This window comes from Dyadobacter sp. CECT 9275, from assembly GCF_907164905.1.
Classification (GTDB): Bacteria; Bacteroidota; Bacteroidia; order Cytophagales; family Spirosomataceae; genus Dyadobacter; species Dyadobacter helix.
Window position 1 is genome coordinate 980417 of record NZ_CAJRAF010000002.1, and the last position, 57671, is coordinate 1038087.

Annotated in this window: 43 protein-coding genes (2 of these 43 running past the window's edge); 26 read left to right on the plus strand and 17 right to left on the minus strand. The window is 46.6% G+C overall.

Annotation, left to right across the window (positions count from 1 at the left end):
• The 5 genes from KOE27_RS12110 to KOE27_RS12130 form a co-directional block, all read right to left on the minus strand.
• Window positions 1-1919: the 5' portion of a SusC/RagA family TonB-linked outer membrane protein gene (locus tag KOE27_RS12110; protein ID WP_215239143.1), read on the minus strand. The gene continues 1510 nt to the left of window position 1, outside the view; only the first 1919 of its 3429 coding nucleotides appear in the window; the start codon lies at window positions 1917-1919; its stop codon lies beyond the left edge, outside the window.
• A gap of 172 nt (window positions 1920-2091) precedes the next feature.
• The gene (locus tag KOE27_RS12115; protein ID WP_215239144.1) at window positions 2092-3138 is read right to left on the minus strand and encodes a FecR family protein; all 1047 of its coding nucleotides are present in this window, start codon (window positions 3136-3138) and stop codon (window positions 2092-2094) included.
• 144 nt (window positions 3139-3282) lie between these two features.
• Complete coding sequence (locus KOE27_RS12120; protein WP_215239145.1) at window positions 3283-3849, minus strand: RNA polymerase sigma factor; 567 nt, start codon at window positions 3847-3849, stop codon at window positions 3283-3285.
• 325 nt (window positions 3850-4174) lie between these two features.
• Window positions 4175-4678: an SRPBCC family protein gene (locus KOE27_RS12125; protein WP_215239146.1), complete on the minus strand. Its 504-nt coding sequence runs from the start codon at window positions 4676-4678 to the stop codon at window positions 4175-4177.
• Window positions 4668-4994, minus strand: a complete 327-nt coding sequence (locus KOE27_RS12130; protein ID WP_215239147.1) for an ArsR/SmtB family transcription factor — start codon at window positions 4992-4994, stop codon at window positions 4668-4670. The genes KOE27_RS12125 and KOE27_RS12130 overlap by 11 nt, the downstream gene beginning before the upstream one ends.
• 373 nt (window positions 4995-5367) lie before the next feature.
• On the opposite strand from KOE27_RS12130, the gene KOE27_RS12135 reads away from it, so the two are divergent.
• The gene (locus KOE27_RS12135) at window positions 5368-7896 is read left to right on the plus strand and encodes a DUF4838 domain-containing protein (protein ID WP_215239148.1); all 2529 of its coding nucleotides are present in this window, start codon (window positions 5368-5370) and stop codon (window positions 7894-7896) included.
• 11 nt (window positions 7897-7907) lie between these two features.
• Here the strand turns inward: KOE27_RS12135 and KOE27_RS12140 are convergent, their stop codons facing one another.
• Together KOE27_RS12140 and KOE27_RS12145 are read right to left on the minus strand one after the other, a co-directional pair.
• The gene (locus KOE27_RS12140) at window positions 7908-8387 is read right to left on the minus strand and encodes a methyltransferase family protein (protein ID WP_215239149.1); all 480 of its coding nucleotides are present in this window, start codon (window positions 8385-8387) and stop codon (window positions 7908-7910) included.
• A gap of 36 nt (window positions 8388-8423) precedes the next feature.
• Window positions 8424-9362, minus strand: coding sequence for a ketopantoate reductase family protein (locus KOE27_RS12145; protein ID WP_215239150.1), 939 nt, complete (start codon window positions 9360-9362; stop codon window positions 8424-8426).
• Window positions 9363-9858: 496 nt separating this feature from the next.
• Between KOE27_RS12145 and KOE27_RS12150 the strand changes: the two genes are divergently transcribed.
• The 14 genes from KOE27_RS12150 to KOE27_RS12215 all read left to right on the plus strand — a co-directional run bounded on the left by KOE27_RS12150 (window position 9859) and on the right by KOE27_RS12215 (window position 28349).
• Window positions 9859-10074, plus strand: coding sequence for a DIP1984 family protein (locus KOE27_RS12150; RefSeq protein ID WP_215239151.1), 216 nt, complete (start codon window positions 9859-9861; stop codon window positions 10072-10074).
• A gap of 205 nt (window positions 10075-10279) precedes the next feature.
• A complete protein-coding gene (locus KOE27_RS12155) occupies window positions 10280-10729 on the plus strand; it encodes a response regulator (protein WP_215239152.1) in 450 nt (149 codons plus the stop codon).
• 6 nt (window positions 10730-10735) lie between these two features.
• Window positions 10736-12763 (plus strand): PAS domain-containing sensor histidine kinase, encoded by a 2028-nt coding sequence (locus KOE27_RS12160; RefSeq protein WP_215239153.1) that lies wholly within the window; start codon window positions 10736-10738, stop codon window positions 12761-12763.
• Window positions 12764-13091: 328 nt separating this feature from the next.
• Window positions 13092-15083, plus strand: coding sequence for a hybrid sensor histidine kinase/response regulator (locus KOE27_RS12165; RefSeq protein WP_215239154.1), 1992 nt, complete (start codon window positions 13092-13094; stop codon window positions 15081-15083).
• Between the two features lie 309 nt (window positions 15084-15392).
• Complete coding sequence (locus KOE27_RS12170; protein ID WP_215239155.1) at window positions 15393-15593, plus strand: hypothetical protein; 201 nt, start codon at window positions 15393-15395, stop codon at window positions 15591-15593.
• A gap of 521 nt (window positions 15594-16114) precedes the next feature.
• Window positions 16115-17197: an efflux RND transporter periplasmic adaptor subunit gene (locus KOE27_RS12175; RefSeq protein ID WP_215239156.1), complete on the plus strand. Its 1083-nt coding sequence runs from the start codon at window positions 16115-16117 to the stop codon at window positions 17195-17197.
• 25 nt (window positions 17198-17222) lie between these two features.
• Complete coding sequence (locus KOE27_RS12180) at window positions 17223-20429, plus strand: efflux RND transporter permease subunit (protein ID WP_215239157.1); 3207 nt, start codon at window positions 17223-17225, stop codon at window positions 20427-20429.
• Complete coding sequence (locus tag KOE27_RS12185) at window positions 20419-21852, plus strand: TolC family protein (RefSeq protein WP_215241592.1); 1434 nt, start codon at window positions 20419-20421, stop codon at window positions 21850-21852. The genes KOE27_RS12180 and KOE27_RS12185 overlap by 11 nt, the downstream gene beginning before the upstream one ends.
• A 288-nt stretch (window positions 21853-22140) precedes the next feature.
• Window positions 22141-23934 (plus strand): right-handed parallel beta-helix repeat-containing protein, encoded by a 1794-nt coding sequence (locus tag KOE27_RS12190; protein ID WP_215239158.1) that lies wholly within the window; start codon window positions 22141-22143, stop codon window positions 23932-23934.
• Between the two features lie 324 nt (window positions 23935-24258).
• Window positions 24259-24570: a hypothetical protein gene (locus KOE27_RS12195; RefSeq protein WP_215239159.1), complete on the plus strand. Its 312-nt coding sequence runs from the start codon at window positions 24259-24261 to the stop codon at window positions 24568-24570.
• Entirely contained in the window at window positions 24560-24841 is a 282-nt protein-coding gene (locus KOE27_RS12200; RefSeq protein ID WP_215239160.1) for a hypothetical protein, read from the plus strand. The genes KOE27_RS12195 and KOE27_RS12200 overlap by 11 nt, the downstream gene beginning before the upstream one ends.
• A 3-nt stretch (window positions 24842-24844) precedes the next feature.
• Window positions 24845-26434, plus strand: coding sequence for a PepSY-associated TM helix domain-containing protein (locus KOE27_RS12205; RefSeq protein ID WP_215239161.1), 1590 nt, complete (start codon window positions 24845-24847; stop codon window positions 26432-26434).
• Between the two features lie 230 nt (window positions 26435-26664).
• Window positions 26665-27228 (plus strand): helix-turn-helix domain-containing protein, encoded by a 564-nt coding sequence (locus tag KOE27_RS12210; RefSeq protein ID WP_215239162.1) that lies wholly within the window; start codon window positions 26665-26667, stop codon window positions 27226-27228.
• Window positions 27229-27440: 212 nt separating this feature from the next.
• Entirely contained in the window at window positions 27441-28349 is a 909-nt protein-coding gene (locus tag KOE27_RS12215) for a DUF6528 family protein (RefSeq protein WP_215239163.1), read from the plus strand.
• Between the two features lie 103 nt (window positions 28350-28452).
• Here KOE27_RS12215 and KOE27_RS12220 read toward each other — a convergent pair whose 3' ends face one another.
• From KOE27_RS12220 to KOE27_RS12245, 6 genes are all read right to left on the minus strand, one after another.
• Window positions 28453-30093, minus strand: coding sequence for an isochorismatase family protein (locus KOE27_RS12220; RefSeq protein ID WP_215239164.1), 1641 nt, complete (start codon window positions 30091-30093; stop codon window positions 28453-28455).
• A 241-nt stretch (window positions 30094-30334) separates the two neighbouring features.
• Complete coding sequence (locus KOE27_RS12225; RefSeq protein WP_215239165.1) at window positions 30335-32716, minus strand: alpha/beta fold hydrolase; 2382 nt, start codon at window positions 32714-32716, stop codon at window positions 30335-30337.
• Window positions 32717-32883: 167 nt separating this feature from the next.
• Entirely contained in the window at window positions 32884-34392 is a 1509-nt protein-coding gene (locus tag KOE27_RS12230) for a SusD/RagB family nutrient-binding outer membrane lipoprotein (RefSeq protein WP_215239166.1), read from the minus strand.
• Between the two features lie 24 nt (window positions 34393-34416).
• Window positions 34417-37554 carry a SusC/RagA family TonB-linked outer membrane protein gene (locus KOE27_RS12235; protein WP_215239167.1) on the minus strand — a complete coding sequence of 1046 codons (3138 nt, stop codon included), beginning with the start codon at window positions 37552-37554 and terminating at the stop codon, window positions 34417-34419.
• A 526-nt stretch (window positions 37555-38080) separates the two neighbouring features.
• A complete protein-coding gene (locus tag KOE27_RS12240) occupies window positions 38081-38986 on the minus strand; it encodes a hypothetical protein (RefSeq protein ID WP_215239168.1) in 906 nt (301 codons plus the stop codon).
• A 104-nt stretch (window positions 38987-39090) separates the two neighbouring features.
• Window positions 39091-39951 carry a DMT family transporter gene (locus KOE27_RS12245; protein WP_215239169.1) on the minus strand — a complete coding sequence of 287 codons (861 nt, stop codon included), beginning with the start codon at window positions 39949-39951 and terminating at the stop codon, window positions 39091-39093.
• A gap of 304 nt (window positions 39952-40255) precedes the next feature.
• Between KOE27_RS12245 and KOE27_RS12250 the strand changes: the two genes are divergently transcribed.
• Both KOE27_RS12250 and KOE27_RS12255 read left to right on the plus strand, forming a co-directional pair.
• Window positions 40256-42475 carry a beta-N-acetylhexosaminidase gene (locus KOE27_RS12250; RefSeq protein ID WP_215239170.1) on the plus strand — a complete coding sequence of 740 codons (2220 nt, stop codon included), beginning with the start codon at window positions 40256-40258 and terminating at the stop codon, window positions 42473-42475.
• A 96-nt stretch (window positions 42476-42571) separates the two neighbouring features.
• A complete protein-coding gene (locus KOE27_RS12255; RefSeq protein ID WP_215239171.1) occupies window positions 42572-43927 on the plus strand; it encodes a Gfo/Idh/MocA family protein in 1356 nt (451 codons plus the stop codon).
• A 145-nt stretch (window positions 43928-44072) separates the two neighbouring features.
• Here the strand turns inward: KOE27_RS12255 and agaR are convergent, their stop codons facing one another.
• Window positions 44073-44852: a transcriptional repressor AgaR gene (gene agaR, locus KOE27_RS12260; protein WP_215239172.1), complete on the minus strand. Its 780-nt coding sequence runs from the start codon at window positions 44850-44852 to the stop codon at window positions 44073-44075.
• Window positions 44853-45067: 215 nt separating this feature from the next.
• On the opposite strand from agaR, the gene KOE27_RS12265 reads away from it, so the two are divergent.
• The 9 genes from KOE27_RS12265 to KOE27_RS12305 all read left to right on the plus strand — a co-directional run bounded on the left by KOE27_RS12265 (window position 45068) and on the right by KOE27_RS12305 (window position 54573).
• The gene (locus KOE27_RS12265) at window positions 45068-46282 is read left to right on the plus strand and encodes an SIS domain-containing protein (protein ID WP_215239173.1); all 1215 of its coding nucleotides are present in this window, start codon (window positions 45068-45070) and stop codon (window positions 46280-46282) included.
• A 34-nt stretch (window positions 46283-46316) separates the two neighbouring features.
• Window positions 46317-47273, plus strand: a complete 957-nt coding sequence (locus KOE27_RS12270) for a carbohydrate kinase family protein (protein ID WP_215239174.1) — start codon at window positions 46317-46319, stop codon at window positions 47271-47273.
• On the plus strand, window positions 47251-48078 hold the full coding sequence (locus KOE27_RS12275) for a class II fructose-bisphosphate aldolase (RefSeq protein ID WP_215239175.1): 828 nt from the start codon (window positions 47251-47253) through the stop codon (window positions 48076-48078). Before KOE27_RS12270 ends, KOE27_RS12275 begins: the two co-directional genes overlap by 23 nt.
• Before the next feature lie 4 nt (window positions 48079-48082).
• The gene (locus tag KOE27_RS12280; RefSeq protein WP_229252751.1) at window positions 48083-49174 is read left to right on the plus strand and encodes an amidohydrolase family protein; all 1092 of its coding nucleotides are present in this window, start codon (window positions 48083-48085) and stop codon (window positions 49172-49174) included.
• Window positions 49175-49181: 7 nt separating this feature from the next.
• Window positions 49182-49907: a carbohydrate-binding family 9-like protein gene (locus KOE27_RS12285; RefSeq protein WP_215239176.1), complete on the plus strand. Its 726-nt coding sequence runs from the start codon at window positions 49182-49184 to the stop codon at window positions 49905-49907.
• A gap of 15 nt (window positions 49908-49922) precedes the next feature.
• Entirely contained in the window at window positions 49923-51248 is a 1326-nt protein-coding gene (locus tag KOE27_RS12290) for a Gfo/Idh/MocA family protein (RefSeq protein WP_215239177.1), read from the plus strand.
• 6 nt (window positions 51249-51254) lie between these two features.
• Complete coding sequence (locus tag KOE27_RS12295; RefSeq protein ID WP_215239178.1) at window positions 51255-52025, plus strand: 3-keto-disaccharide hydrolase; 771 nt, start codon at window positions 51255-51257, stop codon at window positions 52023-52025.
• On the plus strand, window positions 52025-53395 hold the full coding sequence (locus KOE27_RS12300; protein WP_215239179.1) for an amidohydrolase: 1371 nt from the start codon (window positions 52025-52027) through the stop codon (window positions 53393-53395). The genes KOE27_RS12295 and KOE27_RS12300 overlap by 1 nt, the downstream gene beginning before the upstream one ends.
• A gap of 92 nt (window positions 53396-53487) precedes the next feature.
• Window positions 53488-54573 (plus strand): D-alanine--D-alanine ligase family protein, encoded by a 1086-nt coding sequence (locus KOE27_RS12305; RefSeq protein WP_215239180.1) that lies wholly within the window; start codon window positions 53488-53490, stop codon window positions 54571-54573.
• Between the two features lie 41 nt (window positions 54574-54614).
• Here the strand turns inward: KOE27_RS12305 and KOE27_RS12310 are convergent, their stop codons facing one another.
• From KOE27_RS12310 to KOE27_RS12320, 3 genes are all read right to left on the minus strand, one after another.
• Entirely contained in the window at window positions 54615-55766 is a 1152-nt protein-coding gene (locus KOE27_RS12310) for a DUF4932 domain-containing protein (RefSeq protein WP_215239181.1), read from the minus strand.
• Between the two features lie 97 nt (window positions 55767-55863).
• Window positions 55864-56967, minus strand: coding sequence for a helix-turn-helix domain-containing protein (locus KOE27_RS12315; RefSeq protein WP_215239182.1), 1104 nt, complete (start codon window positions 56965-56967; stop codon window positions 55864-55866).
• A gap of 253 nt (window positions 56968-57220) precedes the next feature.
• On the minus strand, window positions 57221-57671 hold the final stretch of the coding sequence (locus KOE27_RS12320; protein ID WP_215239183.1) for an LLM class flavin-dependent oxidoreductase. The gene runs 572 nt beyond the window's last position; 451 of the gene's 1023 nt are visible here — the last part of the coding sequence; the start codon falls outside the window, past its right edge; it ends in the stop codon at window positions 57221-57223.

Sequence of the window (57671 nt, forward strand, 5' to 3'; positions counted from 1 at the left end):
TTTTTAAACGAGCGGTTGTAATTGATACTGCCCTGAAATGTCAGCTGTGAGGCACGGCTGTAACTTTCCGTTAACTCCGCCGCTGATCTTTCGGCATACGAAACGGTGTATTGCTTGGTAGTGCTGTTCAGTGACCACACCGGTATCGGTTTCAGCCAGTTTTTGTTGAACGTATGGGTTGGGTCAAAGGCAACGGCACCCTTTAATTTCAGCCCTGGAACGAAAGAAATATCCTGGTCCACAGATAACTGCGAGTATATCTGCGAGGTGTTTGTTTTGCGGTAACCGTCACTGTGGATCAGCCCCGCCAGCAGGTTCCCATCCAATCCGTTGGAATAAACCTGCGTCCAGGATGGCTGGGCGTTTGTAATGGTAATGAACATCCTGTCTGTAGTAGCCGAGGGGTAATGGTTATTTTGCTCTCTTCCTTTGAGGCCGAGTGATACTTTTGTCGTTTTGGTAACCTGCGCATCCAGGTTAAAGTTAAGGTTGAAACGATGCTGGAAGGTTGCACCAAAAAGCCCGCCTTCATACTGATATCCCAGGCTGCCGTAATAGGTAACTTTGTCGGTACCACCAGACACCTCTATGTTGTGGCTGGTAAGCGGCGCATTTTTATTGACCAGGTCCCAGGGACTGTTGTTGGGATAATTGTCCGGGTCGGAGCCATCCTTATATTTCTGAAGTTCAGCTTCGGAGTATTTCGCAGGAAGGCCTTCGTTTTTTGAAGCCGCGTTAACCAGGGAAGCATATTCAAAGGAATTTGGATATTTGGTCAAAACGGTTGGGTTCTGAAAACCGATATATCCGTTGTATGACATAGTTGGGGCTCCGGTTTTCCCTCTTTTAGTGGTAACCAAAATTACCCCGTTAGCTCCTGCCACACCGTAGGGAGACACGGCCGCGGCATCTTTCAGCACTGTAATACTTTCAATGGAATTAGGATCCAGATCCTGAAATGACCTTGGAATGTTGTCAACTACAAGCAGGGGTTGGTTGTTCCCTGTGGTTGCTATCCCTCTGATATAAATGCTGGAAGCATCCCTGCCCGGTTCTCCCGAACCCTGCCGGAAGATCACCCCCGGCACCCTGCCACCCAGCCCGTTGCTCAGGTTCGCAATGGGTGTTGAAGCAATTTCATCCCCCTTTAAGGTAGAAACCGCAGCTGTTACGGATGTCTTCTTTTGCGTTCCATAACCTACCACCACCAACTCATCGAGTGCTTTAGTATCCGCCTTCAGTACAATTTCCAGCACAGAACGGGTACCGACGGGTACCTCCTGGCTCACGTACCCTACAAATGAAAACACAAGTACGGCTGCCGGGTCGGCCACCTCAAGAGAAAACGCTCCCTGATTATCCGTCGTAGTTCCCTGGTGCGTTCCCTTGATCAGAATACTTACGCCGGGCAACCCCTCTCCTTTTTCGTCAATCACCCTGCCGGTAAGTACCGGCAGGGCCTCTTTTTCCTGAACCTGGCCAGTCTTTTCCGAAGGGACGGAAGACCTTTTCGTTTCTTTAACCGGATAGATAATGACGCTTTTATCCAGTTGCCGGTAGGTCAGTGAGGTTTCCCGCAGTCCCAGATCCAGCAATTCTTTAACCGAATAAGAAGCCTTTGGCAGGCTGACATGAAACATACTAACCTCCCGCTCATTGTACGCAAACCGCAGGCTCGACTGCTTTTCAATTTTACTGAAAAGCGATTTTAGCTTCTCGTTCCGGAGTTCCACTGTAACCCGGACTTCCTCCAGCTTCTGACTGTGAGCTGTACCAGCCCATAATGCCTGAGCGCTGTAAAGCGCACAAAAGATGTAAAAAAAACTTACCCTCATCACAAATTGCAAAGTAGGTTGATGGAAAAGAAGGAACATACTCCTTCTTCCGGGACCCTTAGGTTCCGTAATGAATAAATTCATAACTTGTAAAGTTTTTTGGGTTAGACCATAATTTAAAAAACACCTATCGAACCATCCGGGCTCCATCCGGATGGTTTTGACATATTCATAAAACTTCCTTAAACAAGCCAGGGAAAACCCTAACGATCATGTATATACTTTTCCATATTTAAAGGTTTATCTTGTACATAAATTATTTGCATTGTTCCCCGCCCGTTAGGATAATATCGCCCCCGGGCTCGACCGAATAGCTGAGCTGGTTCACAGCACTGATGACCTGCAGTACATGATCCAGTTCTTCATTATTAAAGAATGTTGCGGTAATGTGGCAGTCAGTCAGGGCCTTGTTCTGTAAAGTGAACTTCACTCCGAATTTTTGAGACATCATTTGAATGGCCTCATGCATAGTAACATTGTCCATGACCAGAAACTTATCCTTCCATTCGGTTACGGTTTCAGCCTTAATACTCGTTTTCACAAAATCACTGGTGTTGGTATTCACAACGAGTTGTTCATCAGGTGCCAACATTTCATAGGTTTTGTGATCATCACCCACCTTCACTTTTCCTCTGGTGACGGTTACCTTAATTTCAGATTCATTGGAAAAAGAACGAATGTTAAAAGCAGTTCCCAGTACGGTGGTCAGGAACTTCCCGGTTTTTACACGAAATGGCTTTGCAGCATCGTGTTTTACATCAAAAAACCCCTCCCCGTTAAGCCACACTTCTCTGTTTTCTGCTCCGAAATCGGCTGGGCTATAGGACAATTCGCTTCCCTGGTTAAGCAAAACAGTACTTCCGTCTGGCAACTTCACAAGCTGAGTATCCGAATATTTAGCCATAGATTTAGTCTGCGGAGAATTGCTGAAACCCTGAGAATCTGCAACAACTCCTTCACTCGCACCGGATTTTCTGAAAAACAGCCAGCCGTAGAAAAGTATGCCAGACACCGCTGCGGCAGCGGCAATTATCCTCCACACCGGCCTTTTCCTGGCATCTGTATTGCTAAACAGCCTGGGTTGAATTTTTTCCCTGATTTTTCCAGAATAAATTTTATCCATCATCAGTTTCTCATCCATTTCGGATGGTATCTGCAATTCAGCCTGCAACGCTTCAGAGAGTTCATGGTCCAGTAAATGATCATATTGTTTTGATTGCACGAGATTGAAAAACTCTTCCAACTCCTGAGGTGTAGCAACCTGGTCAATATAGCGTTGTAACAGATAAGAAAATTTGTCCATGAAAGAATATTATTCTGACCATTTTTAAAAAATCAATATTTTAAGCAAGTCTCCAGCACTTTTATCATGATTTTATACTCAAGAGTCAAAAAGGCACCCGAACAACTAGTCGGCACAAACTTTTTTTTAATATTCCCGAAATTTTCAGAGAAAAGAGGCAATGACGGAGATCAGCCCAGCAATATGATGCTGCAGATGTTTACGGATGGACTTAAGGGCCGCAGTCATGTGATTGCTTACGGTGTAGGGAGAAATATTCAGAATCCTTGCAATATCTATATGCCCCAGTCCTTTAACTTTACCCAGCTCAAATATTTGCTTTTGCTGAGGAGGCAGCTTTTGCACCGCCTGATGGAGCAGTAACTGGTATTCGTCGACCGTGTCATTTCCCCATAGCTCCGCTCTTTCTGAAAATTCCCGATGGGTATGCGATTTCTCTGCAAGATCTCTCAGGTATTTAAGGCAGATATTTTTTGTAATGGAGAAAAGATATGCCCGGAAGGACTGTATTCTGACTATTTCAGATCGTTTCAGCCAAATGGTCAGGAATGTTTCCTGTACCACATCTTCCGCCAGCTCGGCCGACTGAAGATATCGCTTCGAAACACGAAAAATCCCCGCGGAATAATAATCGTAAACAACCCTAAAGGCACTTTCATTGCCTAATGAAATCTCAAACAGCAGTTCTGCTTCGTTATCCAGGGATCTCAATTCGAATCAGGATTAATGGGTTGGAATGGCTAATTTAGATATTGTTGTTTAAAATTCAAACGGGAGGTCCTTCAACGCTGTGAGTTTTAACAATCTTATCGTTCTGCTTTCAAAACGTCGTGAAATATTCTTGCACAGACAAAGAAAATTCATCGAAAAGTACCATTCGTATCCCTGCTGCGCTACACACACCTCGCAGCTTATTAAAAAAGTCCGGAAAACCAGTTTAAAAAAACAGATTTCCGGACCTACATGTATCCTCCCGGGGCCATTTTACTTTCCCCGTAAGATTATGGTTTATGAATTTTGCCAATATAACAATTTGTTACCCGTTCAGCGTCACCAATAATTCATCAAGCCTTTCCATGGTTGAGATCAGCCCCTCTTCCATTCCCATTTGCAATACGGTTTCCAGGTCCGCAGCCGAGTTATAGGTTATCACCGACTCGACCATGGCGTTTTCGCCCTTTTCCAGAAAAGATACATCCCACCGGGCCCTGGGCAACGCAGGATTAAGGGTGCCATTTTCATCGCAAAAACCGTCCCATCCCATATAATATTCAATAGGCGTGATTTTCTCGTAATCCATCCGTCCCCAGTATTCTGTTCCGCTGGGCTCGACCATGGCGTAAATCCAGTGTCCTCCTTCGCTAAAATCCATCGACTTCGTTTTGGTAGTCATAGGTTTCGGAGCAAACCACTTATCCAGCAGTTCACTTTTGGTATATGCATCCCAAACCAACTGACGACCCGCCAGAAACTCCCTTTTGATGGTCAACGTGTGCTTTTCTTTGTCTGCGATAAAATCGAACTGAAGATTATTTTTCATTGCTGTTTGTTTTGATTGTTAATAATAATTCATCAAGCTGGCTGAACCGGCTTTCCCAGATCTTCCTGAACTGTTCCAGCCATTTATCAATGTCTTTCATTTTTTCAATCCGGAGCTGGTAATAAATTTCCCTCCCTTTCTGCTCCTGCCTGAGCAGTTCACACTCCGACAAAATTTTTAAATGCTTTGAAACCGCCTGTCGGGTCGTATCAAAATGTTCGGCCAGCGCGTTGGGCGTCATGGCCTGCAGGGCAATAAGTGCTATGATGGCTCTCCGGGTAGGGTCGGCTATGGCCTGAAAAACATCTCTTCTCATTCTAATACTTACCATTAATGAAACTAATTGGTTGCAAATATATTTGCAACCAATTAGTTTCACAAGTTTCATCAGAACTTTTTTAGTTTTTTCCGTAAGATTTTTGCAGCCTGGTCAAAATCCTAAGAAGTGAATAGAACGGAATAAGGTAACAGGCAACCGCAGGCTGTGCATGTTGTCAACAAAAGAGGACAAAGTAACGGTGATAGCCTTTCGCGGCAATTTGCCGTATAAATGATTGTATCTATACAATCAGCTTTAACAAATGCAGCGGTATCAGCCCATATCCAAGAGGATCTTTTTAATTGCCTTTCTATTTCTCTGCGCATTCCAAAATATTTTGGCCAGAGAGTATAAAAATATTCAAGTAGTCATGGGCGCAATGGCCTCTCCGGTTGAGAAAAAGATAGCTGCTTTACTGGCAGCACGGCTGACGGAAACCGGTTATGCTCACGTTAGCCTGTCGACGGAAACAGCTTTATCTCAGGATACTCCCTCCGCACTGTTGATATACCTGGGTATGGCAGCTCACCATAACGGGATCCGGAACCTGATGAAAATAAAAAGAATTCCGGAGCTTACGACCCTGGATCCGGGGCAGGAAGGGTTTCTGGTCAAGTCTGTTTCAGAAGGTACCAGAGCAATTTTACTGGCCATTGGCAAGGACGACAGAGGATGCCTCTATGCCGTCGGGGAAATTCTCCGGAAAGCGGTTTTTAAAGATAATTCCCTGCAAATCCCGGATGATCTGAACGTTAGGTCTGCACCTGCTTTTGAGATCCGGGGCACCCAGTTCGGGCAAAGCCATATCGCGAAAAATCTGGCAAAGGTCCGCCCCTGGACCGACGAAGAAACGCAGCGCGTCATTCTTGACTATGCCCTTGCCGGCGCCAATATTTTCAGTACGCCTCCTGGCAAGATGTTCGATTTCATCAAGTCGTTTGGATTGATGACCCTGGGAGAATTTAACCCCAACGAAGCCCCCGAGGTAACCGATCCGGCCTGGGCGGCAACGGAATCCATCGGCCGACCGGGGTATGTCTGCCTGTCGGTACCTGAGGCCAGAGAACATATCCTCAAAAAATGCGAGAAGCGGTTCAGCAAAGAGCCTGCCTATGACTTTATTCAGTTTAAAGGCGGTGACGGCGGCGGCTGTGAATGCGACCTTTGTAAACCCTACGGACTAAAATTTATTACCCTGAGCGAGCAACTGGCCGGGATCATCCATAAGTACCACCCCGGCACAAGACTTTATTTTACGAATCAGAAGTTCAATAACGAGGACGACAATGCCATTTTTGCCTATCTCCGTGAAAAGCCCCGTAACTGGCTTTGGGCCTGGGGATACGGTCCCGGTTCGGACGCCACCTCTTGGCAGCCCGGGCATAGGCAGAATCACAGAATGGACCTTTTCCAATACCCTGGTTTCGGGCCTTACGGCCTGTATCCGCTGGAGATCATCCGACAGATGCCGCCGCAACATAAACTATTGTATTTTAACGAAATAACGCACTGGAAATATGCACAACATGCCTACATCCAAATGTACCCGCGTGCCGACAAAAACGGAGATCTGCCACCACCATGGAGCCATGAAATTTATGAAAGACGTCCGGACCAGGCGCTCACAATGGTATACAACCGGCTTACGTTTTATGCCTGGCCCAGGTACTACCATCGCGTTTTTAACGATCTTATGCGTTATGGAGCCGGAGATGTCACCCATTCCAGCGGGCATCATGACCATTTTAACCAATGGATGTGGCAAAGGCTGCTTTGGTCTCCAAGACAAACGGTTGAAGCCGTGATGCATGACTATTGTACGACCTGGTTTGGCCCAGCCGCAGCTCCGGAAATGGGAAAGGCTATTTTTCAACTGGAAGAAAACCTGGAAGAAAAGAAGGAGATACCCATTTCAAAAAAGGAAGGAATAAACCGCTACTATACCCTTGTGAAAAGCGCTGGCCTTAAAATACCGGCCAGTCAGATGAAAAAGGACTGGCTCTGGCGAATGTACATGCAAAAAGGCGCCCTTGATCTTTACACAAAACTGAATGTCCGCCAGCAACTTTCCGCCCAATCGAAAATTGAGGAAACGATCCGTAAAAGTGCGGTTGCCGGCCTGTCAGTAAAAAAAATAGACGAAATGCTAAGCCTTATCAACATGGACGCCGAGAGCCAGGAAATGGTAAAACTACGTCTGGAAGCAACGAAACTGAGCGATGAAAGTAACGCGAATTTTGGAGAAAGGAACGATGGAATTTATAATTTAAAACATGACTTCATCGGGCTTGGGTGGGTGCGCCGCCAACTGGAAAGGGCACGGCTGGCCAAAGCGGAGGAAAGGAAACAGTTACTGAATATGATCGTCAGTTATGAAGATCCCGGGGAGGGCGGATACTATGATAATCTGGGTACTGCCAATGATGCACCGCATGTCGAATCGGGCTATCCTTATGATCATGGGCAGCCATACGTGGCGCAAATGCTTTCGGAGTCTAACAGGCCCAGCCAGCGCTCCATGCATTTTACGCAGGACGAGGATCAGGGCGTTACCCTCAGATACACAGAACTCGACACAACAGCCGCCTACAAAATCCGGTTCACGCTTGTAAGGCCCTGGTACCAGGAAAGATATGCCGAAAGAATGAACCAAAAATCAGAATCCATTTATGCAAATGATGTACTGATAGCCGAAAACGTAGAACTGCCTTTGCAGATGAGCGATTTTTTCACCTTTGACATCCCCTCAGAAGCAGTAAAATCAGGCGAGGTCGTAATCCGCTTTGAAAGGAATGCAAACGTAGCACACGGTTCCCGGATCAGCCGGGAGCAATGGCGTAATTCCGGTGGCTGGGGTACGATGGTATCGGAAGCCTGGCTCTTAAAAGTGAAAAAATGAAACGGACCGGATCAGTTATGTTTTTGATTTTTTCGGAGCTTTGGAAAAAAACGGCCTGCATAGGCCATATAGCTTCGATAGCCTGGATAAACAGCTTTCAGCATTTCTTCTTCGTATCTGGACTTGAAATAAAACAGCATGCCAAGCAAACAAGCCACGCTCAACCGTCCCGCGTGGGCCGAATAGAATCCAAAACCAGCCACCATGAGCCATATTCCGCTATAAACAGGATGCCGGATGTACCTGTAAATACCACTTGTTACTAAAATACCCTTTTGAAGCGGAGTGGGAAAGGGAGTCAGGCTTTTTCTCAGGAGATACAAGCTCGTACAGCAAATACCAAATCCTGTAAACGCCAGAACAAGTCCCGCTATCTGAAGAATGATGTTACCATTAAACGGAAAAATCGGCGGGATTACTACATATAGCGCAAACAACAGGATCTGAATTCCTACAAAAAACAGATCTTTTTTCTTTTTTAAACCATTCATCGACAATGAGATTCATATACCAGCGTATCAAAATCGTTATTCCGTTACCTTAAAATTGAGGTCTGCTTTTAATTTGGTCAGCATGCCAAGTAACCTTGTTTGCCCGACCAAATCTGTCATTCCCAAACTATCAGCCATCTCGGCAATCTGAAAGTTCAGGGTTTCTATTTCTGTTCTTTTCTTGTTCCGGATATCCTGCAGGGTGGAGATAAACTGTCCGTCCGAAAGTCGGCTGATCTGTAAAAGGCCAGTACGTATTTCGTTGAAATCCAGGTTAATTCCCCGCGCGTTAGCTACCAGCAAACATTCCCTAATTACGTTTTCTGCCATTTCAAGCGCTGCCTTGTCCCGGTGAAATATACCATTATCAACTTCCAGCAGCGGGCAAATAGAATTAAAAGCGCAGTTGATGATTGCCTTTTTCCATACGATGGGCAAGATATCGTTTTCCGCCCTGAATTCGAAATGGGGAGAACTTAAATGTTCCACGACCCTGCTCAGCGTCTCAACACCGCCTTTTACCCTGCCAACGGGAGAAACAGAAACAGGCTTGAAACTGACGCTATCGTCAGATGCCACCTGGCTCGTGGCAAAAAGTACCGCCCGATAAATCTCAGGATACCCCTGATTTTCAAACGGCTGTTCTACTCCAAGGCCGTTCTGAAGAATAACAACCGGACTATTTTTCACCTTGTCCCTTAGCCCTTCTGCTAACTGACTGTTGCCATAGGATTTGGTTGTCAGTACCACCATACCATTCAATTCCGGAAAGTTGTTCAAGGTACTGATCCTTATGTCCGATTTCAAAACAAGGCCTCCGTGAATTAACACCTCTATGGTCTCCACCCGGTCCGAACCATCGTTCACACTACCCCGAACCAGGGTCACATCTTTTCCTGCAACTTTCAAAAATACTGCAAGCGCTTTACCGATTGCGCCACAACCGATAATGAATATCTTTCCGTTCAGTTCCATCTGATCAGTATTGATTATAAAATCCGGCGCCGGCCGCAGAGGCTGCTGCTGACGGACGCCCCTGCAAAATTGGATAGTATTCTAACAAAAGAACAGATACAATTTATATAAATTACACCATAACAGATTATCGCACACAACTGGATCAGGCTACCAAAACCTTTGCAACCTATCTGTTTTTGGAAGACCCGAAATTACGGACCAAAAACCTGCATGAGTACCTGAAAAACTGCTAATGAGCGTTTGCAGCCTGAATCGTACGCTCAGAGAGCACTACTGTGGAAATGGGTGCGCGATGCGTATACAGCTATAAATGAGACCTGTATCCAAACCGTGTTTAGAGAGACCAGTATACTCACTTAAAAATATGCACTAAAATAAACGTGCTCGAACACAAACAAAACAGCTGTATTTATAAAAATATTTCTACAAGTATTATGCGAATTATTTTTAAATTAGAAAAAAATACATCCCCTCTCACTAAATTACTGAAAGCATGGAAAATTCAACAAGCCCGTTCCAAGGCGATGTTCCATCAGAAAGGGACGCCGAAATACTGCAGGAGCTTTTCAACCTGAGCAACGCGCTCAGAGAGCTGAATTTTGCGATCAATAACCAGATTGAAAAAATGAAAAACAATGCATCGCTCACTTCCACGGGAAACATGGGTACAACTACTACCTCCCTCGTTAATGATGGGAGCAAACCTTGACCGTCTCTTTTGGCAGGCAATCTGATTCACTGAAATACTGGCTTAGCAGGCTCCCTGCAAATGCATTCCCGACACACAAATAATTGCTGCCCCGGCATTGTGCTTCTGCACTTCTGAGCCCCCCTCAAAGCGCCCTTGCAGAGTTGCAGGATCAGTGTATTATGGCTATTATTGTGATTTAGAAGTAAATCACCGAACGCGTTACATGAAAGTGACCGATTCCTATCCGAAAACGATCTTACTGGTTGATGACGACTCCGACGACCAAGAATTATTCGAGGATGCCCTGAACATGGTAGCAGAGGGCATTATTCTGAAAACGGCCGAAAACGGAATCGAAGCGCTTAAGTATCTTCAAATGCCAGCAGAACTGCCGGAGCTGGTTTTTCTGGATCTGAACATGCCCTTGATGAACGGATATGATTGTTTGAAAGAACTGAAAGCCAGCGAACCTACCCGGCATATACCTGTCATCATTTTTTCAACTTCTGTCATGGAGGAAACGGTAAATGCGGTATATGAAAGCGGTGCCAGCCTTTATGCTGTTAAGCCCAACAGTTTTGCAGCTTTGAAAGAGCTGCTCAAAAGAATACTGGCACTTGACTGGCAAAAACCATTTTATGCCGCCAAAGAGAATTTCATCTTGCAAGCATAACTTTTTATGGAGCGTACTTCCGCAAATCCGCCATTCCTGGGTATTGATTCTGAAATTGGTAACCTTATGCGGCAGTACGATTGGACAGCTTCATCGCTGGGAACACCGGAAAGCTGGCCGCAGAGCCTGAAATCCAAGCTCAATACCTTGATGAGCTCTGCTTTTCCTATGGTTCTCTTTTGGGGTGAAGACCTCATTTGTTTCTATAATGATGCCTTTAGGCCAAGCCTGGGTAATGAAGGCAAACATCCTGCTATTGGAAAAAAGGGCAAAGAAGTTTGGGCTGAAACCTGGGATTTCGTTGGCCCGCTGATCTACCAGGTGCTGGCTACCGGAAAGGCAGTCTGGTTTGAGGATCAGCTGGTACCCTTCTACCGGAATGGAAAAATTGAAGATATCTACTGGACTTTCAGCTACAGCCCAGTCACAAACGATCTTCACCAAATACATGGCGTTCTGGTGATCTGCACGGAAACAACAGAAAAGGTTAACCTGCTGAAAAGACTGGAAGAGTCTAACAATCTATACGCTTTTGCGATTGATGCCTCCGAACTTGGTACTTGGGATTTAAATCCCAGGAACAACAAATTTCTGGCAAACGCCAGGTTAAAATCCTGGCTGGGGCTTGAACCGGGGGAACAAATCCAACTTTCCTCGGCAACCAATGCCATTACCCCGAATGATCAGGAAAGGGTCGCCCATGCGATTCAGAAATCACTACAGCCTTCGTCAGGAGGATTGTACCATATTGAATACACGATTGTAAATGCGAAAACGGGCCAGGAAAGGGTAGTCAGGGCAGTAGGGAAAGCGGCTTTTGACGAACAAGGACAGGCCACCCGGTTTAACGGCACGCTGCAGGACATTACCGCAGAGGTAGCGGCAAGGGAAGCCACGCAAAAATTGTCTGTGCTGGTTGAAAACAGTGTGGATTTGATGGCGATCCTTAAAATGGATGGCAAGAACAGTTACATCAATCAGGCCGGAAAAGAGTTACTCGGCGTGGATGAGACGGAAGATGTTACACAAATACCTATCTCTGATTTTCATACCCCGGAACAACTGGAGTTTGTAGAGTCTCAGATCATCCCTTCTGTGATATCAACGGGCAAATGGGCCGGCACCTTTGCAATCAAGAACCGGAAAACAGGTGAAATTATTCCGCTCTATAACAATTGCCACAGAATAGACAATGAAAGGACCGGTGAGCCTGTGGGCGTCGGAACGGTCATGAGGGATATCCGGTCGGAAATCAATATCCGCCAAAAACTGGAAGATGAGGTACGACAACGGACCCTTGACCTGGTAAAACTCAATGAACAACTTGAACGAAAAAACAAAGACCTGGCCTCTTTTGCCTTCATTTCCAGCCACGACCTACAGGAACCACTCAGGAAAATCAATACGTTTGTCTCAAGAATTCAGGAAAACTGTCATTCTCTTACCGATGAGAATACCGGCTATTTTGAAAAAATAAAAAAATCGGCAACAAGAATGCAAACGCTGATCAGTGACCTGCTGAGTTTTTCCAGGACGAACATCACCCAGGTGAACTTTGAAATTACGGATTTTAACGACATTCTGGCCCAAACTCTGGAAGAATACCAATACAAAATTGAAGCTGCCAACGGAACGGTAAAGACCCTGGGGTTACCTGTGCTGAACGCCATACCTTTCCAGATACGGCAGATCTTTGATAATTTGATCGCAAATGCCATAAAATTTGCCCGAAGAGACGTGCCGCTGGAAATCATTGTCTCTGGAGAAAGGGTCTCTGAGGCCCGGGCTGATCAGAAAATTCTGGAAAATGGTTACTATCGTATCGTGATACAGGATAATGGCATTGGCTTTCAACCGCAATACCAGGAAAAAATATTCGAGGTTTTCCAGCGGCTGCATGCCCGTGAGGTATACGAAGGAACGGGCATTGGCCTTGCCATCTGTAAAAAGATTATGGAAAATCATAACGGGTATGTTACCGCCAGGGGAATACCTGAAAAAGGGGCAACTTTTGAATTGTATTTTCCCGCCTGATTGCTACCAACCCCGAAAACATCCGCTGAGCCTGCAACCGGTTTCAAAAATTCTCTCATCTGCCATGGTCATATTTCTCCCTGGCTTTGTTTTTATTCTGCCCGCTTACGGATATTACCGCTCACCAAAATCAGCCGACTGCATAACAAATTTTAAAACACCAAACTACAACCACCTCGAAATGAGAAATATAGATAAATATTGAGATTATAGTAAAAAAATATGCCTAAATTGATCGAAAATATTGTTAATAAATTCGACCCGCCAACGCAAACACATTGCTAGTCTGGATTTGTTATACGGGCTCGTTAATTTTTTATCAATGGATATGCCAAACCCACCTCTGAACAATCAAGTAGCTAATCAGGAAACCAATTCTGCACAAAATCTGATAGAACTGACGGCCCACCTGCAGTCACTCATCGCCTCCCTGGATGATATTGTATTTGAAATTGATGGCACACATTCGTTTAAAAATGTGTGGGTCGACGATGAAACCAAGTTATTCATGCCCAAAAATGATTTTCTGGGCAAAAAAATAAGAGATGTAGCAGGCCCCCTGGCCGATCTGGTGACCGGCCTTATCAATAAGGCGATAGAAACGGGTGAGATGACGGAAATCGTCTATAAACATTTTGACAGCAGTATCGATCAATGGTTCAGGGCTCGTATCAAGCCAGTTATCAAGGCACCTGATCCAAAAGAATATGTCCTTGTCCTGAGTATCCAGGATGTTACCAGACAAAGGCATGCCGAACTGATACTGCAGGAAACCAAAGAAAGTCTCGAACTTAGTAACCAGCTCCTGGACGTCAGCCAGAAGTTAAGTCAGACTGTAGGCTGGGAGTACAATATGCTGACCGGAGAAATTTTCTGGACCAAACAAGTTTACCTGCTTTTTGACGAACAGGAAGGTTTTCAGCCTACCCTTGACAACCTGCGTCCGCTGATAGAGCCCGATGGCTGGAATCTGATGAAAGAGGCCATTGACCAAAAACACGGGTACGACATAGAAATAAGGGTACAGACTTCCAGGGGAGCAAAAAAATGGGTCCGCGCCATCGGAGAGCCGGTGCTCAGGCGTGGTGAACTGGTGACAATGAGAGGTGCTTTAATGGATATTACCCTCAACAAGGAAAATGAAATAAAGATCATAGAGGCAAAAAATGCTGCCGAAGGTGCTTCCAAGGCCAAGTCAGACTTCCTGTCTATTATGAGCCACGAAATACGTACACCTTTAAATGGCATTATCGGCATAGCTAACCTCTTAAAACTGAATCATACGGTAGATCAGAATGAGTACGTCAGTAACCTGATTTTCTGCGCTGACCATCTTTTAGAGCTTATCAATGACATCCTGGATTTGAACAAGATGGAAAATGACAAGCTTGAACTCATTGTAGCGGAAGTTAATCTTGCCCAGCTGATCAGGAACATTAAGAACCAGTTCAAATCGCTGGCAGAAGCCAAGGGAATCCGGATTGTAAGCCTGATTGACGACGACATACCAACTAACATCATTGCAGACCCCATCCGACTGGGACAAATCCTTAACAATCTGGTCAGCAATGCCATCAAATTTACGGAGAAAGGAGAGGTTGCCCTTATTGTAAAGCTTGTCGCGTTGAAATACAAAAAAGCCACCATCAATTTCAAGGTAAAGGATACCGGAATGGGTATCCCGGAAGAGCTTCATGAAACGATTTTTGAAAGCTTCAAACAGGTACAGCAATCGGCATACCGTAAACACTCCGGTACCGGGCTCGGGCTGGCGATCACCCAGAAACTGGCAGCCCTCCACCATAGCAGGATCGCCCTGCATAGTGAACCCGGTGTTGGGACCGAGTTTTATTTCGATATAACATTTGACATCGCCGAGAACCAGAAGAAGCTCTCGTCACTTTCCATATCGCCGGTAATGGCAAGTTTTGAAAACAAACTTAATGGCCTCCGCATCCTGTTGGTGGAAGATAATCCCATCAATGTCCTTGTGGCGAGAAAACAACTGGAATACTTCGGCGTTTCTCTGGATTATGCTTACAGTGGAAAAGAAGGATTGGCATTGCTTGAACAAAACCAGTACCACGTTGCTTTGCTTGATCTGCACATTCCCGAAATTGACGGGTATGCACTGGCCGAGATCATCCGTAAAAAGTATTCCGACGTGCACATTATTATTTTCACCGCTGACATTATGCAGGATGTGAAAATACGACTTTCTAAAATGCAGGTTTATGATATCCTCAGCAAGCCGTTCGCGCCTGACAAAATGTTTGAAATGCTCTTAAAAGTTGCAAAAGCAAGGAACCTCACAGCCTGATATTCAGGGAAGTTTTCGGTACCTGGCTCATACCGCAATACCACTCTCTCCCGCATTTACTGATCTCTTTTTTGAAGGCTCCTGTGAAGATACCTGCGCAAGGGAACAGAATGTGTTTTCACAAAACTGAAATTTCTGCAGATCAGGCCCCCTCCTTTTCTCAGCACCCCATAGTTTACAGGGCAGAAAAACGGCTTTATTTCCCATTTTGAGCACAATGGAACGTATTTTAATGCCTTTTTAACATGCTTTTAACTTGTAATTAAGGATTTCGTGCGGATTTTGTAGAAGTAAATTAAAGTCACTTCTATGAAACGAGTTGTTTGGTTATCTGCCACCGGAAATTTGCCACCGGAATACGAGGCGCAATCTCTTCGGTTCAGCTCCAAAGATTCTGACCGCTTTGCTACCGGGCTGTTTCGGCCAACGGGTATCCCATATTCAAAGGTAAGACTGCCCTGGATGACAGCCCGCTCCTTCCACTTAATACAGGTTTTGGCCCAAAGATGATAAAGGCATTCCCAAAATATTTTTTAGTCCTGTGCATTCTGCTGCTGAGCACATGCTATTGCCTGAGCTCCGATCTGCATCCGAAATATTCCTGCTGCTCAATCGAAAACCAGGCTTCGCTTTCAGAATACAGTGCGTATGGCAACGCACCGCACCACCCCCTCCTGCTGCCCAAATACTGCACACCAAACTTCAGAACCACTCCGAAAATCTTTTCGAAAAATGACGAGGAAGAAAATTTCGTATTTTCTCGTCTTCGGAAATGGGCGGGCACCAGTCACTACTTTACTTCATTCTACCCCACAAAAAGAAGGGATTATTTTTATTTCCCGAAAACATTGTCATCTGCACGCACATCCTGCTTCTATACTTCAACGGATACCTGTATACTTTTCAGGGTGATCAGGATATGATATACGAAACCTAACAATTCAATCTGCCTCAGCAAAAAACAAGGACGTGAAAAACACGTCTGCTAACTCAAAATCTATCTAAATCATATTGTATTAACTCGCAAAATCATGAAGAAAGTTCTCATGATCATTGGTTTGTGTGCATCATTATTCGCGACAAGCTGTGAATCAAAAAAAGAAGAAAAGGAAGAAGAAACCAAATTTCTTGTAACCAGTCCCATCGAAAAAGATACCATCGTAGACAAAGACTACGTTTGTCAGATCCGTGCCATCAGCCATATTGAATTACGGGCGCTGGAAAAAGGCTATCTGCAGAAAATTTATGTTGATGAAGGCCAGCATGTGAAACAGGGCCAGCTGATGTTCCAGATTATGCCGATGCTGTATGAAGCGGAGCAGCAAAAAGCACAGGCCGAAGCCAATTTCGCCGAAGTAGAATACAAAAACACCAAGGCACTTGCTGACAGCAATATTGTTTCCAAAAATGAGCTGGCAATGGCCAAAGCAAAACTGGATAAGGCCAAAGCAGAGTTGTCTCTCTCATCGGTACACCTGGGTTTTACACAGATCAAAGCACCGTTCAACGGCATCATGGATCATTTCCAGGTGAGGCTGGGAAGCCTTGTTGACGAAGGCGATTTGCTGACCACCCTGTCGGACAACAGTAAAATGTGGGTTTATTTCAATGTGCCTGAAGCAGAATACCTCAATTACCAGAATGGCCTGAAATCCAACAATAAAGAAGTTGTTAAGCTGAGAATGGCTAACAACGAGTTGTTTGACCATTCAGGAATCGTGGAAACCATTGAGGCGGATTTTAACAATGAAACCGGTAACATCGCTTTCCGTGCAACATTTCCTAATCCAAAGGGATTGCTCAGACATGGGGAAACCGGTAATATCGTGATCACCACACCACTCAAACACGCATTGATTATCCCTCAAAAGGCCACTTTCGAGGTACTGGAAAAGAAATATGTTTATGTTCTGGACAAAGACGGCAAGATACGGTCCAGGGAAATCAAAGTGGGTGCAGAGCTGCCGCACATTTTTGTAGTGAGCAGTGGCTTGAAACCATCTGACAAAATCCTTCTGGAAGGCTTGCGCCAGGTACAGGAAAACGAAAAAATACACTACACTTTCGTAAAGCCTGATTCTGTTATCTCCCATTTAAGCCTGTATGCCGAATAATCAGGTATCTTAAAAAGACAAAGACATGTTTAATCAATTCATAAGAAGACCTGTATTTGCCATCGTGATTTCGGTCATGATCGTCTTTATAGGCATCCTGGCGATTGAGAAATTACCTATTTCTCAATTTCCGGATATTGCTCCAACAACTGTAAACATTTTCATCGCCTACCCAGGTGCCAGTGCCGACGTACTGGTGAAATCTACCCTGATTACACTGGAACAGGCCATCAACGGTGTGCAGGATATGCGGTATATCGCAACCGATGCCACCAGTGCGGGGGAGGCCACGTTAAGGATCATCTTTGAGCCCGGGACGGACCCCAACGTAGCCGTGATCCGGGTAAAAACAAGGGTGGATCAGGTGATGCCTCTCTTACCAGAACTGGTTCAGCGTGAAGGGGTTATTATCTCGCCTGTTCAGCCCAGTATGCTGATGTACGTCAACCTTTATTCCAAGGAAAAAAGCATTGACGAAAAATTCCTTTTCAACTATGCCACTGTGAAAATGATCCCTGAAATTCAGCGGACAAAGGGTATAGCAAGGGCACAAATCCTGGGTAGCCGCCGTTACGCGATGCGTCTTTGGTTAAATCCCGAACGCATGCGGGCTTACAACGTGTCTACGGAAGAAGTGATGAAAGCCGTGGGAGAACAAAGTATTGTTGGGCGGCCTGGTCGGATCGGGCAAAGCTCGGGTATAGCGGCCCAGTCGCTGGAATATGTACTTACCTACAAAGGAAGGTATGATAAGCCGGAGGAGTATGAAAACATTATCATCCGCGCCAATGCCCAGGGTGAAAGCATACACCTCAGGGACATTGCCAAAGTGGAGCTGGGGAGTGAATTCTTTGATATCTATTCCAACCTGGACGGACACGCTTCGGCGGCGATTGTATTAAGACAAAATTACGGCAGTAATGCCAGTGACGTAATTGAGGAGGTAAAAAAGAAGCTTGATATAATGAAACAGTCCTTTCCTCCGGGTGTGGATTACAAAATCAGCTATGACGTATCGCAGTTTCTGGATGCATCTATCGAGCAGGTGATCGATACCTTGCGCGACGCATTTATTCTTGTGGCCCTGGTGGTATTTATTTTCCTGGGCGACTGGCGGTCAACGCTGATCCCGATCCTGGCGGTTCCGGTATCGTTGATCGGGGCGTTCTTCGTCATACAGGGCTTCGGGCTTTCCATTAACCTGATCACCCTCTTTGCGCTCGTACTTGCCATTGGTATTGTGGTCGATGATGCGATTGTCGTCGTCGAGGCCGTCCATGCCAAGTTTGAGGAGGAACCGGGCATATCACCTTACAATGCTGTAAAAAAGGTACTTTCAGAGATCAGTGGCGCCATTATTGCCATTACCGCCGTCATGGTATCCGTGTTCCTTCCGATCTCGTTCATGTCCGGCCCCGTGGGGACTTTCTACAGGCAATTCTCGATCACCATGGCAAGCTCTATTGTGATTTCTGCCCTGATCGCCCTGACACTTACCCCTGTACTGTGCGCCATGCTGCTGCAAAACCACCATGGACATCCAAAGAAGAAAAATTTCCTGACGAAATCACTCGATGCTTTCAACCGGGTTTTTGACAAATTAACCGGACGGTATGTAGGCCTGTTAAAGCGTATTGCTAGCCGCAGGGTAGTGACATGGGCCGTGTTGCTGGCATTCTGTGCAGGAATTTTATACGTGAACAAGATACTGCCTGCAGGATTTATTCCGAACGAGGATCAGAGTACCATTTATGCGATTATCCAGACGCCTCCGGGTTCTACACTTGAGAAAACCAACGAAGTTTCCAGACGTCTTCAGAAAATTTGTGAAGAAGTGGACGGAATAGAGTCGGTATCATCCCTGGCCGGTTATGAGATCATGACCGAGGGACGTGGTTCCAACGCCGGTACCTGTCTGATCAACCTGAAACCCTGGCACGAACGTGACAAAAACGTTAAAGAGATCATGGAAGAACTGGAAGAAGAAACTAGAGGCCTAGGTGCTGTGGTTGAATTCTTTGAACCACCGGCCATTCCTGGGTTTGGTACTTCCGGTGGTTTCTCTATGCGTTTGCTGGATAAAACTACTGATACAGATTACAGCGAATTTGATAAGATCAACAAAAAGTTCATGTCCGATCTGGCCAAACGTCCGGAGCTTACCGGTTTGTTCACCTTTTTCGCCGCCAATTATCCCCAATACGAGCTGCAGATTGATAACAAGCTGGCCATGCAAAAAGGTGTATCCATCGGAAAGGCCATGGATAACCTCAACATCATGATCGGTAGTACGTACGAACAAGGATTTACCCGGTTCAACCAGTTTTTCAAAGTTTATGTACAGTCTGACCCAAGTTTCAGAAGACTTCCATCGGATCTGTTAAAGCTTTTCGTTAAAAACGAGGCCGGGGAAATGGTTCCTTACTCATCGTTCATGACGCTCAAAAAAGGACAGGGACCCAACGAGATTACCCGTTTTAACTTGTATAATTCCGCAGCCATCCAGGGCCTTCCTGCCAAAGGATATACCACAGCCGATGCCATCCAGGCGATACGGGAAGTTGCAGCCAAAACATTGCCCAAAGGATATGACATCGCTTTCGAAGGTCTCTCGTATGACGAATCGATCCGCGGGAATGAGTCGCTCGTGGTATTCCTGATTGTACTGGCGTTTGTATACTTTGTGCTGGCGGCTCAGTATGAAAGTTTTATTATACCGTTTGCGGTGGTGTTATCGCTGCCGGTTGGGGTATTCGGGTCTTTCCTGCTGCTGAAAATGATGGGGCTTGAAAACAACATTTACGCGCAGATCGGCCTCATCATGCTTGTCGGTTTGTTAGGTAAAAATGCCGTATTGATCGTAGAGTTTGCCGTCCAGAAGCGGCACCAGGGAGAAACCATCCTCAATGCCGCCATCGAAGGGGCCAAGGTTCGTTTCCGGCCTATCCTCATGACCTCGTTCGCGTTCGTTGCCGGTCTGATACCGCTGATCATTGCTTCCGGAGCCGGTGCGATAGGAAACCGGACCATTGGTGCGTCGGCGATGGGCGGAATGTTATTCGGTACCATTTTCGGGGTAATTATCATTCCGGGACTTTACGTCATATTCGGCACGTTGGCCGACGGCAGAAAATTGATCAAGGATGAAGAAGACGGCTCATTGTCTGAGCAGTTCGTTCATGCAGTTGACGCTTTCCCCCAAACACAAGAAACTCAAAATGATGCGCAATAAAAGAATATTGAACCGAGCCTGGATCATACTAATGGTCCTGATCTATACCGGGTGCACTGTGCCGCCGATGGTTCGCAAAAATGAAAACAGAACTACCCCTGTGAGCTATAACGGCTCACAGGACTCTACCAACACAGGAAAAGTGAGCTGGAAGAATTACTTCACCGATCCTTACCTGACCGCGTTGATAGACACTGCTTTTAAAAATAACCAGGAGCTGAACATTACCTTGCAGGAAATTGAGATTGCTAAGCAGGAAATCAGGACAAGAAAAGGGGAATACCTTCCCTTTGTTGGCCTGGGTGGCGGAGCAGGCCTCGAAAAACTGGGACGCTACACCAACATGGGTGCCAGCGAAGCTACAACCGACATCAAACCTGGTAAAGAAATGCCTGAGCCTCTCCCCGATCTGAAGGTAGCTGCTTTTGCAAGATGGGAAGTGGATATCTGGCACAAGCTGAGGAATGCAAAAAAAGCCGCCGTGAACCGGTACCTGGCATCTATAGAAGGAAAAAACTTCATGATGACCAACCTGATCGCCGAAATCGCGAATTCCTATTACGAACTGCTCGCCCTGGATCGTCAGTTGGCTATTATCCAGCAGAACATCGAAATCCAGAACAATGCCCTGAAAGTAGTTCGTATGGAGAAGGAAGCCACAAGAGTAACCGAACTTGCCGTACGTCGGTTTGAAGCGCAGGTACTCAATACCCAAAGTCTTCAGTATGATATCAAACAGCGGATCACAGTAACCGAAAACAGGATCAACTTCCTGCTGGGCCGGTATCCTCAACCCGTTCAGCGAAGTACTCAGGATTTCGAAACGCTGGCCCCGGTGATCACGCAGGCCGGTATTCCTTCACAACTACTGGAAAACCGCCCAGACGTAAAACAAGCTGAACAGGCGCTAACAGCCGCCAAGCTGGACATAGAAGTGGCGCGTGCCAACTTCTATCCCTCTCTGGGCCTTTCAGCCACGTTTGGCCTGCAGGCATTCAGCCCTACCTATATTGCTAAATTACCGGAATCATTACTCTTTACGATTGCAGGCGATCTGGCAGGGCCGCTGATCAACAAAAATGCGATCAAGGCCAACTACGCCAGTGCAAATGCCCGGCAGATACAGGCTGTTTATAATTACGAACGGACCATCTTAAATGCGTACATAGAGGTAGCCAACCAGCTGTCTAACATCAGCAACCTGGCCAGCAGTTATGATCTGAAAGCAAAAGAAGTACAGGCACTTAACCAGTCTATCACCATTTCCAACGGCCTGTTCCGTTCGGCACGTGCGGATTATATGGAGGTATTACTGACGCAGCGGGATGCACTGGAGTCAAGATTTGACCTGATCGAAACCAAGATGGAGCAAATGCACGCCACTGTTAACATTTACAGAGCCTTAGGAGGAGGATGGAACTGAGATAAGTTCGTTCCGATGAGTAACAAATAACCGGAGCCGTTTCCATTTCACTGGAGCGGCTCTTTTTTATGTTTGTCTTCTTAAAATCCGGTTGGCATATTGTTAAACAAAGTTTCAGGCATCTCAGGAAAAATTGCCGGGAAACGGGAATATACGCTCCTCAGTGAAACAGACAACACTTAACTTTGCATGCAAATGGCGTAGGCAGTATTGGCCATTCAACAGATTTGATCTCCCTAAAACCTTATGTTTTTAAAAAATAAATTATTGCTGTTACCGGGTTTTGTTATGATTTCATTGCTTTCGATCTTGTCAGCAAGGTGCCAGACCCTGTCCTTAAATGATTTTGGTATCCGCCCCGATACCTATGAAAACGTGACTCCCGTGATACAGAAGATCATTGAGGAAACTGTCCGAAGCAAGCAAACAAAGCTGGTTTTTGCAAAAGGCCGTTATGATTTCTGGCCCGATGGCGCGATCCGCGCCCCATACTTCGTCTCAAACACCTCCACCGAAGAGGAAGATTCGTCCAAGGTGAAAACCATCGGTATGTTGTTTAAAAATGCCAAAAACCTGACCATAGAAGGCAATGGTTCATTATTCGTTTTCCATGGAAAAATGACAACTATCGTTCTGGACCATTGTGAAAATGTGAAACTTCAGAATATTAAAGTGGATTTCGAGCGCCCCACGATGTCGGAAATGCGTTATGTTTCCGGCACGGGTAAGGGCGTTAATCTGGAAATTCATCCCGATGCAAAATATAATATTAACGATGGAAAACTGGTATTCTACGGTGAAGGCTGGAAGACTACCCATTTTCACGCCGTAGCTTATGATACAACCCTGAAAACCATGCGCTACGCCGACTGGAAGGTTTTCAACAGCAGTAAAGCCACCGAAATCCGCCGTAATCTGGTTCATTTTGACACGCCAGAATCTTTTCAGCCAGTATACGGTAACATACTCACCGTCAGGGATATTATCCGTGATCAGGTGGGAATGTTTATTCTGGAAAGTAAGAACATCACGCTTGAAGATGTCGGAATGCATTACATGCACGGCCTTGGGATCGTCAGCCAGTATACCGAAAACATCACGATGCGGCGTGTCAGCTGCGCACCCAGACCGGAAACGAAACGGGTGATCAGCTCATCTGCTGATTTCATGCATTTTTCGGGATGCCGCGGAAAAGTAAGTATCGAAAACAGCCGGTTTGAAGGAGCCCATGACGACCCGGTGAATGTCCACGGGACCAATCTGCGCATTGTGGGAAAACCTGCCTCCAACCGCCTCAAACTTCGATTCATGCATGGACAGAGTTATGGATTCAATGCTTTTTTCCCGGGAGATACCGTAGCATTTGTCCATGCGGCATCCATGCTACGGTTTGCACCAGGTATAGTTAGATCGGTAGAAAGACTCTCAGACCGCGAAGTGACCGTGACATTTAAAAGCGATGTCCCTGCAGATCTTGAACCGGATGATTGCGTCGAAAATATGTCATGGACACCTGAGGTACTGATCAGGGGCAACTATTTTACCCGGACAAATACCCGCGGCATTTTGCTGACTACTCCCCGGAAGGCTATCATTGAGAACAACACATTTTTCAGGACCGGCATGAGCGCCGTGCTTATCGAGGCCGATGCAGAAGGATGGTATGAATCAGGTCCAGTTCGTGACGTTACCATCCGGAACAACGAATTTATTGACTGTGCCTATCAGGGAGGACCCGGCAATGCCGTTATTGCTATTCATCCTTCCAACCGGGTTGCTGACGTAAAAAAGCCGGTTCATTTTAATATCAGGATCGAAAACAATACTTTCAAAGTCTTCGATTACCCTGTATTGTATGTCAAAAGCACGCAGGGAATCCGTTTTGAAAACAATTCGGTTGTTAGAACCAACACGCTGCCGGCAAAGTCTGATAATAAAAAAATGTTTTATTTCAATGGCTGCTCCGAAGTACAGATTAGCGGAACGAAATTAATCGGGGATGTTTTGGGTAAAAATATCAAAATGGAAAACATGCCGAAAACCAACGTAAAAGTTACCGGAGGAGACCTGATAATCGAATAGAAAAACCTCACTAAAGCTTGAACTCACTCGTTTTTAATAAGTATCTAAAAACCAAAATTTTAAAATTAAAAAACCTCCCAATCCTACCCTGGTGCAAGCTACCTTTCAGCGTTGTGTATTGATCCTGTATCCCAAATAATCATTTCCGGTTGCTGCACTTGTTTGCGGTCAGCCACCCTACCCTTACATTGATATCCTGCGCGAGTTGCCCCTCCGGGAGTAGCAGTATTTGTGTAAAAGCTGGCCCGTACCTGTAATGAATGGCATAGTATCAATTGTTTGTATTTAGTATAAATAATATTAATATTTGCAAAAATAAATAGTATGATCCCTTTTTACTTTATCCTGCTCGGCATGTACTTGTATTATTCCAAGTCAAAGTACTTCCCCCACTCGTTGTCCCGTCCCGGTTTCCGCAGTACCCGACTGATCGGTACATTATGCACCCTGGCAGGATCTGCACTCTATGTGCGAACGGATGGCTGGGCAGGCGGACTGCTACTATCCCTCGCCGCCTGCACGCTGGCGATGAGCCTCATTCAGTTATTCGCGGTTTTGGGCAGATCCTATTTTTATGGATTCGTTGCGGTTGTACATGCTTTGTTACTCATAGAACTTTTTTTCCATGCCAGCTAAAAAAGAATACCTTGCTACCAACGGCCAGCGTGCTCTTAAAATCACAGCCGGGCTTTTTGGAGGCTACTTCCTGGCAGTAGGCATTCAAATGATGCTGAGCGTCATTCTTCCATTCCGCATGGAAGTTATCCTCACCGGTGCCTTTTCTGTTTTTTTACTATGGACTTTCCTGATGATCACAGCATTTCTGAGCCGGAATGGATGGGTTGTGTGGGGCATCTATCTGCTTAGTACCCTTATTTGCGCAGTGATCGTGTATTTTCTGAAATAATATATGAAGCTAAAAGGCTTATCCCCGAGACTCTACAATATTACCTTTAACACACATACTGTTTCAGGTATCGTCATCAGTTTTGCTCTGTACGTGATCTTTTTTGCAGGTGCTTTTACGCTCTTCAAAGAAGAGTTTTACCGGTGGGAGAATCCGGCAGCACGGCAAAGACTTTCGGAACAAGTCGATTACGATAAAGTACTGAAAGCCATCAAGAAGAAAACGCCCCGGTTTGATCTCGCCGAAGATATCACCATCGTTACTGCATCCGAAGAAAGGCCCATTGTAAATATTTACGGCCATCTGACGGTACCGAAAGGAAAGCCTGAGGAACATTATTACGTTACCTATTACCCTTCCAGCAACGAATTTTCCCAGGAAGAAAAAACAACCATTGGCGAAACCTTATACCGGCTGCATTTCTTTGACCAGATCCCGTTTCTGGGAAGATACCTATCAGGGTTTGTAGCGCTATTTTTTGCTTTTGCAGTAGTCACCGGGCTGATGATCCATTGGCAGAATATCCTTACCAAATTTCACGGATTTTCCCTGAAAGGCTCTTTAAAAAACCTCTGGACAAGTGCACATACCGTTTTTGGATTATTAGGCCTTCCTTTCCAGCTCATGTACGCTATTACCGGTGCTTATTATATGCTTTCGTTCCTTGTGCTGTTGCCTGTGGTGATGGTATTTTATGGTGGTGACCAGGAAAAGGCCATCAGCGAGATCGTTGCAGAACGTGCCATGGCGGTGAGCGAAAGCTCCCCTTTTGCAAGCCAACACCTAAGCATCAACGGTTTGCTGGAAAAAGTAAAGACGCAGAACCCGGAGCTGGAATTACACTACCTCCGAATCAAACATTATGACCGGCAGGATGGCATTTTATCTGCGTCACTTAAAAACAGCAGAACATTTGCGGGAGACGGTTCTATCTCGCTTAGGTTAGCCGACGGAAAGGTAATTTCTGACCTCCTGCCAGGTAAGAGAACCTATGCCCAATCGGTACTTTTTGGAATTTCCAGACTTCATTTTGCTACTTTCGGGGGGATGGTGCTGAAAACCATTTATTTTTTGCTGGCAATGTTTACCTGCTTCGTTATCATCAGCGGGGTACTGCTATGGAAAGAAGCCCGGAATAAAAAAAGTTATACCGAAAAACAAAGGCGTTTTCATCACAGGGTTACCATGTGGTATCTGGCTATTTCTTTCGGCCTTTTCCCGGCCACTGCGGTTTTATTCAGTGCCGAACTGCTGGTGCCCGACCTGGAAAGCCACGTATTTGTAGTCCGGACCGCATTTTTCGTTTCCTGGCTCTTGCTGACGATCGCTGGATTATTTTTCAAAAACGAGTCAGGAATCACAAGATTTTATCTGCTCATCGGTGGACTGCTTTCCATCTTCGTCCCGTTTGCAAACGGATTTGCCACAGGCGACTGGATTTTCATGACCTGGCCCAAAGGGCTTTATCACCTCGCTCTCACAGATACCTTTTGGATGATAACCGGCGTTGTTTCTTTACTGCTGGCGGTATCGTCCAAAAAGGTGAAAAAGGCTGGAAAGAAAGCTTCCGTGGTTGCCGTGACAGGTTCGTAAAAAGGCCGTAGCACTAGTGAACCTGGCAAGCCCGTTGCCAGGCGTGTTATCTCTTTCCATCCTGTCGACCTAAGATCTGTCAAATAACCCAAACGATTAAAACAGCAAAATTTGTTTACCTCCTGGCGGATAAGCCGACGTATGGGGCATTTAATTGAAATTTGAAATCCTGAACAGCTTTGGCAGTAACTATATTTCCAGGAGAATGCAATTTTTACTAATGTTGCTGTATGGAAGGATTCTTTATTTTAGAAGTTGGTCGGCGCATTAAACAAAAAAGGCTCGACAAGCGGATGACGCTGCAGGAACTCGCGGATAAATCCGGTGTCAGTAAGGGTTTGGTGTCACAGATCGAAAACGGCCGTACCATCCCGTCGCTCCCTGTTATGCTCAGCATCATACAGTCACTTCAGATCGAGGCCAGTGCTTTCTTTGAAGGCCTCAGCTTGTTGGAACCAACTATTTTGGTAAACCGCAGGAAAGACTACGCCACCTTTGAGAAGGAAGATGCACAAGGGTTTCATTACAGCCGGATGATGATGCGCAACCTGCCTGCCAGTACCGTGGACTTTGCACTCCTGGAACTAGCCACGGATTCATACCGGGAAGAAGTGACGACCGACGCCTACGAATTTATCTATATTGTTAAGGGTCAAACCGAGTACCACGTTAATGGACAGGTACTGATACTGGAAGAGGGAGACTCCATTTTCTTCGACGGCCGCCTGCCTCACGTCCCCAAAAACATCTCCGATTCGCCCTGCCTTTTACTGGTTCTTTATTTTTTCGACTAAGCCATATCCAACGCCCGGGATAGTAGATGCTATCCCTCCTGCCCGTAAGCGATCAAATGGCTAAAAGCAGGCGATACCTGATAAAACTGATTTTAATCTGTTTAATACTGTTATTTTTAGCAGATGTAACATACACGGTGTTTTAAAAGGCTATACCTAAACCCAAGTTATCTCAGCATGTATCCTGAAAAACACTTAACGATCAACAAGTTATGAAGAAATTCAACAGACCTATCACCGGAGGGGGCCGGATTCTGGCAATACTTCTGCTCACATTGAGTCTTCCGGCTTTTTCCCAGACCGGGAAACAAAAAAAATTTCTGGTTTGCGGCGACAGCAAGGTACTGCTCGTAGATTATAACAAGTCCCGGGACAGCATCCCTGCCATTGTGTGGTCGTGGGACGCGCAGCAGGCAAAGGACCTGCCGGAAATTTACCGGACAAAAATGTTCAGAACCATGGACGACTGCAAGGCCATTAACAGCGGGAAGCAGATTTTGGTATCCTCCTCTTCCGGTGCCATTGCCATCCTGAATATGAAAGACGGCAAAGTACTTTTTTACGCTGCCGTCCCGAACGCTCACTCCATAGCGCTGCTGCCCGGCAACCTGGTTGCTGCGGCTGCCTCAACGGCCAAAGACGGTAATAAAATTATGCTCTTCGACCAGGCTAAACCAGATAGCCCTTTGTTCACCGACAGCCTTTACTCGGCACACGGGCTGGTCTGGGATCAGAAAAGAGCCTCCCTCTTTGCTTTGGGTTACGATGTTTTAAGAGAATATAAACTGGTTTCCAAAAACCGCCTGGAACTTGTCAACAAATGGAAAATCCCAGGGATAGGCGGACATGAGCTGATGCCCGTCCCGGATGGCGAAAACCTGTTTGTGACTGAGCATCACGGCTCCTGGCAGTTCAGCCTGAAAACCTACTCCTTCACCAAGATCCAAGGATTTCCGGATGCAGAGAATATTAAAAGCCTTGGCCAGAACGCCGAAGGACAATATATCTTTACCATTCCGGAAAAAAGCTGGTGGACCTATCATGTGAAGTTCCATCAACCGGCACGAACCCTGGCCTTTCCCGACATGCATGTATACAAAGCCCGCTGGTATTCCAACTGATACCTGATCAGCAGAGCCCAACCGAAGAAACCTTTCCGATCAAGTCATTACTGCTGCCAGTGGTTACAGGCGCAGTAGAGCCACGGTACAAAAGCCTGTTATTCTATTCCTGTTCCTGGTTCAACCGGCCCAACAGATAATCCACCGAATTGAACATGAGATTTCTGAAACCTTCCAGTTTCCAGTCGTCCCAATGCCCGAGGGAGGTATAAACAGCTTTACCATACTGATTCTTATTTATCCAGCAAACTGGCTCCGCTGGTTGGCCGGGAATTGTGCCCAGTAAAAGCACCTGCACATTTTCGGATCTTAGGGGTCTGTTCTTATATAACCAGCTCGGACTGGTAAAACCTTTGGGATCAACATCCTTAAGAAGCAAACTTTTTTCCATACCGGGTACTGGCATCACGGTAGTACCTTGTTCAAGGTGGCCGTAATGCCCCTGGTAATTCCCGCCCAGGATGTCTTTATCAAACTCAGCCCAGCTTGCGAGAAAACCATTGGATTTGTCTTTGGCCAATTCAGCATTGCTGCCTGCACGCGGCACATTTTCCTTAGGACCAAAGGCATGGCTGGCCGTACGGATACCCAGTACCGGTTTCCCGCTTTCGATATAGTGTTTAAGTACAGCCATTTTCTCCGGCTCCAATGCCCTGCGCCTGGCAAATACCACGGCCAGGTCAGCGTCTTGCAGGATCTGGAGATTCTCAATGTTGTGGATACCCTCACCTTCCATCACTGGTTTCCCGATGGCGAATTCGCAGTTCACATTCTTTTTCAACAACAATTCATGGGCAAATTCAGGCAGTCGCTGGTTAGCCCTGTACTCCCCTTCGGCCATGATAAAAGCTACCACCTTTCTGTTATCTTCCCTGAACCGAAACTGTTTTTTATGCGTAAGATCGGTTGAAACCATCGTAGGACATACATACTTTTCGATGTATTCACTCATGAGACTATTGCCGGTAAAATGCGAAACCCGGGGTTCGGAAGCAGGGTCGTACATGGTGTCGGTCATATCGCGCATCAGGACCACATTCATGCCAAGCCGTTTCATGTTTCTCAATCCAAAGCTCCGCCCAATCACGCACATGTTGGTATGCACGCCGGTGAGAATCACATTTTTTATTCCTCTTTTAACAAACAAACTGCCCATTTCCGCCCCTGAATCAGAAATGGCATCACCGTCCGTAATCCCGATGGTACCGATTTGCCTGGTCCAGACCTCCTCATTTTCCCGAGCATCGCCCGGTGAAGGGGTACATCCGCCGTTGGAAATTTCGAAAGGCCATGCTGCTCCCGACTCTGTGTCCAGCAGCGTGCCCGCAATCTTTTTCGCTACGTTTTTATCCTTATACTTTTGAGCAAGTTTTCTTCCCGGATGATTTTCATAAAATTTCATGGTACTGCTGGGTGCGTGTACGATCAGCATACCTTTGTCACGCGCAATCCGGACCATTTCGTCCAGCCGCGGCGCCATTTCCGCAACGCGGTTTGTTGCTTCACTACACCAGTGGCGGTCCCACATGTCACAAATGATGATCGCCGTTTCCGCAGCTTTCCATTCCTCTTTGCTATTGAGGAGTACCCATGCATTTTTATCCTGTTCGGAAGGGATCCTCTTCTGCAGCGAAACGCTGACCATTGCTTCTGCCGTCTGGGCCAGCGTAAACGGAATGTTTGAAACCAGCAATATCACCAGTATAACCGGCAGCACAAAAAATCGGAATACACGTTTTTTCATAGTCAGAAACAGTTGGACAGCAGCTTTTTTCTCACAAAGCAGAACGACATGCAAATAGATCTATAATATCCGTATTTTCAATATCTTACCTTCGAAATATGAAAATTTATTGACCAGGCTTTATCATATTCCAGGAAATTTCCGGTTACCTGATGGATACCAGCATAAAATTCGTGGCGATAAGCGTGCCATCCAGCAAATGAACTCGGCAGGATACTTTCCCTCCGCCGCTGGTGCTCCTTTAATGCTCACTGGCCCACTTGTATACAACTGACTTTATCTCCCCGGACAATCGGTTTTCGGACTTTGGTTTCAGCACCTGTATATCGCCGGATTTAGGATAAAAGCGGTGAACACGTGACGCTTCCCTGACCGCCTCCTCTATGGCGGGGAGCACGGCTTCCGTGTCATATTCGGGAGCAATTATTAGTATTGGCCTGGGGGCTATCGCCGCCAGTATCTCCTGAAAATCAAAAGGTAATCGCTCCTCATGCTGTACAAAAAATCCCAGCCTGGGCATGAGTCCGTGCAAATGTGAAAGCGTCCTGATACCTGCCTGGCCAGGCACATTGGTATGCATGGGTGCAAAACCAGCCACTGCAACGATCCCCGCAATACGTTGATCCAGGGCGGCCGTAAACAATCCCACGGTTCCGCCCAATGACTGCCCGGCAATGTAAATTTTTGATTGATCAATGATGTCCAGTTTCCCGAGGGCATCCACGGCACTCCGGGCATCGGTTATCATCTTCCCCATTTTGGACCAATGCGGATAACGTTCATAAAAACGGGTACCTTCGTCGATCCGGTTGCCAAAACCGATCATATCAAAAGCAAACACTGCATATCCCTGGCTGGTCAGTTTTTCAAAGAACGACTGTAGTCCATATTGATGGTCTGTGGTAGAAAACCCTTTGGAATAATCGTATGGATGTAAGTAAATGATAGCGGGCAATTTTGTTCTCTGCCCATCCTTCACCTTATTTTTGGGATAGTAAACGTTTCCGTATAAATAATCTCCGAAACCTTTGTAGGGCGTTATTTTCATGATACCCATAGCAGATGTTTCAACAGGCCTCGGTAAAAAGCTACCGAAATTGTCTTCCCCTGCCCCATTGTTTTTCAGATGCTGCGCACCATTGTGATGCAGTCCGGCAGGCTCTTCGCCAAGGGTCCAGCGGATACTTTTAAGAATTTCCTCCTTTCTGATCTCCCAGTCTTTTGCGGTGCCAATCTGCTTGCCTCGCGGGGTGATCAGCATCTCTTTTGCAGTTCTTTCCGGCCAGTCCAGCGGATCGGTCTTTTCGCCTGAAAGTGTCAGCCATTTTTCAAAAGTGTAGTGATACAACAGCTTGTTCTCCGGCTTCGGCCCGTTTCGGTTGAACACATAATCGAAGAAGTCGAGGTAATCTTCTATATCCCTGGCCGAGGTACCATGAAAACCACCTCTGAACCGGATTGCAAGCTGATCTTCGGCTCCCAGCAACCTGTAAACCTGCCGAGCTGATTGAAAGGCCTGCTCGGCGCCCCAGGGATTAGAGGCCGACTCGTTGGCCGAGGTACTGAGCAGCAAGGCCCTTGGCGCCATCAAAGCCATATACGAATGCTGGTCTACAGGCAGTTTATTTTCGTTCCCAATGAAAAATCTGAGCCGGGGATGGAACCAGGCCGGCTGCGCCGTCGTCAGGAGCGCAATATCTTCCACAACATACTGAGGCGTTGCATATCGCCAGGGAATTTCCGCACCGGAGCCTCCACTGCTTGATACTACTGCTGTAATCCGCTCATCAAAAGCTCCAGCGAGCATGGATAATTTCCCATTCCGGGAATGCCCTGTCATTCCAATCTGTTTCTGATCAATAAAAGGAAGTGTGTACAGATAATCCACCGCAACAAACGAACCAAATGCACGACGCATCAGGCGGGTAAAGTCGTGCTTGCCTGCCCATATACGGGCATAAGATTCGGTATCGTCCCGAAGGTCCGCGTTGGCAACTACGCAAGCCACATAACCGCGCCTCACCGCCAGCTGCGCCCATTCACGATGATTCCACTGGGTAATAAATACCGGGAACGGGCCCTTCCCCGGCGGTATCATCATTTCAATTGTGAGCGCAGCCTCCCTGCCCGGCCCGAATCTGAGACGAACTTCCTGCAACAATACGGTTCCGTCCCTTTCCTCCTTTTTGATTTCGGCGGTCAGGTTCTGGGGCTGTGCCGGATAAGTACCAGAAAGATAGTACTGTATCTGCTCCTTCAGCCAGCTGCGTTTTCTTTGCCATTGTTCAGGTGTTGTAATGGGTGTATCCTTCCCTTCGGACAGCATCGTGAGCGGATCGGGCAGGAAAGGAGTTGAAGGCATTTTATCAAAATCCGGGGGTAATTCGCCGGTTCTTGAAAGCCAGTCGCCGAACGTTTTATCTTCATAAGAAACATGGCCTTTCAGGGTATCGTCAGCGGGCATCTGTGACAGTATCCGGGTCAGAACAGCCTTACGTCTGGCAGAGTCCGACTCAGGAACAGACCGAGGTACTGCTGACTGAACGTATGTTCGCGCCCGTACAAAAGAAAAGAACATACTGCAAAACGCAGAGATGAAAATGATGTTCACAAATTTTACCATAGGAAAAGTTATAAATACGAAGACCTGTGTAACTAATTATGACAAGAACATACACTCAAACCACCCCCTTCATCCAAAATTACTACAAAACAAAATGACAATGGAACATCCGGCTTACCGAATGCCACTGCCATTTTGTTCATGATCCAATTCCAATCCTAACTATTTCAATACATTTCTGGCGGATACTGGCCTTGTCTGGGGTGATGGAAAGGAAGCCCCGCTTTTGCATCCCACCATATCCGGCTCATATACGTATCCCCCTTTGAAAGGCGCTGAACCGCAGCTTTAATATTGGTTTCATTTTTTGAATATTCGTCCAGCGGATAAGTAAGCCTGCGCGGAATTTCTCCGCCCGTACTTCCCTTGTCTGAGCCTGTCCATATTTTGGGATAGCCCGTTCTTCTGAATTCCGCATATCCTTCATTAATCTGGAAATAATTACCAAGGAATTTCTGAACAATGATCTGTTCCAGCTTTTCCTCCTGCGATCCTTTTAGCGTTGCCGCTGCCGACGCCAGATAGGAAGCAGTAGCTTCGTTGGTTACCTTATATTGTGTCAGCGACTGTGTAATTCCCTTGGTGAAAAGCGCCTGCGCATTTTCTGAGGTATAACCCGCCAGCGCAGCTTCTGCTTTCAGGAATGATACCTCCGCCGCATTCATGATCATGATCGGATACACCGCTTCCCTGAAGAACTTCTGCTGACTTGCACTGTTTTCTATCGTATAGTTTTTTTCGTCAGGCAGTACGGCAATCGGCCTGCCCCGGTACCCCGACACGCCGTCCGTTGCAGGTAGCAGAAATACAGGTAGCCGCGGGTCTTTCAGCATTTTCAAGGTTTCGGTCACTGTGAAAGATACCGATTGCGGATAATCATTGAGCGGATCGTTCCAAAGTGGGTTTCTGTTTCTGGTGTCGGAACCGTTAACGGTAGTAAGAAATACATTGAACGAATTATCATCTATCAAAGGAGCCGTAACTACTTCCGCAATATGCTGTTTTGCAAGTGCCTCATCTGCGTAGCGGATGCGTGTTGCCAGACGCAGACGCAATGAATTGGCAAATCGTCTCCATTTATCCACGTTCCCCTGCATCACGATATCCGCCGCGCCGAAAGATGGCAGGGTGGGGTCAGCATTCAGTGCCGCGGCCGACTCTTTCAGTTCCTTCAGGAGGTCTTTGTATATTTCCTGCTGCGAATCGTACTTCGGCTGGTTAATCACATTCGCTACGTTTTGTACGGCTTCAAAATAAGGCACATCACCATACAGATCGGTCAGCTGTGAATAAAGCCATACCTTCCATATCCTCCCCATTGCATGCTGATTGACCAGCTTCGGATCCTTGGAAGTAAGGCGGACTATCTCAGCCGTATTGATCAGATAATTGCGGTAGTACTCGTTGAAGGGATCATTCCAGTTGGCGTTCTGAAAGATGGAGCCCGATGCACCATTAGAATAATAACCCGAATACTCCGCCACAATACTCAGATTGTAGGTACTGAATACCGAATATTTCTGCACTGAAGTAAGCAACATGGAAGGTTTGATAATTTCCTCTGTCACCAGTGTGGGATCGGTGTTGATCTTCTCAAAATCTGAGGTACAGGATCCCGCACAAACGGCAACAAATGCTGCCAGTCCCGTCAGGATTTTCTTTGAATATAATTTCATGATCGTTTCTGTTGAAAATTTAAACTAGAATGAAAGAGACAGATTGAAACCAACACTTCTGGTCGTTGGCATTGCCACGGTTTCGTAGCCCTGTGCCGCAGTGGCGGTACTGAAAGCTGTTTCCGGACTGATCCCCATCTCCTTAAACTGTGCATCGCGGTAGAAGTAAAACAGGTTCCTGCCCACAACGGATAGCTTCACAGTCTTGAAAAATTTATTCGCCTTGAAAAGGGATTTCAGATTATACCCGATTGTGAATTCTCTCAGCGCAACATAGTCCGCATCTATTACCTGTGTTTCTCCGATGTTATTCCACGGCCCGGCTCCTGCGTAATAATCTTCCGCGGGTATCACGATCGTACTTTTTGTATATTCTCCGTTACCCGTTTCTATCACCCCGTCGGCAATCAGGTTTTCGCGGTTTTCGGTAAATTTCCCGGTACCTTTTGCCATCTGGTTCAGTTTAGAATAGGACAATATCTGCCCGCCCTTACGAACATCCACCAATGCACTCAATGAAATGGCCTTGTAAGTCAATGTGTTGGTCAGTCCGGCCAGGTAATCAGGCTGGATCCGGCCCAGTACTTCCAGATCTGCCGCACGCTGGTATTTTCCTTCTGCCGTTAAGAGTTTGTCGCCATTTTCATTTCTCAGAAAACGATAACCTACAATATTACCAAATGCTTCTCCGGTACGCGCCTGGATACTGGCACCGTACCCCGGATCCATCAATGTCAGCGTGCTGATATTGGGAGCGAGCGAAACCACTTTTGATTTATTGTTTGAAAGATTGAGCGACACATCCCAGTTGAAGTTCTTAGTTTTCACAGGTACCGCAGTCAGAAATATCTCGTAGCCACTGTTGCGTATTTCTCCGGCGTTGATCAAACGGGTATCATATCCTGTTGTCGCCGAAATTTCGAGCGGAAGAATCTGGTTGACGGTCGAAGCGTTGTAGTAGGTAACATCAAGTCCCAATCTGTTGTTCAGGAACCGTAATTCCGCACCAAACTCATAGGAGCGTTTCAACTCGTTTTTCAGGTTTGTCAGCGGAATATTTGTACGTATATTGGCAAACGGCTGGTCATTATAGGTGGTACTGCTGGTAACGGTATATCCTGCCTGGGTCTGATAGGGACTTGCATCATTCCCCGCCTCGGCATAGGAAGCCCTTAGCTTACCGTAAGTCAGAATGTCCTTGTTCCAACGGGCGACATCCGAGAACACAAAACTGGTTGCAACGGACGGATAAAAAAACGATTGATTTTTATTTCCCAATGTCGAAGACCAGTCATTTCTGCCCGTTACATCTACAAAAAGAAAGTTCTCATAGGCAATTTGCCCTGTAAAATACACCGAATTCATTTTCTTGCGGGTGGTATATTGCCGTGGCGTTACGTTTCTGGTGTTGCCGATGTAATACAGTCCCGGTACGTTGAGGTTAGTACCTGTATTACCTACCACCTCCTGATTTCTGTCCAGATGGTTGGCCCCGAGCGAGAACGAGCCAGACCATTTGCCTGACAGCTTTCCTGCTGCGCTCAGCAAAAGATCACTGTTCCCTTCTTTCACAAAAAACTGATTGTTGGTCACTCGCCCGTTTTCCCCACTGGTATACTGGTTGATCTGCTCATAACGCACATCGGTATAAAAGTCAGTTCCCGTGCGGGCCTGCAGCGACAGCCAGTTGGTGAACTTGTATTTGGCAGAGATAAATCCGATCACCCTGTCACGTGTGTCGAAACCTGTCAGTTCGTTTACAGTCCAGTACGGGTTCAGCGACCCATTGACGCGCGTCATGGTACCGTCTTCCTTTTTATAAGTTTTCAGTCTGTCAAGACTCATGAATCTGGGTAAGAGGTTCAGAGCCGTCATGGGATTTTGAGAATAGGAATTGATCTGCGGCCTGTTGGTAGCACGCTGGCGAACATAGTTGATCTTTCCGTCGACAGACAAATTCGACGACACATCTGCTGAAAGGCGGAGGTTCACCGTTTGTCTTTCCAGTTTTGTATTGGGAATAATTCCCTTGTTGTGCATATCTGATACCGACACACGGTAGGTCACAGCACCCGCTCCGCCCGAAACGCCAATGGTATTGGTTTTGGTAACGCCTGTCTTAAAGAAATCCTTGATGTTGTCTGATGGCTGCCCGGTGTAAGGAACGGGACCGGCTTCGGGCCAGCGGTCAATGATGATAGGCCTGCCGTCCATTTTACCGCCCCAGCTATCTGCCAGCCAGCTTGGCCAGGTGGAATAGGCTACACCGTCGATCGTTTTGCTTCCCAGCGATCCATACGTTCCTGCATATCCCCCACCCCATACATTCTGCTGGGTAGGGATAACATTCGGGCGTTCTATGGTAAGGTTTGAGTTGATATCCACACCAATTCCACGTCCGCGGGTTCCTTTTTTTGTTGTAATCAGGATGACACCGTTGGACCCCCTGGCTCCATAAATAGAGGCCGCAGCCGGTCCTTTCAAAACCGTTACATTTTCGATATCATCCGGATTGATGTTATTGATCCCGTCGCCATAATCCCTGCCACTATCTACCCTGGCTCCGTCAAGCGTCTGGTTGTCAATGGGTACACCATCCACTACATACAGTGGCTGGCCGTTACCGGCCAGGGAGCTGTTCCCTCTGATCATCACATAACTGGAACCACCCGCACCACCGCTCGACGGGTTTACGTGCAAACCGGCCACTTTCCCTTTCAGGGAGTTTGCTACATTGGATTCCCTGGCTTCGGTCAGTTTGGCTCCGTCCACCACCTGAACGGAATATCCGAGAGCCTTTTTTTCACGTTCGATACCAAAAGCGGTAACAACCACCTCGGAGAGCTGATTGGCATCCGGCAACATTTTCACGTTGATCTGTGACCTTCCCTCTACCTGGATTTCCTGAAGTACAAACCCGGTGAAGGAAAATACCAGAGACCTGGCAGAAGCAGGTACCTCTATCACGTAGTTCCCTTTGGCATCGGTGATGGTACCTGTGGTTGTGCCCTTTACGAGCACCGTCGTTCCGGGGAGCGTCTGATTCTCTCCGTCCGTTACGGTTCCGGTAATCGTCCGGACCTGAGCCAGCGCAGCGTCTATGCACAGCATCAGGGATATGCATAGTATAAATGATCTTGGGAGTAGATTGTTTAGTTTCATTAAGTTTAATTTAAGGGATATGAGTATAAGGATTAGATAGTTGGTGGTAATTGTCAAATTCATCAAGGCTATTTTGCATCGTTTCGCTACTGCGTACACCTCCCTCCTGCACAATTCCCCCGCAGGCCTTTGCAGATCGATCACAATCAGTTCTGCCTTCATGCTCAGCATACAGTACAGAGCGAACCATATATACTATACGTATACTGTCTTACCAACACAAGCGTGTACAATAAGGCGCGGATTATATTTTCTGCCAATTCGGATATGTCCTACGTGCTCCGCTGTATGTCCCAAAGAGCGTTGTATGGCACCAGTATTCTAGCTTATGATGAAGAAATTATATTTGGATGTTCAAATATAACACAAAATTTATATATGCTTATTATTTAATAAAATTTATTTTTCTAAACCTTATTTTTTATCAAAAAACCTTTCGTATTATTATTTATCCCACTGCTTTGAAACTTTATGATAAAGACAAAGCACCGCAAGGGTTATAGAAACAACCCGGGGCGCATTTCCTTCACTTGCCGCATGAGCAACCTATTCTTTTCGTTGAAATAACAATATTATCCATATAGCGCTCCTGATCCTGTACGGAACCATTGTTCCAATAATTTTCGAAGAACACGCCATTAATCTTCATGTTCCGGGCATCGCTGTTCCAGTTTCCATGCCAGTTCATTCCGGTGGTAATCCCCTGAAGCTGATCGTTGATCCAGAATTCAAAAATACCATCCTTGTTTCCAGGGGTATTCAGCTTCATGTGACCCTCCACACAAAACCATTCACCCGCAGTGGCGTCGCTGTACATATCAGTAGTACCGAGCTTTTTACCGAGATTCCACCTCAGTTTATCAAAATCATTGTACTTGGTAGTGACCAGATTACCGGCCTCGTCTATTCCACTGGCAGGATCCATCACCAGGTAATTCCCTGACGACCACAAATGTCCGATTGCCCCCTGCGCCCAGGCTTCATTGGCCATTACCGTAGCCCGGGTAAGTTTATCGGCGCCGCCACCTTTCCAGCCAGCCTGGCGCCTCAGGTCCACCCGCCAGTAAATTTCATTGAAATCTTTTTCGGGAGAAGAAGCATTCTTGCTAATATAGTCGCCGGGAGTGCGCCCGATGGATTTTCTCAACGCGCCTACATCGACATCCCCTTTTCTGAATACCACTTTCATCCCCCTGCTCCCTCCCTGGCCTACGTGATCCTGCAGAATGAAACGGCCTCCCGCATCATTGTATTCAAAGTACTTTTCCTTCAGCGGAACATTATTCTCAAAATCATCACAAAAAATAGTCCCTTCCGGGGCTGCTTCACAGGTAAAACAGGTTCCATTGCAGGTATCTTCTTCAGCAATATTTTTTTCCTTGCCTGAACAGGAAACTAAAAGCATTAAAATCCCAAGAGAAATCCGGATCATATTCTGGTTGGTTTATGGTTAAGAATCATTTTTGAACAAAGAGACCCGAGCGTCTCCTGAACCACAGAAATCGTTCGGGCCGTGCTGCAAGCAGACAGTGAGCGCTATTCGGCCAGTGTATAAATCGCAGCAACAGCCAGTACCATCCCAATGAGGACAATTGCATGAGGTACTACTGCATACAGAAAAAGGGAGATCACAATGGTGAGCACCGGCGCCAGTGCCGTGATAGGTACTACAATGATCGCCTTCCCATACCGCAACGCATATACGAGTGCCAGAGCCCCTATCGCGTTGAAAACCTGAATGATTGCGGTCAGATATGGCCCTTTGAATCCCCAGTTAATCGCCTCCGACATATCTGTCATCAGCACAGCCACGGGGACAAATGCCAACGCGGTAATGGTCATATAGAAAAAGATACTTTCGGCTGTCATGCTGTCATTCCCGAATTTCATGGCAAAAGCCTGAACTCCCCACATAAAAAAAACCACAATCGACAACAACAACCAGAGATACCCATTAAAATTGCTATGGCTTGGAGGCTGATACGACAGGCACAAAATGGCCGCCATAGCAATGCCGATCCCCCACCCTTGTTTCCTGCTCGGACGCTCCTTCAGAAACATGGCGGAAAGAATGACCGTAACTACCGGGAAAAGAGAAATAATGGGAAAAACCATATAGGCAGGACCAGTCCGCAACGCCTGAAAAAGTAAAAGCTGCCCCAGGGCCCCCAGCATGCCCACCATCGTTCCGATCAAAACAGATCTTTTGTCTCTGTCGAGCCGCCAGTTGCCGATCCTCAGCGCTACCAGGGCACAGGGGATCATCGTAAGTGCCCAAACACAGTAACCCAGCGTTGCAGGAAAGCCTGCTTTTTCAGGAATTTCTATGAATGCGCCCCAAACTCCCCAAAACAGTGTTGTAATAAATGTGTAAAGAACCCAGGGTCTGATTTTCATGAATTTGTCTTTTCTTTCAGAAGTTTAAAATGATACCGGTATAGCCTGACACGCCTGCCCATGTTGCAGCAACACAAGACATAGCCCACCGCAGTAGGATGGACGTAAATACTAATAAGTCTCTGGCAGAATTCTCAGTACTTAAAAGATGGAAAATATAGTACAGGATAGATTACATCAGGCTTCCATTTGCTAAACTACAAAAGGTAATCGAAAGGTTAAAATTAAAATAAATAATAATTTGAAATATTTTGAAAGAAATTATTTTACGTTACCTTTACTTTCTAGAATTTAAATAACGATTATGAAGATTGACCATCACTTTTTAAACCGTTTGTTTCGTTTTAATATACGTATCCTGTCTGTGCTTTTTCTGACAGGTGCTTACCAGGTTTACGGTCAGCCAGGGACTTTATCGGCTCAGGGGATTTCCCTGATACCGTACCCGAAGGAAGTCAGGACCAGCAATGAGAATTTTACCTTTGGAAACGAAACGAATATAGTACTGGACAAAAACGCTTCGGAAAACGACCGGTTTGCAGCAGGCGAATTATTAAAGCATCTTACCAGCGTAACAGGGATCAGCGCAAAAATATCGACCAAACCTTCAAGGGGGTCCATTATCCTGACCCGTAAAAACGGAGACAAAAAAATAGGTAGCGAAGGTTATTCGCTCGTGTCTGAACCCAACTCACTCACCATTAGCGCTTCAACAGAGAGCGGTCTGTTTTACGGAGTTCAAACGGCCCTGCAATTGATACAACGAAAAGGCAGGGAAGCCTATATTCCGGGAGTAACCATAAAGGACTGGCCCGATACCAAGGTACGTGCGGTGCATTATGATACCAAACATCACCAGGACAAGCGTAGTTACGTGGAAAGTTTGATCCGGGACCTAGCTGCCTACAAGGTCAATATGCTCGTGTGGGAATGGGAAGACAAATTTGAATACCCCAGCCATCCGGAAATAGGCGCTCCCGGGGCATTCACAATGAAAGAAATACAGGAAATAACAGCGTATGCTCACAAATACCATATCCAGATCGTCCCGCTTGTACAAGGCCTTGGGCACGTCAGTTTTATTTTAAAATGGCCTCAGTTTGCGCATTTACGGGAATTGCCAGCTTCTAATTTCGAGTTCTGCCCGTTGAAGGACGGCTCTTACGACCTCCTTTCTGATCTCTGGAAAGATGCCATGGAGGCAACACCGGGGTCACAGTATATCCATATCGGTTCCGACGAAACCTATGAACTGGGAGCCTGCCCGGCCTGCAAAAAAAAGGAAGAAGAAATTGGCAAAAGCGGGCTGTATCACCTGTTTATAGACCGCTCAGCCAAAAAGATCGAAGCATCGGGACGGGGAATTATGACCTGGGAAGCACCAATGGGCTGGGCCAAAGGGCGTCTGGAAGTATACCACACCGGAATGAAACAGGAAAAACCCGTCACACCACATAAGGGCATTATCCTGACCGAATCATACGACTATGAAACACATGATCTGAAATATGCCAGACAAGCCCGGTCACTTGGACATCCGGTTTATGCCTATGACCCCAATCCGGGAATTGAACAGCTTTTTTTACCCTACTTCTTCGTCAGTGACGGAAAAGGAAAAACAAAACCCGGCAGCCTGGAAAACTCTTATCAGTTTCTGCAGGAAACGATGGGAAAGGGAGTTTTTGATGGTGTAATCCGTACCTCATGGGATGACTCCGGCCTTCCGATGCAGGCTTGGATGCTCAGCTTTGCAACCACAGCGGCCTATTCGTGGAATGCTGCCGCACCGGGTTTGAAAGATTTCACCAACATTTTCTTTAAGAACAGATATGGACACGGATCCTCGGAAATAGATTCCCTGTATTACCTGCTCACCGAAGGTGCCTACTTTTTTATGGAGAGTTTTGAAAGGCGCGTATGGGCCTGGGGCGAAATTGGTAAAACGCACATCCCCGATCTTCCCAGAGGGGACGCCCTGGAATATGACCCGTTCTGGAATACACAATACAAGGACCGGGTCCGTATTGCCGGCGAGCTTCTGAAAAAAATGAATATGGCTATCGCAATCTGCGACAGGAACCTCCACAGCAGCGCCCTCGAAAATGAACAGGATATCATCGTTTTCAAAACACTGGCTCAGTTGATTCAGCACACCGCACTCACTTATCAGGACCTGTCCAGCCTTGAATTTACGATCAAAGCAGCTCATCAGCAACGTTTTACCGACCTCCCCGAAACATACAGAAACCTGCAAGCGGCCGAAGGAATTGTTCAGGAACAGCTTGCAAGAAGAAAAAAGGTGTTTGAAGAACTCGTGACAGTATGGAGCAAAACTATGCTCCCCAAGGGGATGTCTACCAATACAAAAAAATACTTCTTTGAACAGGATCGTACCCGTCATTTTGCCAATCGTACCGCTGACATGACGTATCTTATCATCGACGAAGAACAACTGGGCCTGGATGAGTACCTGGTAAAACTTCGGGAATACAACCGCTTTTTCTATAACAGATTTATGAAATGATCTTCGTCTGAAAACATTGGACCTTTGAACAAAGACGAAAGGTTACGGCTCTTTGCTCAGACGCATCTATTCACAAGTAAGCAATCCTTCAAACCCATGAATAACTCAAGAAGAAAATTTGTAAAAAACATGTCTCTCGGTATTGCAGCGGTCAGTACTTTCAATCCGCTTTCGAAACCTTACGCAGATAAAATAAAAATCGGAGTGATCGGAACAGGCCTGCGGGGACAGGCGCATATCAGCACACTCCTGAAACGGACGGATACAGAAATTACTGCCATCTGCGACATAGAGCCCAAAATGCTGGAAATGAGCAGAAAGCTTTTTAAAGATACCGGAAAACCTCTCCCCAAAATTTTTACCGGCGATGCTTACGCCTACCGGAAACTACTGGATCCGAAAAGCATTGACGCTGTCATAATTGCTACACCCTGGGAATTACACACACCCATGATCCTGGACGCCCTTGCAGGCGGACTCAAGTACATTGCCACGGAAGTGGTACTGGGTGTCACCCTGGAAGATCATTTTGAAGTGGTACGCAGTACCGAAAAAAATAACGCGCAGGTGATGATGCTAGAAAACGCCTGTTACCGCAGAGATACCCTTGCCATCACCAACATGGTGCGACAGGGGCTTTTTGGAGAACTGATCCATTTACAGGGAGGTTATCAGCACGATTTGCGGGGCGTGAAATTCAACGACGGCATAACGCCCTACAACAGCGGCGCGGAATTTGGAGAAAAGGGCTTTTCCGAGGCAAAATGGCGCACAAATCACTCCGTTAACCGCAATGGTGACCTCTACCCGACACATGGTGTAGGCCCACTGGCTGTGATGCTGGACATTAACAGAGGCAATCGTTTTGAATCTTTGAACTCGTTTTCCACGAAAGCCAGGGGGCTGCATAACTACATTGCAAAGAAAGGTGGTGCCGACCATCCCAATACCAAAGTTTTGTTTAAACTGGGTGATGTAGTGACCACGCATATCAAATGTACCAACGGCGAAACAATTCTGCTACAACATGATACCAACCTTCCCCGGCCTTACTCTCTTGGTTTCAGGGTTCAGGGTACCGGAGGCATCTGGATGAACCTCAATAACGGCATCTACATTGAAGGCCAGTCGAAATATGACCATGAACGCTGGGATGATGCCAAAGAATGGCTCGAAAAATATGATCATCCGCTCTGGAAAAGGTGGAGCAAAGAAGCATACCAGACAGGACACGACGGAATCGACTTTTTTGTAATGAATGCGTTTATTGAGGCCGCGAAACGGAAGGAGCCAACCCCGATGGACGTTTATGATGCTGCCAGCTGGAGTGCTATTACACCGCTTAGCGAAAATTCCATCGAACTTGGAAATGAAACGGTGACATTTCCTGATTTTACGGGTGGCAAATGGATGAGCCGGAAAAACGATTTCGCCAGCACAGATGCGTATTAAGTAACCCAGGCCAAATATTCGTAGTGCGCGTGCACAACGCATATCCGTGATAAAGGCTTTGAGCGGTTTCGATTAAAGCATCAGGTTTCTGGAAAGCGTTTCCAGAAACCTGATGCTTTAAAATACGGGTAACTTCACCTTACCACTACACTATAATCACCTTAACACCAGCACTTTCCAGCTTTTTCTGATCCTCCAAAGGAATACCATCATCCGTGATCAGCACGTCTATGGCGGTGATCGGCGCCATGAAAGCGAAACTCCTTTTCAGGAATTTACTGGAATCTGCCACCACAATCACCTGCTTGGAAATGGAGATCATAACACGGTTGAGATGCGCCTCCTCCACATTGGGTGTTGACAGGCCGTACACCACACTCAGGCCATCCACCGCCAGGAACAGTTTATCACAGAAATAATTTTTGAAGCTTTCCTCAGCCGTTGACCCAATGAGCGATAGGGAGTTTTTGCGCAGAAAACCTCCCGGAACGATTACATTGGCCTTGGGATGCTCGGCAAGCTGGTCGGCAATATTCAGAGCGTTGGTGATCACCGTCAATTCAGACAGGCCAGACAGGTTTCTGGTGATCTCCATGGTGGTAGTTCCGGAGTCCAGAATGATCGTATCGCCCTCCTCGATCAATGCTGCCGCTGCTTTGCCAATACGTTTTTTTTGCTCAAAGTTCTGCTTGTTCTTATCTGAAATAGCAAAGTCGGTACCAACCCTGTCAATCTTCATTGCTCCACCTCTGGCACGTATGAGCGCATTCTTCTGCTCCAATCGTTTTAAGTCATTCCTGACCGTTACCTCACTTACCATTAGCTCTTTACTGAGCGAGGCCACATCCACCTGCCCTTTCTCTTCCAACCTTTCCAGAATAATGACGCGCCTCTGGACGGTGGATTTTTCTCCGGCTTTTCTCATAAAATAGATTCCCTTTTAAAGTTTGCCCGGTTTACTTCTTACCGGTAGTCAGGTTGAATTGATGCGTAAAAATAAATCTATTTAACATATTAATTTCGTTTCCTTCGTATAAATTAATTAAAAGAAGATTAAAAAGATAAATGATGAAATTATTTGTTATTTACGAAAGGAAATGATTAATTTTGTTTCAGTAATGAAATGAAACGAAATAAATTATGTCATCCGAAAGCAAACTATTAAAGGAACAATATAACATTTCAAAAGAGCTGCTAGGGTTTACGTTGGCTGAGTTACAGGAAAATGAAGGATACCTGACCGCCAAAGAGATTGCGCAGCAACCCAGGCTCTGGCAAAAAACATGGCAGCTTGTATACGAAAACAAGGAAAAGCTGAGCGATTTTCTGCGTTCAGCTTTTGCGGAAGATTCTCTGACCGTGGTACTGACGGGTGCAGGTACCTCCGCGTTCATTGGGAATGTACTTCAGGGGCCCTTTCAGAAACACACAAAAAAAACGACTACGGCGATCGCCACAACGGACCTGATCCTTCACCCCGAGCAATACTTAAATAAAAGCGCTACGCTGCTGATATCCTTTGCCAGGTCAGGAGACAGTCCTGAAAGTCTGGCGGCGGTCAATATAGCGGATGAATATTGTGAAAAAGTGTACCACCTGATCATTACCTGTAATCCCGAAGGCCAGTTGGCACTTTCGTCGGTCCCCGGCAAAAAAACAGCCCTAGTATTTTTGCTTCCGCCAGAAGCGGACGATCAAAGCCTTGCCATGACAGGCAGCTTTACCTCCATGCTGCTGGCCGGGCTGCTCATTGCACGTATTGCGGACATCAGCCTTCTCCGCGTTCAGGTGGATACCCTTTCTCAGTTCGGAGAAAACATTTTGGAAAATTACAGTCAGCCACTCAGGAGTGCAGCCAGGCTTGATTTTCAGCGTGTTGTTTTTCTCGGTTCCGGCCCATTGCGCTGGGTAGCCAACGAGTCTGACCTCAAAGTTCAGGAACTGACCGACGGTACTGTCATTTGCAAGTCTGATTCCTTCCTCGGATTCAGACACGGGCCCAAGGCCGTTATCAACGCAGCTACGCTCCTCGTTTATCTTTTTTCCAACAATGCACACGTTTACCGATACGAAAACGACCTGGTAAAAGCTGTAAGCCTGGGGGAACGGGGACTCTACCGGATTGGAGTCATTGAAACTGCAAAAAAGGGAATCGATACCGACCTGCTCATCGAACTATCTTCCAACGGTGAATCAGTGGACGAAGAGATGCTTTCCGTTGTGAGTGTCCTCCCAGCCCAACTGCTCGGTTTTTACAAGTCGCTGGAATTGGGCCTGTCCCCCGATAAACCATCGAAGAAAGAAACCATCACCCGGGTAGTGAGAGGTGTAACCATTTACCCTTTTTCAGAGTAGTACCGTTACACTTATCCGAGAAAAAAAATAAAAAATGAAAGATTTCGACGTATCCGTTATAGGCGAACTCAATATAGATTTTATCCTGAATCAGATCGATTCATTTCCTGAAATCGGCAAAGAGATACTGTCCAGGCAAATGAATGTAACCCTGGGAAGTTCGTCAGCGATCTTCGCCAGTAACCTGAGCAGCCTGGACACAAAAGTGGCTTTTATTGGTAAAGTTGGCCAGGATTCCTTTGGAGAACTGATTTTGGCCACACTGAAAAACAAGCATGTCAACACGGATGCGATCCTGAGAAGAGAAGATTTAAAAACAGGTGCGACCGTTGTTCTGAACTTCGGGGAAGACAGGGCGATGATCACACACCCAGGAGCAATGGAGGACCTGGCTTTTACAGATATTGACTGGGCCACTGTCGGCAGATCGCGCCATTTGCATCTTTCCTCTTTTTTTATTCAAAAAGGGATCCGAAAAGATGTCCCTTCTATTTTTAAAAAAGCGAAAGAAATAGGCCTTACAACCTCTTTCGATCCGCAATGGGATCCCGGCGAAGAATGGCAGATGGACCTTGAAGGTATTTTGCCCTATGTGGATATTTTTCTGCCGAACAAAAAAGAGCTCTTACACCTTACCGGGCACGGCAGTTTACAAAGTGCCGTCCGGCACATTAAGTCTTTGGCCAACACCATTGTGGTAAAACTTGGCAACGAAGGTTCCGCGCTTTTCACTCCCGACGGTGAGGTTTTTCAGCCTGCGTTTTTGAACACCGATGTCGTTGACGCCATTGGAGCCGGCGACAGCTTCAACGCAGGCTTTATTCACAAATTCGTTGGCGGCCATCCCCTTCCCGCATGCCAGGAGTTCGGCAATATGATAGGTGCATACTCCACTACCGCATCCGGAGGGACAGGTGCATTCTCTGCCGGCAGTAATATACATCAGAACGTTAAAGAAAGATTTGGTTATGCCGAAAAGCAACATGATTGACAAGCTCAGAGAGATGCGGAAAACCCATTCATCTCTGCTTGCTACGAATTTTTACAACTACGAAACCCTGCGGGGTATTATGCAGGCTGCATCGCATCTCGGCCAGCCAGTGATTCTGCAGCTCACCAAAAGCTCCATTGACTATATGGGATTGTCCGTTGCGGTGAATCTTGCCAAATCGTCACTTGAAGAATATCAGGTAGAAGGCTGGCTTCACCTGGACCATTCCGGATCCTATGACCTTGTACACGAGTGCCTAGACGCGGGGTTTGATTCCGTGATGATCGACGCCAGTGAGAAATCGCTCGGAGAAAATATAGAGATCACCCAAAGGGTAGTCGAACTGGCCGCAAGGTACAACGCCAACGTAGAAGCAGAGCTGGGCTATATCGCCAAACTTGGCCAGTCCAAAGAGAAAACCGGCTTTACGGATCCCGCCGAAGCAAAGTATTTTGTGGAACAGACGGGTATCAACGCTCTTGCGGTAGCCATCGGGTCGGCACACGGATTTTATACACAGGAACCCAAACTGGACATGGAGCGCCTGAAGGAAATTCAGGCAGCCACCCACATTCCGCTGGTACTGCACGGCGGTTCGGGAATTCCGGGAGACAGCCTGAAAGAGGCGATCAAAAACGGGATTTGCAAGATAAATCTTGCTACCGAAATCAAAAATATATTCATGCAGACCCTCAAGAATTCAATGGTTCACAACCAGGACATTGATCTCAGAAATGTGTTCCCCTCGGCAATTGAGGCCGTTTCTCTGCTGGTAGAGAAAAAACTGGAAATTGTAAAAAGCTAGTTTGATGAAAAAATATCTTTATTTTGGAATACTACCTTTTTTTGTTCTTATGCAAAACTGCAACGAAACCCGGAATTCGGAATATTATAGCCAGGAGGACTACCCTATCGTAGAAAAATATGACTCGCACGTTCATATTAACTCCTTCAACCCTGCCTTTCTGGATTTTGCCGCCAAAAACAATTTCCGCCTGCTCAGCCTGAATGTGGCCGCACCAGAATATGTACCCATAGAAATACAGCAGGATTTCGCTGTCGAACACCTGAAGAAACATGCGGATCGCTTTGCCTATACAACCAGCTTTCATATCGAAAACATCGGTGACAGCAGCTGGCAGGAGCGTACGATTGGATACCTGCGTGAATCATTTGCCAGGGGCGCCTGTGGTGTGAAGGTCTGGAAGAACATCGGAATGGAATATAAAGACGGCAAGGGCACATTTGTTATGATTGATGATCCGCGCCTGGACCCGATCTGGGATTTTATAGAAAAAAATAATAAAACCCTGGTGGGTCACCTGGGGGAGCCCAAAAACTGCTGGCTGCCTCTCGAGAAAATGACCGTAAAAAACGACCGTGAGTACTTTGCAGGCCATCCTGAATACCATATGTTTCTGCACCCTGAATTCCCCTCGTACGAAAAACAGATCGAAGCAAGGGATAATATGCTGGCTAAACATCCCCGGCTGCGCTTTAACGGCGCACATCTGGCCAGCCTGGAATGGAGCCTGGACGAACTGGCCAAAAGACTGGATAAATTCCCTAACATGGTGGTAGACATGGCCGAGCGAATCTCCCACATCCAATACCAGACGGTTCAGGATCACCAAAAAGTATACGACTTTTTTATCAAATACCAGGACCGGGTACTTTATTCTACCGATCTGGTTTTTGACGATAGCCAGGCCCCTGAAGATTTTCTGAAACACGCGGACGAAACCTGGAAAAGCCATTGGGCTTTTTTTACATCCGATCAGGTGATGAAGGCACCCGAGGTAAGCGAAAAATTTGAGGCACTGCACCTGCCCCGTGTCGTCATCGACAAGCTTTACAGAAAAAATGCCGAAAAATGGTTTCCGTTGACCCTAACACAGTAGGAAAGCCATGACGTCCGTCTACCATATCCTTTGCCTCTTGTCGACCATCCTGTTTACCGCCCCTGTAAACAAAGAGAGGCAGGCCGAAAATAATATTCTCGTGATCAAAAAATCCGTCGATTTCGCAATAGACGGAACAGGGTCTGGTATCCATTGGGATAAAACCAACTGGACCATACTCCCTCCACTCAGTTCAGGACAAAAAACATATAGTACCAAAGCGAAGGTACTGTATTCTGACAAGGGTATTTATTTTCTCTTTTTTTGTAAAGACAAAAAACTCACTGCTACCATGCAGGCAGATTTCCTGGACCTCTGGAATGAAGACGTGATCGAAATTTTCCTTCAGCCAGACCCGGCCGTTCAGGCTTATTTCGAGTACGAGTTATCCCCTTTGAATTACGAGCTGCCGATAAACATATACAATGAAAATGGCCAACTGAACAGCTGGGTTCCGTTTCATTACACCGACGACCGCAAAACACGCCATGCTGTAACTGTACAGGATGGTATACAGAAAAGTGGCGCCGATACCAACAGCTGGACGTCGGAAATATTTATCCCTTTTAAGTTATTAAAACCATTGTTCAAAAACGCTCCGGTTTCGGGTACGCGATGGAAAGGAAATCTCTACCGGATTGACTACGACAAAGGTGAAACCTTATGGGCATGGCAACCCAACAGTGGTAACTTTCACGAATATGAAAAATTTGGAATTTTCGAATTTGAATAAACTAACACCTGCCTTATGAACGAAGACAGCAAGCCTGCCCTTTTCCCCAGCCGCCGTACTTTTGTGAAGGAGTCCGCCGCCATAGTCGGTGGCATACTGACTGCCTCCGGTTTTGCCGGGAAGGCCCACGGCTGGAGCCTGAACAACGACCCTATCAAAGTTGCACTCATCGGATGCGGAAGTCGCGGTGCAGGCGCCGCGCTCAATGCGCTAAGTGCTAACGCAAATGCAGTACTCGTGGCCATGGCCGATGTTTTTCAGGACAAGCTGGACGAAACCTACGCCACACTGATGAAAGTCGGCAGGATTAAAGATTTTGTCAAAGTTCCTCAAAATCAGAAATTCGTAGGTTTTGATGCATACGAAAAAGCCATTGCCTGCGCTGACGTGGTACTTCTGGTAACCCCTCCTGCTTTCAGGCCCTCGCACTTCGCTGCTGCGGTGAAAGCAGGGAAACACGTTTTCATGGAAAAACCGCTGGCTTCTGATGCCCCCGGGATTCGTCAGGTGCTTGAAACCGGCAAGGAAGCTACCCGAAAAAACCTGAAAGTGTTGGTAGGTCTGCAGAACCGGTACGATCCGGGTTATCAGGAAATGGTAAAAAAAATACAACAGGGAGCAATTGGCAGGATCATTTCGGCAACGGATTATTACCTCATCGGACCAGTCACTAATGTTCCGCGTGTAACAGGACAAACGGAAATGGAGTTTCAGATGCGTAACTGGAGATATTTCAACTGGCTATGGGCGGGATCACCAGCTGGCTTGCAAATTCACAACACCGATATCGTCAATTGGGTCAAAGGCGGCTATCCGATCCGTGCCCAGGGAATGGGCGGGCGGTCCTCGTTAAAAGGTCCGGACCATGGTGACATCTTCGATCATTTTTACATCGAATACGAGTACGCCGACGGCACCAAACTCAACAGCCAGATACGGCACATCAGCGGTACCTGGAACAAAGGGGGGGCGACGTTTCAGGGAGCAACGGGCTCTGCCAGTCTTCAGGCCGGGATCAAAAACAGCAAAGGCGAACAGATTTGGCGGAACCCGAATAAGGATTCGGAAAACGCATATCAGATCGAGCACAATGTACTGTTTGCAGCCATTCGCAATAATACGCCTCTGAATGACACCGAATGGGGGGCAAAAAGCACTATGACAACCATTCTGGGACGCATGGCAGTTCACTCAGGCAAACTGGTCGAATGGGATGAAGCCTTTCATTCAGATCTTACACTGATGCCCGACAGGTTTGCATGGGATGCCGAGCCTCCCGTCAAACCCGACAAAGACGGAAATTACCCGGTACCCATTCCGGGGTTATCCAAAGTGCTCTGATCAGCCATGAAACACCTATCAGTACTCTTTTTTATTCTGCTATACCTCTGTGGCTGCCATTCGTCCAAAAGACTTTCGGCAGACGCAGAATCCTTAAACAATGCCCCGAAGGTGAATCGGAAAGCTTTGCAAAATAAGGGATTCAGAGTCCTTTATAAAGGTGAAGATCTTTCGGGCTGGCAGGTATTGGCAGGGCATCGTAACCACTGGACCTCAAAGGGCGATCTCATTGATTATGATGGTAAAAGTGAAGAAAAAGACAAATGCCTGTGGACGACGGAATCTTTCTGCGATTTTGTGCTGCTCATCGACGTGAGGCTGACACGGAAACCAGAAATGGCCAGGAGCCCCGTCATTCTGCCAAATGGTGAGACCGCCAGGAATGCTGACGGCACGAATCAGGAAGTGGAAATTCCTTATAACGGTGACACCGGAATTTACCTGCGCGGGGATTCCAAAAATCAGGTAAATATCGGAAACCGGTACATTGGCTCGGGGGAGATTTATGGTTACCGGGTAGACAAAACACTCCCGGCTGAGATACGTGCGGCTGTGACACCTAAAATAAAAGCCGATAACCCGCCCGGAGAGTGGAACCGGTTTGAAATCACCATGAAGGGATCCAGGGTTTGGGTGAATCTCAACGGCAGGAATGTAGTGGAAAACGCACTGTTACCGGGCATCGCTTCCTGCGGAAAAATAGCCCTCCAGGACGACCATGCCACTAATAATACCTGCCAGTTTGCCAATATCTACATTAAAACCCTTACGGAATAATGACGACGATGAAGAGGATCGTTCCAGACGGAACAGTAAAAAGGCTGGCTATCGGCTTGCTTGCATTTTGCCTGAGCCTGACGGTTGCTGACCGGCTCAACGCACAGCCCGCTTTGACCAAGCAAATCCTGGCACTGACCGACCAGGAATACAACAGCCTCGAAAACCTTTATAAACATTTGCATGCACATCCCGAATTATCCCTGCAGGAAAAAGAGACAGCCGCATTACTTACCCAGACTTTGGCCCCAACCGGCTGCCAGATTACAACGGGAGTCGGAGGGCACGGTATTGTAGGAATCATGAAAAATGGGCCGGGGCCTGTGGTGATGATTCGTACAGACATGGATGCTTTGCCTCTGAAAGAGAATACCGGTGTCGGTTTTGCAAGCAACAAGGTAGCACGTCTTGAGTCTGACAAAGAATCACCACTTATGCATGCCTGCGGTCATGATATGCACATGGCAGTATGGATCGGCGTGGCCAGGGTATTGGCAAAACTCAAAAAAGAGTGGAGCGGCACGGTGGTTTTTGTGGGCCAGCCGGCTGAGGAAAAAGGCCTGGGTGCAACTGCTATGCTTGCCGATGGTCTTTTTAAGAAATTCCCCAGGCCCGACTATGCCCTGGCACTGCACGTTAATTCGGCTCTCGAATCCGCAAAAGTGGGTATCTGCAGCGGTTATGTACTTGCTAATATTGATGTGCTGGATATAGTAGTCAAGGGGAAAGGCGGGCACGGATCGGTTCCTCAGCTAACGATTGACCCCATTGTGATGGCTTCTAAAATGATACTTGGTTTTCAAACGATCGTAAGCCGGGAAATATCACCGCAAACTCCGGCTCTCATCACGGTGGGCTCCGTACACGGAGGCACCAACGATAACATTATTCCCGATGAAGTAAAACTGGAACTCTCCATCCGCTCGTTTGATGATGAGGTGCAGAAGGCAGTGATCGAAAAAGTAAGAAGAACCTGTGAAGGAATTGCGCATGCGTCGGGAGTAGAAAAACAGAATTATCCGGTTGTAACGATCCGTAAAGGACATACCCCGGCAGTCTATAACGATCCTGCACTGGCTAAGAAAATGACTGAAAACTTTGTCAAACTGCTCGGGGAAGATAAAGTGGTAAGCTTGTCTGCCGAAATGTTCGGAGAAGACTTCGGCTGGTACGGACGCGAGACTCCCGCTATACCCACACTCATCTACTCACTGGGTTCTGTAAATCCCGGCAAAATGGCTGACGCGAAAAAGACCGGCCAGACCATTCCTTCAACCCACTCGTCTATGTACCTGCCCGATTACCCCCCTACCTTACGTACAGGTGTAATCAGTATGTCGTCGGCAGCACTTTCCCTGCTAAAAAAATAGCCCAGGCTATTGAACAGCGGAACGTTCGGTAGCAGCGTGGTACGATTGTCACATAGAAAATACTCCAATACAACCCTTTACCCGACACCATCATGAAAACCACGGTTGCAGTCATATTCGGCGGAAAGTCAGCAGAGCATGATGTCTCATTGAAGTCAGCCACCAATATTTATAATGCTATAGATACTACCGAATTAAAACCACTCCTTCTGGGTGTTGACTATAACGGACAATGGCGATTTAATGATAACTATGGAGAGACAAACGTGGATCTGTACCAAAATGACTATTTTTCTGGCGCCTCGTTCGTTTCTCTAAAAAAGGGGACCGGCGCAATTGAAATTATCAGCCAGGATTCAAATCGGTCGCTGGCTTCCTTCCACGTTGCTTTTCCAATCATTCACGGAACTTTTGGTGAAGACGGAACACTCCAGGGTATACTGAAATCACTGGAGGTAGCGTATGTAGGTCCGGATATTTTGGGATCGGCCATAGGTATGGACAAGGAAGTCGCAAAAAGGCTTCTGAGGGACGCAGGAATTCCGATCTCTGCCTTTTTTACACTCTACCGGCACAACCCAGGCCAGTTTTCTTTTGAAGAAATAGTACAAGAACTCGGCCTGCCCCTTTTTGTGAAACCAGCCAATGCGGGCTCGTCTGTGGGTGTGAGCAAAGTTGCGAATAAGGCCGAATTCGAACGGGCTGTTTCGGAGGCATTTATTTACGACAAAAAAATTCTTGTTGAAGAAGCCGTCTTTGGAAAAGAGGTGGAATGTGCTGTACTCGGTAACGAAGTAGTAAAGGCGTCGGTACTTGGCGAAATTGTCAGCGCTGCCAATTTTTATTCTTATGAGGAAAAATACCTGAACCTGGATGGCGTACAGACCAAAATACCGGCTGAGATCGGGGAACAGGCTTCTGCACAGATCCGGGCAACGGCGATAAAGGCTTTTGGGGTTTTATGCTGCGAAGGTATGTCCCGGATCGACTTCTTTTTAAGAGAAGATAACACGTTCGTTCTCAACGAAATCAATACATTACCCGGTTTTACCGCAACAAGTATGTACCCACAGTTATGGGAGCATACAGGTATTCCTTACCCCAGGCTACTTTCAGAGCTGGTACAATTAGCTCAGCACCGTCAGGAGAGAGAGACGGTGCTGAAGTATACGATCTGATGGCAACGTATCAGGACACTAAGTAACTAACTTACAACACCTTACCTTTTCGTAGCATCATTTACCATCCCTTCCATCGCCAGCCTGACGGCAGTGCTGTAAGGGATGGTTCTGTTTGCATTGTATTTTTCAAGTTCGGTTAGCAGAATCGGGAGGTAAATGAATTTTCTTCCCGTGGTGTAATAATCTTTTAACCGCTCTGCTTTTTCCGTATCCCCAAGATTCCGCGCAATGATCACTTCGCCCGCTCTGACAAAATGCTCATACAGACAACTCTTCCAACCGGTATAACCCTGATCGGACATGGCTTCGCGTATTGGGATAAAATAGTTTTCTGTCACCTTGATAAGTGCCTCTGGAATTTGGTCCACAGCCGGATTAACAAACGAATGGCCGAATTCATGGGTACTCAGTTCAAGCAGGTGTTTCGGGTCACGAAACCCCATATCCAGTCTGGCAGTATCGCTGAAAGCAGGCGGAGCAAAAGCACCAAACACGTGCGCCGCATGTGTTTGCACATCTTTTTGGTAGCAAACACCAAACCCCATTCCGGTGGGAATGGTCAGGCTGGGATATAATGCGTAAGATTCAAAACTTCCCTGATAAAACGCCTCCATTTGAGGTATGAAGTTGCTATCCGGTATTCCCGTCAGCACCTGTGCCATCGCATTTCTGTAAAATGGTTGGCTTTGCCGGAGATAGGTACCAAAATCCACTTCCACGTAAATTGCGTTCATTGCGTCAATAAACCTGATCGCATTGTTCCTGGCTTCTGTAAGATTGCCGGAATTAGAAAACCGTGCATAATAGCGGGTATCAATAGAATCTCTGAGCCGGGCGTTTGGGAAATCGTCAAGTTGCAGAAGCAGGTTGATGAAGTAGTCGAGCCAGATATTTTCAGCAAAACCCATTGCCACTGCCAAATGTTTACTGTTTTCAAAGCGCTTGTAACGGTGGTACAGATCTAAACCATAAGCGTAACGTTTTTTATTTTTTTCCGAATACTGCGGGTTGGTCACAGACTCCCGGCCTTCATATCCGAGGAAATACACAAATCCCAGTAATTCGACATTGTTATTGACCTGCACACTGATTTTGCTACCTTGGCAATGCATTTCGGCAGACTTAAAAGTGATACCAAATGAATGGCTAGCCCACAACAGGGCTAAGAGAAAAAATGTTGATCGGAGCATGAGTTTAAATATTTTGAATACGTCCCAAAGCAACGCATTCATCAATAACCATGCGCCTGAACACGTAAAACTGGTCGTCCAAACTCACGATTCCGGACTAATTTACCTTTGCGGGCTTACTTTCTGCCGGCAGATATTGAGACGGCGACTTGCCTGTAACCTGCCTGAACACCTGATTAAAACTTGATTTTGAACTAAAACCCGACTCCAGGGCCAGCGCCAGGATCGTTTTGTGCTGCTCTCCTGGATTACCGAGCTTGCCAATTACTTCCTGTACTCTGAAGTGATTCACAAATGCGTTAAAATTGGCGTCACAATAGGTATTCACAAGATAAGAGACATACCGGGGCGGAAGTCCGAGGTAAACGGCCACGTCATCAATGGTTAATTTTGCCTGTGTAAAAATTTTATCATGGCCAAAAGCGCTTTTAAGACGTTCCAATTCAGCAACATCGTTGTATTGTGAAAACTCGGACCGTTCCTGACTCCTCTTGGGGAGCATCGGTAATATGAAAAAATCGGGATTTGCATAACCTGTGTAGCCTAATACAAACAGGCAGGTTGTGATAAGCAGTTCAACTCCCGAAAAGACCGGCCAGTCAAGGACCACCCCACAGATCCATAGTAGTGTCAAAATGACCATAAACGTAAAAAAGCTGTAAATCCTCACCAGCCGGATGGCGGACAATCCCATGCCCTGCTGTGCAAACTGCCGGTGAAGATTTACCAGGCGTCTTAGGTAGTATACCAGAACAACCACCATTCCAATAATCGGCAACAGCTCCGTGAAGAAAAACCATATCGGATTATCCAGCAAGGATGGGACGCGTTTGTCATAATAGCGCCAATAGTACCTCCAGCCCGCAGAGATGCCAAACTCCAATATGGAGGGGACATACAACAGCCAGTTCCAATTTTTAAATTGATAGTCAGTATGGGTAGTTATTTGTATAAAAAACCACAGCGAGACCGGTAAGATCAGGTAACTTTGAAAAATCCAGAAAGGAAATGCATCCGGTGAGCTGTGGTAGTGTACCTGCATCCCCCATGCGTTCAGAAGCTCCATGGCCAGCACATACAAAATCAGCCCCATAAATACTCCTGCCCTGGAAGCTTTCAATCCTTTTACAATCAACGCCAGACTTAATATCATGCCCTGGCCGAATGCGAGAAGAAAAATGAATGCCTTCCAATTACCCATGATTTGTATGATCAGAAATTGCTATTTGTAAAATGCTTAATATTTCTCAAAAATAGCAATGGTCCATGTAAATACACCGCCACACGCGTAAATACATTCGGTACTCCGGTTACTTTCGGTTCACTTTTAAGTGATGCATTCCAGGATAACCGTCCAGGCTGCGCTTACCAATGGCAGGTTAAATCCCGATATTCTCAGAAAAGGCCTCAAGGTACATGAAAGTATCACATTCATTCCTCTGAGACAGGGAGGATTAACCTGCGGCAATGCTGTGGTCCTGCACGCTTTTTAGAACTTCATAGCTGTGGATACGTGCCTGCGGATCATATATGTGGCTGGTGATCATCAACTCGTCAAGCTGTGTATGTCTTTGAAAATAAGTCAGATCTCCGCTTATTTTCTCCCTGTCTCCAATAAAAGTGTATTTCATCATTTGTCTCACAGCTGCTTCTTCATATTCTCCCCAAAGCCCGTCCATGCTTTCCACGGGTGGTTGCAGAGCCCGGCGCCTGCCTGTAATAATACCGGTAGCCAACTGAAAGAAAGAGGTAGCCAAACGCTCCGCTTCTTCGTTGGTATCTGCAGCAATTACATTCACACAAGCCATTACGTAGGGTTGCGCCAGATATCCCGACGGCCTGAAATGCTGCCGGTAAAGTTCTATTGCATTCAGAAAATGATTGGGGGCGAAATGACTGGCAAAG

Excerpts from the sequence above, each read along its gene's own strand:
- KOE27_RS12115 (WP_215239144.1), bottom strand. The coding sequence starts at position 3,138 with ATGGACAAATTTTCTTATCTGTTACAACGCTATATTGACCAGGTTGCT.
- KOE27_RS12125 (WP_215239146.1), bottom strand. The coding sequence starts at position 4,678 with ATGAAAAATAATCTTCAGTTCGATTTTATCGCAGACAAAGAAAAGCAC.
- KOE27_RS12130 (WP_215239147.1), bottom strand. The coding sequence starts at position 4,994 with ATGAGAAGAGATGTTTTTCAGGCCATAGCCGACCCTACCCGGAGAGCC.
- KOE27_RS12135 (WP_215239148.1), top strand. The coding sequence starts at position 5,368 with ATGGGCGCAATGGCCTCTCCGGTTGAGAAAAAGATAGCTGCTTTACTG.
- KOE27_RS12140 (WP_215239149.1), bottom strand. The coding sequence starts at position 8,387 with ATGAATGGTTTAAAAAAGAAAAAAGATCTGTTTTTTGTAGGAATTCAG.
- KOE27_RS12145 (WP_215239150.1), bottom strand. The coding sequence starts at position 9,362 with ATGGAACTGAACGGAAAGATATTCATTATCGGTTGTGGCGCAATCGGT.
- KOE27_RS12150 (WP_215239151.1), top strand. The coding sequence starts at position 9,859 with ATGGAAAATTCAACAAGCCCGTTCCAAGGCGATGTTCCATCAGAAAGG.
- KOE27_RS12155 (WP_215239152.1), top strand. The coding sequence starts at position 10,280 with ATGAAAGTGACCGATTCCTATCCGAAAACGATCTTACTGGTTGATGAC.
- KOE27_RS12160 (WP_215239153.1), top strand. The coding sequence starts at position 10,736 with ATGGAGCGTACTTCCGCAAATCCGCCATTCCTGGGTATTGATTCTGAA.
- KOE27_RS12165 (WP_215239154.1), top strand. The coding sequence starts at position 13,092 with ATGCCAAACCCACCTCTGAACAATCAAGTAGCTAATCAGGAAACCAAT.
- KOE27_RS12170 (WP_215239155.1), top strand. The coding sequence starts at position 15,393 with ATGAAACGAGTTGTTTGGTTATCTGCCACCGGAAATTTGCCACCGGAA.
- KOE27_RS12175 (WP_215239156.1), top strand. The coding sequence starts at position 16,115 with ATGAAGAAAGTTCTCATGATCATTGGTTTGTGTGCATCATTATTCGCG.
- KOE27_RS12180 (WP_215239157.1), top strand. The coding sequence starts at position 17,223 with ATGTTTAATCAATTCATAAGAAGACCTGTATTTGCCATCGTGATTTCG.
- KOE27_RS12185 (WP_215241592.1), top strand. The coding sequence starts at position 20,419 with ATGCGCAATAAAAGAATATTGAACCGAGCCTGGATCATACTAATGGTC.
- KOE27_RS12190 (WP_215239158.1), top strand. The coding sequence starts at position 22,141 with ATGATTTCATTGCTTTCGATCTTGTCAGCAAGGTGCCAGACCCTGTCC.
- KOE27_RS12195 (WP_215239159.1), top strand. The coding sequence starts at position 24,259 with ATGATCCCTTTTTACTTTATCCTGCTCGGCATGTACTTGTATTATTCC.
- KOE27_RS12200 (WP_215239160.1), top strand. The coding sequence starts at position 24,560 with ATGCCAGCTAAAAAAGAATACCTTGCTACCAACGGCCAGCGTGCTCTT.
- KOE27_RS12205 (WP_215239161.1), top strand. The coding sequence starts at position 24,845 with ATGAAGCTAAAAGGCTTATCCCCGAGACTCTACAATATTACCTTTAAC.
- KOE27_RS12210 (WP_215239162.1), top strand. The coding sequence starts at position 26,665 with ATGGAAGGATTCTTTATTTTAGAAGTTGGTCGGCGCATTAAACAAAAA.
- KOE27_RS12215 (WP_215239163.1), top strand. The coding sequence starts at position 27,441 with ATGAAGAAATTCAACAGACCTATCACCGGAGGGGGCCGGATTCTGGCA.
- KOE27_RS12220 (WP_215239164.1), bottom strand. The coding sequence starts at position 30,093 with ATGAAAAAACGTGTATTCCGATTTTTTGTGCTGCCGGTTATACTGGTG.
- KOE27_RS12225 (WP_215239165.1), bottom strand. The coding sequence starts at position 32,716 with ATGGTAAAATTTGTGAACATCATTTTCATCTCTGCGTTTTGCAGTATG.
- KOE27_RS12230 (WP_215239166.1), bottom strand. The coding sequence starts at position 34,392 with ATGAAATTATATTCAAAGAAAATCCTGACGGGACTGGCAGCATTTGTT.
- KOE27_RS12235 (WP_215239167.1), bottom strand. The coding sequence starts at position 37,554 with ATGAAACTAAACAATCTACTCCCAAGATCATTTATACTATGCATATCC.
- KOE27_RS12240 (WP_215239168.1), bottom strand. The coding sequence starts at position 38,986 with ATGATCCGGATTTCTCTTGGGATTTTAATGCTTTTAGTTTCCTGTTCA.
- KOE27_RS12245 (WP_215239169.1), bottom strand. The coding sequence starts at position 39,951 with ATGAAAATCAGACCCTGGGTTCTTTACACATTTATTACAACACTGTTT.
- KOE27_RS12250 (WP_215239170.1), top strand. The coding sequence starts at position 40,256 with ATGAAGATTGACCATCACTTTTTAAACCGTTTGTTTCGTTTTAATATA.
- KOE27_RS12255 (WP_215239171.1), top strand. The coding sequence starts at position 42,572 with ATGAATAACTCAAGAAGAAAATTTGTAAAAAACATGTCTCTCGGTATT.
- agaR (WP_215239172.1), bottom strand. The coding sequence starts at position 44,852 with ATGAGAAAAGCCGGAGAAAAATCCACCGTCCAGAGGCGCGTCATTATT.
- KOE27_RS12265 (WP_215239173.1), top strand. The coding sequence starts at position 45,068 with ATGTCATCCGAAAGCAAACTATTAAAGGAACAATATAACATTTCAAAA.
- KOE27_RS12270 (WP_215239174.1), top strand. The coding sequence starts at position 46,317 with ATGAAAGATTTCGACGTATCCGTTATAGGCGAACTCAATATAGATTTT.
- KOE27_RS12275 (WP_215239175.1), top strand. The coding sequence starts at position 47,251 with ATGCCGAAAAGCAACATGATTGACAAGCTCAGAGAGATGCGGAAAACC.
- KOE27_RS12280 (WP_229252751.1), top strand. The coding sequence starts at position 48,083 with ATGAAAAAATATCTTTATTTTGGAATACTACCTTTTTTTGTTCTTATG.
- KOE27_RS12285 (WP_215239176.1), top strand. The coding sequence starts at position 49,182 with ATGACGTCCGTCTACCATATCCTTTGCCTCTTGTCGACCATCCTGTTT.
- KOE27_RS12290 (WP_215239177.1), top strand. The coding sequence starts at position 49,923 with ATGAACGAAGACAGCAAGCCTGCCCTTTTCCCCAGCCGCCGTACTTTT.
- KOE27_RS12295 (WP_215239178.1), top strand. The coding sequence starts at position 51,255 with ATGAAACACCTATCAGTACTCTTTTTTATTCTGCTATACCTCTGTGGC.
- KOE27_RS12300 (WP_215239179.1), top strand. The coding sequence starts at position 52,025 with ATGACGACGATGAAGAGGATCGTTCCAGACGGAACAGTAAAAAGGCTG.
- KOE27_RS12305 (WP_215239180.1), top strand. The coding sequence starts at position 53,488 with ATGAAAACCACGGTTGCAGTCATATTCGGCGGAAAGTCAGCAGAGCAT.
- KOE27_RS12310 (WP_215239181.1), bottom strand. The coding sequence starts at position 55,766 with ATGCTCCGATCAACATTTTTTCTCTTAGCCCTGTTGTGGGCTAGCCAT.
- KOE27_RS12315 (WP_215239182.1), bottom strand. The coding sequence starts at position 56,967 with ATGGGTAATTGGAAGGCATTCATTTTTCTTCTCGCATTCGGCCAGGGC.